Raw genomic sequence first — 57,671 nt, 5'->3', positions numbered from 1 at the left:
GTGCCGCGCCCTGTTTAAAACTAGGGTTTATCTGGCGTGAGATGTGACAGCTTTTTTCATAAGGGCGATCGGGGCGGGCTAGGAGGGCCCGTTCAAAAATTACGCATTGGCTGTGCTGTTTTGGAGTGGTTGAAATCTCAAGGTCATGGTAAAATGTAAAAACTAATTGTATCTATGGTGTTTTATGTCTAATCTTGAATTATTAGCCCAACTTCGGCAATTGTCTCGTGCTGAAAAGTTTCAAATGATGCTGTTTTTAATAGCAGAATTGGCGAAACAAGAAGGAATTGTAATGGATAATGAATCTGTTGAAATTATATATTCAGTGCATACTTCTAATAGTGCAGCAGAGCAATTGACGCAGTTACTAGAAATAGAACAGAAACAAACTCAAAATGTTTAATAGTAGGCGATATCCTTTTCAACCTAAACGAGATGAATGGGTGTTTTAGCTGATGTTCCGTATCGGCCTTTAACACTAACTTATCAAAATCGTTCTGTTGAGGTTATGGGTTTACTGGATACAGGATCTAGTGTAAATGTTTTGCCCTATAATGTTGGGGTGCAGTTAGGGGCCATTTGGGAAGAGCAAAGATTTTCTGTTACTTTAGCGGGGAATTTAGCGAGTGCTGAAATGAAAGGGTTATTAGTCTTGGCAAAAGTAGGGGACTTTGAGCCAGTTCAGTTAGCTTTTGCCTGGACTAGGCTGAATAATATTCCGATTATTTTAGGGCAAACTAATTTTTTTACTGAGTTTGATGTTTGTTTTTATGGGTCACAATTAGCGTTTGAAGTGTGTCCTAAATTTAAGGATGGTTGAGATTATCAATCTTTTAAAAAGCTGCGTTGCAGCCCGGTATATACAATGGAAAATTTTAATTTTTTTTGATTCGATATTGACAGGACATAAAATATGCAGTAAATTATGAAATAAGATAAAAAATTATCACAATAGTTAGAGAAATGAAAAACGAGTTGATCGCTGGAATCGCTGCACTTGGTGGTTCGTCATTGGGTTCAATTACAATAGCCACCGTACCTATAGCCACTACTGCAACAGTGCCTGCTGCTGGTGTCGCAGGTTGGTTGGGCTTGACAACCACAGCAACAACTATTGTGGCTGCTCCAGTGACTCTCTCAGTTGCAGGAATTGTGGCAGCAGGGGCACTTTTAACATACGGAGGTTATCAAGCTTATAAGCTCGTCAATAAAAATCAGTAACCGTTTTTTTGAGTACAGGACTTACGCATCTATTGTCTGTCATTGTGATCCCGACCCGGAGTTTACCCTTGAACGGAGTGAAGGGTTCTGCAAGTAAACTCCGCGAAGAATCGAGCGAGATTCTTCGGTTCGCTCAGAATGACATAATTACCATGACTTCCCGTTGCTCTAAAATCTCCTCATCCGCCTTCGGGCTATACACCTAATCCACAAACTGCCCGCATAACGCCCCTACTCAATAGTTTGTGGAAATGATTTGCTTAATCAGCAAGGGACAAGAAAAGTCAATTATTCAATCCAAAATCTAAAATCTAAAATCCAAAATCGGTCGATCGACCGCAGCGACGGCCCAGGAGAGCCAATGGTTGCTACAATCGGGGAGGGTATATGTTGTGGCTAACACTACAGCCCGTAACCCTGAAAGCTAATAGCTAAATTATTAAAAATCTGCCTCTCCTGCCATGTTTAAAAATCTGCTAGGCGATCCCAACGCGCGCAAACTGAGAAAATTTCAGCCTTGGGTCGCTGATATCACTATCCTGGAAGAAGAAATCCGCGCACTCTCAGACGACGGCCTGAAAGGTAAAACGGCGCAGTTTCAAGAACGTCTGGCAAAAGCTAGATCTCTCAACGAAGAAAAAGAGATCCTAGACGAAATCTTGCCAGAAGCTTTTGCAGTGGTGCGGGAAGCGGGACAGCGGGTTTTGGGACTGCGCCACTTTGATGTCCAACTCCTCGGCGGCATCATTCTGCACAAAGGCCAAATTGCCGAAATGAAAACCGGTGAGGGTAAAACTCTGGTGGCGACGCTGCCGGCTTACCTCAACGCCCTTAACGGTAAAGGCGTACATATCATTACTGTCAACGATTATCTCGCCAGGCGGGACGCGGAATGGATGGGGCAGGTGCACCGCTTTCTGGGATTGACTGTAGGACTGATTCAGCAGGGCATGGATCAGGTGGAACGCAAGAAAAATTATAACTGCGATATTACCTACGCGACTAACAGCGAGGTGGGCTTTGATTATTTGCGGGACAATATGGCTACTGTTATGGAAGATGTAGTGCAGCGTCCTTTTAATTTCTGCGTGATTGATGAAGTTGACTCGGTGCTCATCGATGAAGCTAGAACGCCTCTAATTATTTCGGGTCAGGTGGAACGCCCCAGCGAGAAGTATCTGCGGGCGGCTGAGGTAGCTGCTGCTCTGAGAAAAGACAATGAAGAACATTATGAGGTTGACGAAAAGGCTCGGAATGTGCTGTTGACCGATGAAGGGTTTGGTGAGGCTGAGCGGTTGTTGGGCGTTACGGATTTGTACGATCCGGCAGATCCTTGGGCGCATTACATTTTTAATGCGATTAAGGCGAAGGAATTGTTTATTAAGGATATTAACTACATCGTCAATGCCGATCGCGAAGTGGTGATTGTCGATGAGTTTACCGGCCGGGTGATGCCGGGACGGCGCTGGAGCGACGGTTTGCACCAGGCGATCGAAGCGAAGGAACGGGCGGAAATTCAGCCGGAAACTCAGACGCTGGCGACGATTACTTATCAGAATTTCTTTTTGCTTTATCCCAAGCTGTCGGGGATGACTGGGACGGCGAAGACTGAGGAGACGGAGTTTGAGAAGATTTACAATCTGGAAGTGACGCAGATTCCTACTAACCGGATTACGAGCCGCACTGACCTTTCAGATATGGTTTACAAGGCGGAGGCCGGGAAGTGGAATGCGATCGCCCAAGACTGTGCAGAAATGCACGAACTCGGTCGGCCGGTACTGGTGGGAACTACGAGCGTGGAAAAATCGGAGTTGCTGTCGAGGCTGCTGCTGGAACGCAAAATTCCTCACAATTTGCTCAATGCTAAACCGGAAAATGTGGAACGGGAGTCGGAAATTATCGCTCAAGCCGGACGCAAGGGTGCTGTGACGATCGCCACGAACATGGCGGGGCGCGGTACAGACATCATTTTGGGCGGTAATTCGGAGTACATGGGCCGCCTGAAGTTGCGCGAGTATCTTATGCCCCGGATCGTGCGGCCCGATGATGAGGACGGGTTTTCGCTAGTGCAAGTGCCCGGTATTGGCGGCCGCCCCGCAGCTCAAGGTTTTGGTCAAACTGCCAAAAAGGTTAAGTCTTGGAAAGCTTCGGCGCAGATTTTCCCGACGCAGCTATCGAAAAATGCCGAGCAAATGCTCAAGGCGGCGGTGGAATTGGCGGTGAAGGAGTACGGGGAGCGATCGCTCTCGGAATTGGAAGCCGACGACATCGTGGCTGTAGCTTCGGAAAAAGCGCCGACAAAAGACCCGGTAATTCAAAAATTGCGGGAAGCTTACAATTTAACCCGCAAGGAATACGATGCTTTTACCAGCACCGAACACGATGAAGTCGTGCAGTTGGGAGGCTTGCACGTCATCGGTACCGAACGCCACGAATCGCGCCGGATCGACAATCAGTTGCGCGGCCGGGCGGGACGCCAAGGAGACCCGGGTTCTACGCGGTTTTTCTTGAGTTTGGAAGACAATTTGCTCAGGATTTTCGGGGGCGAACGGGTGGCCGGTTTGATGAAGGCTTTCGGTGTTGAGGAAGATATGCCGATCGAATCTGGAATGCTGACTCGTTCCCTCGAAGGCGCTCAGAAAAAAGTCGAAACCTACTATTACGATATCCGCAAGCAGGTATTTGAATACGACGAAGTGATGAACAATCAGCGTCGAGCAATCTATGCGGAACGTCGCCGAGTATTGGAAGGTTTGGACTCCAAGGAACAGGTAATTAGGTATGCCGAACAGACGATGGACGACATCGTGGGAGCATACATCAATCCCGATTTACCTTCGGAAGAATGGGAACTCGACAAACTCGTCAGCAAAGTGAAGGAATTTGTTTATCTGCTGGCTGACATGACACCGGATCAGCTAGAAGATTTGTCCGTTGAGGAAATTAAAACATTCCTGCACGAACAAGTCCGCAATGCTTACGACATTAAAGAAGCGGAAGTTAATGCAATTCGAGCTGAATTGATGCGCGATGCGGAACGGTTCTTTATTTTGCAGCAAATTGATACTTTGTGGCGGGAACATTTGCAACAAATGGATGCTTTGCGCGAGTCTGTAGGGCTGCGCGGTTACGGTCAGAAAGATCCGCTGATCGAGTACAAAACTGAAGGTTACGAGCTGTTTTTGGACATGATGACGGATATCCGCCGCAATGTGGTTTATTCGCTGTTCCAGTTCCAGCCGCAGCCGGCAATGCAAGTTTCGCCAGAGATGGTTTAAAAATAGTTAACAGTTGACAGTTGACTGTTAACAGTTGACAGTTGACTGTTAACAGTTGACAGTTGACTGTTAACAGGCTCTTCCTGGAAGTTGCAGATTTGAGATTAAAGCCAATCTTCTTGATCGCTTTTTTGTTTCCTGTAAACTTCACCTTTGGCGTGAATTTTACGGGTTTGTTCGTAAAGACTTTCTTCCGTATAATTCCATTTTTGCAGGACTTTTTTTAAGTCTGATTGAATATCTCTAGCGCCGGGAAAGCCTCGGTAGCGAATTATTAATCTTGCTAATTCCGATAAATTGTAGTCGGTTGCTTCTCCTGCTAATAAAGTATCGACACTGGCTCGATCGCGCTTGTATTGCGGATGCTGCTGATCTTGAGTTTTTTCTACTGAATCCATACTATTTATATTTCCCAATCATCTGAAAATGTTGCTACAAGCAACCGCCACCCAAAAGCGCGGACATAAATAACCTAATGAATAGAGTCTTAAATCCGCGCTTCATAAACGGTTTGATTCGGGTATCATAACAGTCAACAGTCAACAGTCAACAGTCAACAGTCAACAGTCAACTGTTTAAATTGTCGCTTCAGTCATCCCCAGAAATTTTTGTGTTTGTTCAGTAATACCAAATAGCCGATCGCCATGACAAAAGATTTCCCAGGCGCGAATTCCCATAAAGCCAATACCTGCAACCGCCAAGGGCATCGCTGCGGCACCTAAAAGCGCGGCAATGGGGGGAAATATCATGCACAGTGTTAACAGAATGCCAGTAATAACACCACCAGCAATGCCAGCTTTAGCGGTGGCGGTGGCGACTTCTTCCACTAACTCTGACTGGGTAATTTTCCCTTCCACGCACAATAGCGAGTTTTCTAAGATAGAAAATACTAACTCAATTACTGCTGCTGCGATCGCCCCTTTCATTGCAGCCCCAACGATTTCGGCAACTGCTGCTTTAAACGCTGCATCCGCTAAAACTTGCTTAGCGACTGCTAATTCTGCGGCAGTCATGTCTGCACCACCGCGAGCACGATTCACCCAAAAATATTCAAAAATCCCGTTAGCAGCTTCGCTTCCGCCTCCATTGACGTGCGCTTGGATGTGACTCCAATCTTTATCTTGACAGAAGTTGCGAATGGCTTCTGGGCCTTGGGCACGAATTTGGGCGGGTATGGATTCAAATACTTTTGCTGCTTCTTGAACATTTCGGATGCCGTTACGCATCCCAGCCCTCGCAAATTTGCATTGCAGATTTGTTGGCAGGTTCTCAAAACGAATGTTGTGTGCTATTTTAAAAGCTTCTTGAGTGGCGATCGCCCCGGCACTAACCATTGAACTTGGCGCTGATTGTACCCACGCCGTTAATACAGTTGCACTTTCCTCAACTTTTGCAGCGATTTCGTTGGCTAAGTTTTGGGTATCGGCAACAGTTTCTCGTACTTTAGCCGTTAGCAATTCGAGCGGATTCTGGTTAATTTCCATTTCGATCCAGCTTGCATCGTTAATGATTGAATTATTCTGACTATAACATTCCCCTTCAACTAAGTGTTATTTGTTACTCAGTAGCTTCTAACTCGGGTTGTAAATTTAGAGCTTTTTTTTGATAAAATAAACCTTCATTTATTCGCCCTTGTTCTTCCAAAATTTTGCCTAAATTCCAATAAGCTGCTGCTAAATCTGGTTGAATAGCAATAGCTTTTTGATAGTACATTATGGCGTCATCGAGCAGCCCTTGTTTGTAAAACATACTGCCCAAATTAACATAAGCTTCGACAAAATTAGGGTTGTATTCTATCGCCTTGGAGTAGGCACGAATTGCCGCGTCTATTTTGCCTTGGGCTTGCAAGACATTGCCTAGGGTTTTGTAGGCGGCGGCGAAATTGGGTTGCTGACGAAGTGCTTGGTAACAGGATGCGATCGCCTCTGCATATTTCTGTTGCGTATAATAAATTTCAGCTATCTTGTTGAGTGCGATCGCACTCTCCGCTGGAATGGCTAGTAATTTTTGATATTGAGCGATCGCCTCATCGAAATTACCCGATTGTTTGAGTCTATCGCCCGCTTCTAAATGCTGCGAGACTAACTCGGAATTTACGGTCATAGATTTTAGTTGGACAGGCGATATCACTTTAGCACAAACAGGACTTACCCAGAAACCCTATTTATAGTTGCGCCGAAGAGCACGTTACTACTATAGATAGTGTAAAATCGGTGAGAGCAATCTAAAATTTAAAATCTAAGATCTAAAATTCCATGACATCACTAACAGGAAAAGTAGCAATTGTGACCGGTTCCTCGCGGGGAATAGGACGCGCGATCGCCCTCCGATTATCCCAAGAAGGCGCATCGGTTGTAGTCAACTACGCCAGAGGATCTGAGCAAGCAAAAGAAGTTGTGTCAGCGATTGAAGCAGCAGGCGGCAAAGCATTAGCCGTGCAAGCCGATGTCAGCAAAACCGCAGAAATTCGCGATTTGTTCGATCGCACTATCGAAACCTATTCACGAGTCGATATTTTAGTCAATAATGCGGGAGTAATTCTTTACAAACCTGTAGCAGAAGTTACTGAAGCAGAATTTGACAATATTTTTGCAGTTAACGTTAAAGGCACGTTTTTTGCTTGTCAAGAAGCTGCTAAACGCATGGCGGAGGGAGGAAGAATTATTAATTTTTCCAGTTCGACAACCGCGATAATGATGCCAACTTACGCAGCTTACGTGGCGACAAAAGGCGCGGTGGAACAGCTAACTCGATCGCTGGCTAAGGAATTGGGCGATCGGCAAATTACAGTAAATGTCATTTCTCCTGGTCCAACGGATACAGAACTTTTCACTGTCGGCAAAACCGCCGAAGAAATACAAAAATTTACTAAAATGATAGCTTTAGGAAGACTGGGAGAAGTGGAAGATATTGCAGATGTAATTGCATTTTTGTGCAGCGAACAAGCCCGGTGGATTACCGGACAAAATATCCGCGTTAACGGCGGAATAGCGTAATTTTGTCAAGTAGTTGATTGCAGAAGATACAGCATATTCCAGGTAAATGAAGTACATTCAATATCCCCGTAGGGACACGGCACTGCCGTGCCCTTACCTTACCCGCAGTACGTTTAGCCGTCATGATACGATCGGGATTAAAATTTAAAAATCCCGCCCATTGTTGCCCTAAACAATCAGGAGAAAAAAACGTGAAAGCCGCTTACTACGAACAAATCGGCAACGCCAAAGATGTCCTCAAAATTGGCGAAATCGATGTACCCGAATTAGGTGCAAATGAAGTGCTGATTAAAGTACACGCATCCGGCATTAACCCATCTGATGTCAAGCAGCGCAGCGGTTGGGGCGGACTGACAATCCGACACCCGCGAGTCATTCCCCACAATGACGGTGCTGGGGTAATTGAAGCAGTAGGAAAAGACGTGTCGCCGTCAAGAATTGGCGAACGAGTTTGGATTTATGAAGCCACATTGCCCCGCCCCTTTGGCACGGCGGCAGAATATGCTGTAGTATCCAGCGAAAAAGCTGTTTTGCTGCCAGATAATACAGAATTTGTAGCAGGTGCTTGTTTAGGAGTTCCGGCGATGACAGCTCACAATTGCGTGTTTAAAGATGGTGCTGTAACTGGGAAAACAATATTAGTTACAGGCGGCGCGGGTGCAGTTGGAAATTATGCGGTTCAATTAGCAAAATGGGGCGGCGCAAATGTTATTGCAACTGTAAGTTCGGCTGAAAAAGCAGAACTTGCAAAAACTGCGGGAGCAGATTATACTGTTAATTATAAAACCGAAAATGTAGCGACACGAATTAAAGAAATGACGAAAGGGGAAGGAGTCGATCGCGTAATTGAAGTGGATTTTGCTAGCAATCTCGAAACCAACTTAAAAGCCCTCAAGCGCAACGGTGCGATCGCTACTTACGCTTCTGATTCCGATATAACGCCTCAAATTCCTTTTTATTCATTAGTTTACAAAAATCTAACCGTTCATTACGTGCTAGTTTATGTGATGGACAAAGCAGCCCATCAAAAAGCGGCGGCAGATATTACAACTTGTTTGCAAGCAGGAGTTTTGCGCCACGTTATCGCTGAAAGCTATGGTTTAGACGAGATTGTCAAAGCGCACGAAATGCAGGAAAGCGGAAGGGCGATCGGCAATTTGGTTTTAGTTGTCAGTCATTAGTCGTCAGTCATCAGTCAAATTTATTTGCATCCCATCGGCGTCGAACCGCCTTCGGAAGCGGTTAAAAATGAAATTACGATCGCCCAAGCCAGCAGTAGCTCGATCGAGTTATATCAAATCCGGTAGCATCGGAATTAATATTACCCACAGTCAGGACACGGCAGTGCCGTGTCCCTACAATAATCGGGGTAGGGACACGGCACTGCCGTGTCCTGGGTATCATTCCGATGCAACCGGAAACGATATTACTGCTTGCCTAACTCAGGGCGATCGCACAAATCAAGGAGACAGCCGCCACACCTTAATCGTGTCGTCAAAACTGCCGCTGATCAGAGTCTTGTCTTGAGGATTAAAAGCCAATTCCACCCAAGTAGAATGACCTTTTAGCGTACCGGGTTCCCCGCCATCCATCGCCCACAGCTTGATAGTCCCGCTCAAATCGGCGCTGGCAAGCGTCTGACCGTCGGGACTGAAAGCTAGAGACTGAATTCGATCGGCATGACCGGTAAAAGTCACCTCACCCGAAGGCTGAGGCCCGTGTTCCGTGGTGATATCCCAAATCCTCACCGTATTGTCCCAACCGCCGCTGCCCAAAATGTTACCGTCAGGGTTGACAGTAAGAGCCGAAACAGCATCGGCATGACCCGTGAGAGTTGCTTGGAATTCCCCAGTCTTCCAATTCCACAGCTTGATAGTACCGTCGCCGTTGCCAGTAAAGAGAGTGTCTTTATAGGGACTGAAAGCCACCGAATGCACCTGGTCAAAAACCCCTTTGAAGGTTTCCAACTCGGAACCGTCTTCCACTTGCCACAACTTCAAAGTATTGTCCTTACCGACACTGGCGAGGGCTTGGCCGTCGGGACTGAAAACCACCGAGAACACGCCGTCTTGGTTTCCGTCCACCGTCCGAATTAACTTACCCGAATAGAAATTCCACAATTTAATCGTACCGTCAGCGCTGCCGCTGGCGATCGTCCTGCCGTCGGGACTGACGGCCACCGACCACACGGGGCCCAAATGTCCTGTTAAAACCTTGAGCAGCTTGCCGCGACGCTTGTGCAGCAGGTGAATTGTGCCGTCGTTATTCCCGCTGACTATCACGCGGCCGTTGGGAGTGACTGCAACCGCCCAAACTGGGTTTTTGTCTTGATCCGCCAGAGTGCGCACTGCGGGCCCGGATTGGGACTCGCTACCACTGCTGAAATCCTGCATGGGGGGCGGATTGAACCGAATTTCAGGAATGCTAGAAACTGGTTCGCCAGAAGTGAAAGCCTGCGGTACTGGAGATGGCAAGCGAACACCCAGCAATACGGACAGCAGGGCAACCGCACTTGCTCCCCACATAGCTAAAGTCCACTTGGGTTTGCTGAGAATCACTTCTACCGGTGCCGGGCCGTATTTCATGTCTGTGAGAATTGCCTCGGTTGAGCGATAGCGTTTTGATGGTTCTCGCTGCACCATTTTATCCAGAATGCGGCCGAGTCGCGCCGAAACCGGTACTTTCAAATAATGCCTCCAGGCCCAACTGTCGGCTTTGATGTCAAACAAATCAAAGGGCGACATTCCCGTTAACAAGTGAATGCAAGTGACGCCCAAACTGTAGATGTCGCTACTCTTAATCGCTTGACCTTTAATTTGTTCCGGGGCCGCGTATTCGGCAGAACCTGTCACGGTTTCTGTTTTCAGCGGCCCGCTGTTTGCCGGAATTGCGGCACCGAAATCGACTAAAACTAGCCCAGAGGTACTTTCGTGGGAGAGGGGATGTAGATCCTCTTTCCCTGCCAAAGCTGGGGATGCTTGGGGAGTTTTGCGGTGAATAATATTGGACGGTTTGATATCTCCGTGAATCAGTTGATGTTCGTGAACAAATTGCAGGACTGGCAACAATTCGCTCAGCAGATACCAAATTTGAATTTCTTTAACAACACCTTTTTCTGAAAGCCGATCGGCTAAATTGCGGCCTTCGATGTATTCTTGCACTAAATACTGGCAGCCTTCGACTTCAAAAGATGCGAGCAGTTTGGGTATTTGGGGATGTTTCCCCAACTCGCCGAGAACTGAGGCTGAGCCGCGAAATGTCCGGTTGTGCTGTGTGCCACCGTCGGCGACTGCTGCGGGCGCGCAGAACTGTTGAATGACGCAGCGGGGTTGCGAAGGTTGGTCTTCATCGACGGCTAAGAAGGTGCGGCAAGCGAGACTTTGACCGAGGGTGTGAAAGACTCGGTAGCGACCTTTTAGCAGGAGGTTCGACTCGCAACTTTTGCAGACTGTCGCGCGATCGAGATTTTGGGGGTTCTGGCAATGGGGATTGGTGCAGTAACTCATTTGTCTTTCCGCTGGAGACCCCCCGTCCGACATACGCTTGCTGGTGGGGGAGGAAAGCGGGGCGGTGCGTGCCGCTTCCTGTGGACAAATTAAATAATTGGAATCTTTGCTTTATGATAATTGTTTCCCAGATTTTCGCCACACTTGCTTCAGTCGATCGCGCGTAAATAATTGCTGACTTTCCTGCGAGCGAGGTTTAATAGGTCGATCGTACGGGCGGGCAGGATGCCCACCCCACAAGAAAATTATTCTTTGTGGAACAGGCATCTTGCCTGTTCTTTAGAATGGTGCAAGATCTCAGTTGTTACCGTATTAAGCTATACTGTCATTGCGAATACTTGCATTGCGATCGCAGCAAAGCAATCGCGAGACAGTGCCAAATATCCGCGATTCTTTGTCCTATGGAGTCAATCTAAAACTTCAAATCTCAAATCGACTAACCGATTAAAAATTTGGCAAATTTAGCCAAACTAACTACTAACTTTTAACTATTACTTATGCCGTTAATTCGCGTACCCAAATCTTGGGAAATTCTCGACAACCAAATTACCCCAGAAACAGCCTTTCTCAACCGCCGCCGCTTCATGACAAATTTAATTGGCGCAGGCGTGACTGCTTCGCTGCTGCCGCTGACAGGCTGCCAAAGCAATGCTAGCTCAAAAACGGCTCTGGATCGAAGCTCAACCCAAGCATATTCTGGATTGAGCCGGAATCCTGCCTTTGCGAAAGTCGATCGAGCGATTACCGACGAAGCCTTAGCTACAAAATACAACAATTTTTACGAATACGGCGGCACAAAATCTATTTGGCAAGCCGCTCAAGCTTTGCCAACAGAAAACTGGAAAGTAGAAGTAAGCGGTTTAGTAAAAAATCCCCGCACTTATGATATCGACGACCTCTACAAAAAATTTCCTATCGAAGAACGAGTTTATCGATTTCGCTGCGTAGAAGCGTGGGCGATGGTAGTTCCTTGGGTCGGATTTCCCATGAAATTACTGATGGCTGATGTCGAACCGCAATCGAAGGCTAAATTCGTTCGCTTCACCTCATTTTACGACCCCAAAATTACTCCCGGTCCCGGTTTGATGTCGCAATTTTATCCTTGGCCTTATACCGAAGGTCTGCGAATTGAAGAAATGGCCAACGATTTAGCATTTTTTGCCACAGGCTTGTACGGCAGACAACTACCTAAGCAAAATGGTGCGCCGCTGCGGCAAGTGATTCCTTGGAAATACGGTTTTAAGGGCGCAAAGTCAATTGTAAAAATTGAATTTGTCGAACAACAGCCCGCAACTTTTTGGAATACAATCGGCCCCAACGAATACGCTTTTGAAGCAAATGTCGAACCCGACAAGCCGCACCCCAGATGGTCGCAAGCCAGCGAACGGATAGTCGGCCCCGGTAACAGTTGGTCGTGGGAAACTCGCCCGACTTTGCCCTATAACGGTTACGGCGAATATGTAGCTAGTTTGTACAGTTAATTAAGTACGCGAGATGTAATTCCCCTCGTTTCTAGGCTCTGCCTAGGAACGCAGATCCGGAGGCTCTGCCTCCTTATTCCCGCGAGGCAGAGCATCGGATTCAGGCATTCCCAGGCAGAGCCTGGGAACGAGAAAAAGGCAGAGCCTGGGAACGAGAAAAAATATCCTATTGCCCTCTATAATAAAAATTGATGAAGCTACCAAGGAATTGTTAAATGGTAACAACAACATCAACTCCAGTCGAGCAGCAAACTACCCCAGAAAACCGAGTTATTTTAAAAGGTGTCAGTTGGTCAACTTTTAAAGCATTGCTGGCAGATGTTGGGGACGATAGAGCTTGGAGAATCGCTTACGATGAAGGAGTATTAGAAATCAGGATGCCGCTGGAAGAACACGAAGAACCCAAACGACTGATAGAAAGCTTTGTGGAAGCCATTGTAGATGAGCTGGGAATTGAACTTAGGAGTCTTGGTTCACTGACTCTTGAACGAGAAGATTTAACTCGTGCTGTAGAACCTGATAGTTGTTTTTACATTCAAAATGAATCTTTAGTTAGAGGCAGAAATATCAATTTGCCAAATGACCCGCCGCCCGATTTAGCAATAGAGTCAGATTACACGAATTCTTCTATCAATAAGTTTACAATTTATGCTGCTCTTGGTGTTCCCGAACTTTGGAGGTATCGGCGGGAATCTCTGCAAGTTTATCAGCTTGTGGAGGGAAAATATGAAATGTGCGATCGCAGTTTAGCTTTTCCCTTTTTACCTGTTGCCGAAATTCCGGGTTTCATCGAACAAAGCCGAACAATAGGACAGCGCGCGGCAGTGCGTTTGTTTCGGCAAAGAATTAGAGAATTTTTACCGATTCAAAGTTAACGCAAAAATCAGACTGTAGTTTAAAAATTAGCAAATTAATTTAAATTACATCAGCGTTAATCGGCAGTTAAAAAAATCTTGAATTTCGATATAAAATCACTGGACAAACTCCTGCACTCTCTGCCAAACTCGCTCCAATAAATCTGGCGTGCTAACATCAAACCATTCAACTTCAGGATAAGCTCGAAACCAAGTCCGCTGTCTCTTCGCAAATTGCCGCGTGTGCAAAATTGTTAATTCTTTGGCTTCTTCAAGCTTAATGTCGCCCGCCAAATATTGTTTCATTTCCTGATAGCCCAGCGTGTTCAACAGTGGCAAGTCGCAGCCGTATTTTTTACACAAATATTCTACTTCAGCAATCCAACCGCGTTCTAGCATTTGTTCTGTGCGCTGTGCGATCCGATCGACCAAAACATCGATCGCGCAATCCAACCCAATTTGTAAAATAGGATAATTGGGAGGATTTTCGCCCTGCTGTTCCGAAATAGGGCGACCGGTGACATAAAATACTTCCAGCGCTCTTAAAGTTCTTACTGGGTCATTGAGGTGAATTTTCTCAGCGGCAGACCGATCGACCTGCTGCAACATCGCGTAACATTGAGATTGTCCGAGTTCGGCAAGTTGCGATCGCAATTCGGGCATGGGCGCTACTCTCGGAATTTTTAAACCGCGCACGATCGATTTAATATATAAGCCCGTCCCTCCCACCAACAACAGGGGGGGAGACAGGGGAAAATCGACAGCAGCAATTAAATTTTGAGCTTGTTGCTGGTAATCTGCTAGTGTCAGAGTTTCTGTCGGATCGCAGATGTCAATTAAGTGATGCGGTACAGAAGTGCGATCGACCGCCGTCGGTTTTGCGGTTCCGATGTCAAATTCGCGGTACACTTGACGCGAGTCCGCACTCAGGATCGAAGATTGCAGTCGCCCCGCCAAAGCCAAAGCCACTCCCGACTTCCCCGTCGCCGTCGCCCCGCAAATCGTAATTAATCTAGGCATAAGCTGTCGCACATTTCCCTATAAAAACTCTCAAATCCTCTCCTATCAATGCTTTCGCCTCTCTCCCTACACGGATTCACCGCGATCGGCCAGGGCAGTCCTCCAGCAATCTCAAAACTCTTCCCCTCCGTCCCCCCAATAAATTTCCCATCAGAAAGCCCTAGCATCGCCTTTAACGGTTTTGTGCTATAATTTTAGGAGTTTTCCCATTTTAGAAGCTTTCGGGGCTTTAGGCCTCATTATTGGAGCTATTTTTGTATGACCAGCAGCTACAGCGCCGACCAGATTCAAGTTCTCGAAGGTCTCGAAGCAGTCCGTAAACGACCGGGGATGTACATCGGTACCACCGGGCCGCGAGGACTCCACCATCTAGTTTACGAGGTTGTGGACAATTCCATAGATGAGGCGCTGGCTGGCCACTGCACTCACATCGAGATTGACATCAACGCCGACGGTTCCGTTACCGTGACAGACGACGGCCGGGGTATTCCCACCGGCATCGTTGCCAAGACTGGCAAATCGGGAATAGAAACAGTAATGACTGTACTCCACGCCGGCGGTAAATTTGGCGGTGGTGGCTACAAGGTTTCTGGAGGATTGCACGGTGTAGGTATTTCTGTTGTTAACGCGCTGTCCGAGTGGGTAGAAGTGACAGTTTGGCGCGACCAAAAAGAACATTTACAGCGCTACGAAAGAGGCAATCCAGTTACTGAACTTACTGCCAAGCCCAACAAAGGTACTCGCACCGGCACTTCAGTTTCTTTCTTGCCAGATACTCAAATATTTAGCACTGGCATTGAATTTGATTACACTATACTCGCCGGGCGCTTGCGAGAATTGGGTTACTTGAATGCGGGCGTGAGAATTACGTTTAGCGACCACCGTTTGGAACTGCTTAAAAGTAGCGAACCTCGCGTCGAAACATACTGTTATGAGGGCGGAATCAAGGAATATATCGCCTACATGAACCGCGAAAAGCAGCCTCTGCACGAAGAAGTGATCTACGTGCAAGGAGAACGCAACAACGTGCAGATAGAAGTGGCTTTGCAGTGGTGCGTTGATGCTTTTAGCGACAACGTTCTAGGTTTTGCTAACAACATTCGGACGATCGACGGAGGCACGCACTTAGAAGGTTTGAAGGCTGTTTTGACGCGGACGATGAATTCGATCGCCCGCAAGCGCAACAAAATCAAAGAAAACGAGCCCAACCTCGCCGGCGAAAACGTGCGCGAAGGTTTGACAGCAGTCATTTCTGTGAAAGTCCCAGACCCGGAATTTGAAGGCCAAACTAAAACTAAGCTAGGAAATACCGAAGTTCGGGGAATTGTCGATTCCTTGGTAGGCGAAGTATTGACAGAATATTTGGAGTTTCGCCCCCAAGTAGCGGACGCTATTTTGGAAAAAGCAATTCAGGCATTTAAGGCCGCTGAAGCCGCCCGCCGCGCCCGCGATTTAGTGCGCCGAAAATCTGTCTTAGAATCGTCTCCTTTGCCTGGAAAATTAGCGGACTGTAGTTCCAGAGACCCCGCCCTGTCTGAGATCTACCTGGTGGAAGGGGATTCTGCAGGCGGATCGGCCAAACAAGGGCGCGATCGCCAATTCCAAGCAATCCTGCCTTTGCGCGGTAAAATTCTCAACATTGAGAAAACCGACGACGCCAAAATCTACAAAAATAACGAAATTCAATCGTTAATTACAGCCCTGGGTTTGGGCATCAAAGGCGAAGAATTCGATCCGGGTCAATTGCGGTATCACCACATCGTAATTATGACTGACGCTGACGTAGATGGTGCTCACATCCGCACGCTGTTGCTGACTTTCTTCTACCGCTATCAGCGCGCACTTGTAGACCAAGGTTACATCTATATTGCTTGTCCTCCTCTCTATAAAGTGGAACGGGGACGCAATCATTACTACTGTTACAGCGATCGCGAAATGAACAATCTCGTCCGCAATGAATTTCCGGCGAATGCTAATTACACCATTCAGCGGTTCAAAGGTTTGGGCGAAATGATGCCGACACAGTTGTGGGATACGACGATGAACCCAGAAACTCGGACGCTGAAACGGGTGGAGATTGAAGACGCTGCTGAGGCCGATCGCATCTTTACGATCTTAATGGGCGATCGTGTCGCCCCCCGCCGCGAATTCATCGAAACCTACGGCCCCAAACTCAACCTCCTCGACTTGGACATCTAAATTAGCCAGTAGTCAGTAGTCATTAGTCATTAGTCAGTAGTCATTCGCTAACAACCAATGACTGAGGACTAATGACTAAACTGTTTGTGCCTTCTACCTTCGGATGCCTTCTGCTGAGTCTAGGTTTTGTTATAAAAATTAATACAATCTCTCATCAAATCGATCTAAGGTAAATGCTTAGGTAATTTTGAGATTTTTGGCGCATCCATCAACTACCACAAAAATAGAAGGTTGGACAATTTAGCATGAGCATCAATTTAGCGACCAAATTGCGTGAGGGAACCAAAAAGTCCCACACAATGGCAGAAAACGTCGGTTTTGTCAAGTGTTTTTTAAAAGGCGTTGTAGAAAAAACTTCTTACCGGAAGTTAGTAGGAAACCTCTACTTTGTCTACTCGGCAATGGAAGAGGAAATGGAACGCCAAAAGCAGCATCCGGTTGTTTCAAAAATTTACTTTTCTGAGTTGAATCGCAAACAAAGCTTAGAGCAAGATTTATTTTACTACTACGGTGCGAATTGGCGCGAACAAGTAGCTCCGTCAGCCGCAGCAAAAGCTTACGTGCAGCGGATTCACGAGATTTCGGCGACCGCACCAGAACTGTTAGTAGCTCACTCTTACACTCGCTACTTGGGCGATTTATCCGGCGGACAAATCCTGAAGGGAATTGCCCAGCGCGGGATGAATCTTTCCGAAGGAGAAGGCACTGCTTTCTATGAATTCCAGGATATTCCTGATGAAAAAGAGTTCAAAGCTAACTACCGTCAGGCAATGAATGAACTGCCGATTGACGAAGCCACAGCAGAGCGAATTGTTGACGAAGCTAATGCAGCTTTTGGCATGAACATGAAGATGTTCATGGAGTTAGAAGGCAATTTGATTAAAGCTGTCGGTCAGATGCTTTTCAATACCCTGACGCGGAAGCGCGGCGGTGGCAGTACCGAATTGGCAACTGCTGATTGAGTTAAAGCTCACTGGGGATAATTTGAGCCTCGTTTAAGAGGAAAAGTTTAAATCCTGGGGGTTTGATGGCTGCTTTTACAGTCACCAAAGCTCCGGGATTTTGCATGGCGGGCGATCGACTTTTTAACTCATATCAATTCAGGCTGCGCCGGAATGATATCAAATCCGCGCTTCGGGAGTCGGGCGTAAAGTCGAATCCCGAGGCCAACAAATAATTCGCGCAATTTTCATTTTTTTGACTCACAGTCAACAGTCAACAGTCAACAGTCAACAATGATAAGGAGTGCAACCGGAATCGATATCACAACTCAACACTATCACCTTCCCACGCCGCGATTAGGAGGCTGCTCGTCCGGGACAGGCAAAGAAGTTGGCCTTACTTGCCGCTCCAAATACTTGCTCAAAGCGTAAGCGATATCCCCGCGAGTCATCGGCTTCAAAGGATTAATCTTATTAGTTCCGAGTTCAACATTAACAAACCCTTCATAAAGTGCAGTAGCCAGAGACTTTCTAGCCCAATTAGGGATTTCGCCTGCATCTGGATACTTAGCTAAAATCTCGGCAATGGTAGCGTCTGGAAACTGAAAAACCCCGTAAGCTTGAGCAAAAATCGCCAAAGCTTCAGCGCGAGTCACCCTTTGATTTGGGAAAAACATTCCGTCGCGATATCCATTCATCGTTCCGGTTTTCAAAGCAGTTTGAATCGCACTGTAAGCCCAGTAACTCTTAGGTACGTCCGGCAATTCTATCTCGGGTTTCTGAGCTGTTTTCCGCCGTTCCAAACCAAAAGTTTTTACTAAAATCACCGCCAAATCGGCGCGGGTGACAATGCCCTCAGCATTAAAATTGCCGGTAGCATCTTTTTTCATCAATCCTGCACTCACAACCCTGTCGATCGGGTCAATTATTTGTTGAGCTTTAACCGCCATTTGCACTCCTTGCACTATCGCGATCGCAAAAAAAACACAGACTAACTTTTTCACGATTTGATATTCCGGGATTTTATTTTAAAATAAAACATTGGCTTCCGGCAAAGCGCCCTGCATTTTACCCAGCCAATCAATCAAATTATCCAATTGCTTTTGGGCAGTCAAAACCGCCATACCTCGAATAGTAACCTTCCCTTTGCTGTAGACAAAACGAGAGCGCAAATGTTCGGGCAAATTAGCCTTGAGCAAATTCCAAGCAGGTTCCTCCATCGGCGTTTCCAAAACAATGTGCTGCTTGTTTTCCGGTTTAATGCGAGAAAAACCGATTTGCTTAGCGATTTGTTTGAGTTCGACAACCCGGATAAGTTGCTGGGCCGGAATAGGAATGGGCCCGTAGCGATCGCACCAATCGCCCCGAATCTGCTCCAACTCTTCAGGGGTATTAGCAGAAGCAACAGACCGATAAGCGCTCATCTTTTGATCCAAATCCGCGATGTAATCAGCAGGAATAAATGCTGTCAAAGTGAGGTCGATTTGCGTGTCCTCAACCTTCGGAATTTCCTGGCCCTTAATTTCGCGAATAGCTTCCTCTAACATTTCAGCATACAAATCAAAGCCGATCGCCTCCATTTGACCAGACTGTTCAGTACCCAAAACATCACCGGAACCGCGAATTTCCATATCTCGGACTGCCAACTGATAGCCCGATCCCAACTGCGCGAACTCTTGAATTGCCCGCAACCTCTGCCTTGCAGCATCCGAAAGTTGGTTCTGCTTCGGATAAAACAGCCAAGCGTGAGCTTGAATCCCCGCGCGTCCCACCCGTCCCCGCAACTGGTAAAGTTGACCCAAACCGAACCGCTGCGCGTCTTCAATCAAAATTGTATTGACTCGCGGAATATCCAAACCCGACTCAATAATCGTCGTGCACACCAAAATATCGAACTCCGCCGCACTGAAAGTCAGCATGATCGATTCTAGTTCCGAAGCCTCCATTTGACCGTGGGCGATCGCAATTCTCGCCCCCGGAACCATCTCCTGCAACTTATCCGCCAACTCATCAATCCCCTCAATCCGCGGCACCACATAAAACACCTGACCGCCCCTGTCCAACTCTTGACGAATTGCCGTCCGCACCGCTTCCAAATTGTAGGGGGATAAATGCGTCTGAATCGGGCGGCGGCTGGGGGGCGGAGTCGCAATCAAACTCATCTCCCGAATCCCCGACAGCGACATATACAAAGTCCGGGGAATCGGTGTTGCGGTGAGAGTGAGCACATCTACTTCAGTTTTCAGAGCTTTAATCGCTTCCTTTTGCTTGACCCCAAACCGCTGTTCTTCGTCCACCACCAACAAGCCCAAATCCCGAAATTTAATTGCTTTGCTCAAAACAGATTGAGTACCGACAATCACATCTAATTCCCCAGTCGCCAAACGCTTGTGAATCTCCCGGCGCTCGGTTTCTGTGCGAAAGCGATTGAGCAAACCAACTTCGATCGGATAAGGGGAAAAACGCTCTTTCAGCGTGTGATAGTGCTGTTGGGTCAAAATCGTCGTCGGTGCGAGCAAAGCCACCTGCTTGCCCGCTGTAACCGCCTTAAAAATAGCTCGGAGAGCGACTTCTGTCTTGCCGAAACCTACATCGCCGCAGACCAGGCGATCCATCGGTCGATCGCCCTCCATGTCACGTTTGACATCAAGAGTTGCCTTCAACTGATCCGGCGTTGGTTGGTAGGGAAAAGAATCCTCCAACTCTTGCTGCCAAGGCATATCAGGAGGAAAAGCGTAACCTTGTTGCTTAGCTCTTTTCGCATAAAGATTCAGCAAATCCACTGCCAATTTTTTAACAGCTTTGCGAACTTTTGTTTTAGTTTTTTCCCAAGTTTGACCCGTCAGTTTGTTGAGATCCGGTACTTTATCGCCTACAGTCCGAAACCTCGACAAAGCCCCCAACTGGTCTGCCGCCACCCTCAGAGTACCGTCAGAATATTGAAGCACCAAATATTCGCGAGTTTCGCGATCGATCGTCAAGCGTTCCAACTTGAGAAACTTGCCAACTCCGTGCTGGCGGTGAACCACAAAATCCCCAGGACTCAGCTTGTTCGGGTCAACCTTTTTAGAAGCAGCGCGGCGGCGCTTGCGGACGTAGCTAAAAGTTGCCAGAGAATGCTGACCGTAGAATTCCCGATCGGTAATTAAAACTATCCGAAAAGTCGGCAGAATAAAACCTTCCAATTCTGCCAGCCCGCTGTACTTCAAAGCAACCGGAACGTGCTGCAACTGCAACTTGTCGATCGCCAAATAATCGCGCGGATTCACTACAAACTGAGCCGGACAGTCGTGTTCCGACAGCAGAGAAACCGATCTGCTGGGTTGAGCGGAAACTAGAAAAATCGCAAAACCCCGATCGCGCTCTTCCCTGAGCATTTGAGACAGCTTCGCAAATTGGTGAGGCATCACCGCCACAGGCCGAGAAGCCAAATTAATCGCAGCCGGTAGCTGGTCGCTCTCTGTAGAGCTTTGAGCTTTTTTAGTAGTAGAATCTTCTGCCAATTCTGAAAGTTCTAGCCTGTCGAAACCTGCGACATCTGCCATTGATTCAGCAAAAGTGCGGTGAATTTTCGGAACCTTAAAATTAGCAATCGGCAACTTTTCTGTTCCTGCATCCGCAACTTCCGATTCCCGATGGCAATTTTTCCACTGTTCCTGTGCATTCTCAAACCAGCGGTCGCTGTGAGCTTCGCAGCCTTGCGGTTCGTCAATAACAACTAAAGTATTTTCTGGCAAATAATCCAACAAAGATGCTGGTTTTTCAAATGCTAAACCCAACAGCCGGCGGACAAATTTTTCGGTGTCATTGTCTGTTTCAACAGAGCCTAGGCTGTTGATTTCGTCAAGCTTTTTTTCAGCTAAAACTGCTTTAATAATTGCGTTAAAATTAGTAGGAGTTAAAACTAACCGATCGACCTTATCGAGCGAGCGTTGGGAAGACGGATCGAACTCCCGAATTTGCTCCAAATTATCCCCGAACCATTCCAGCCGCACCGGCAACTCCGCCGCTACCGGAAACACATCGACAATATCGCCCCGGCGGCTCCACTGGCCCTCCATTTCCACCAGATTCACCCGATCGTACCCCATCGAAACCAGTTGGCGGTCGAGTATCTTTGAGTCTTGAACTGCCCCTCGGTTCAGCGTCAGACAGTAGGGTTCAAAAGCATCCGGCGGGGGCAAATGAGGCTGGAGAGATCTTTCAGTAGCTACAATCGCGATCGGCTTAGACGAATTGGCACTTTTTTCTTCGTTGTCCACCAAATCCGCCAGCACCTGCATTTGTCCCCAAGTCATTTCGTTCTCGTCGGAGTAAGATAGCTCGTAGGGCGAAGCCTCCGAAGTCGGGTAAAAATGTACTGTTTGCCAGCCCATCGCCTCTAAAGAGGCCACCCAGCGGCCGGCTTCTTCCAGAGTTGCCGTTACTGCCAATAAGTTTCGCCCCTGTTGCTGTGCGAGGGCGGAAGCTACCAAAGCTTTAGGCAAACGGGCGATGCCGGACAGTTGCAGGCAATGATGCCGTTTGAGCTTGTTGAGGAGTTCTGTGGCTAGGGGCGATCGCCCCAGGGTACGAATTATCGAAGAGAAAGTCATGCGCTGTTAATTTTAATCCCCGATGGGCGAAGGCTCTTCCTCGCTACCTACTAAGGAAGATTGTACGACAAACATCTATCATTGTGGCGATCGGCTCTTGGTAATTCCACTGAACTGCGGGTAGATTTTTGCTACAGGTCTTTTCTAAATATCTCGAACTTGCGATCGCGATCGAGCCAGTTCCGTTAATCTAGTGACAGGTTTAGAAAAAATTTCGATTTTGCGATCTAGATTCGCAGCTTGCAGGCTTCTCCTTTAACCGGGCAGAGCGCTTCGCCGTTACTACCGAAAATTTTAGAAATGTCCCCAAGTACCGATATTCTGATTGTTCTCCTGCTAATTTTCCTCAATGGCTTGTTTGTGATGTCAGAGATGGCCATCATCTCTGTACGGAAGGTGAGACTGCAACAGATGGCCAACCAAGGTTCAGTCAATGCCCGCGTAGCCTTGGATCTGGCTAATGCCCCCAATCAGTTCTTACCGACAGTTCAAATCGGGATTACGATGCTGGCCATTCTGTCGGGCGCTTTCGGAGAAACGACAATTGCTAAAAGGGTAGAGCCTTTGTTGCGGCTGATTCCTGCCCTCGCGCCCTATTCTCAGACGATCGCCTCAGTAGTAGCAGTTTTAACCATCACTTATCTGACCTTAATTATCGGCGAACTCGTGCCGAAGCGGCTGGCACTCAACAACCCGGAGCCGATAGCTTCAAGCGTAGCAATTCCCATGCGCATGCTCTCAAAAATTGGTGCTCCTGCGGTTTATCTGTTAAGTTATTCCACTGACTTAGTGATGCGGATCATGGGGATTGTGCCTTCTACAGAACCCCAAGTTACAGAGGAAGAAATTAAAGTTTTAATAGAGCAAGGAACAGAAGCCGGAACCTTTGAAGAAGCCGAACAAGATATGGTGGAAAGAGTGTTTCGTTTGGGCGATCGGCGAGTCAGCGCCTTAATGACCCCGCGGCCCGATCTTGTCTGGCTCGACCTCGACGACTCAGTAGAAGAAAACCGCCAAAAAATGCTCGGCAGCGGTCATTCTCGGTTTCCCGTCTGTCAGGGCGGACTCGACAACGTTCTCGGTTTAGTACACGTTACCGATATGCTGTCTCGCACTTTAACCGGTCAACCGCTCGATTTAAGTGCTTCTTTGCGCAGGCCTTTATTCGTGCCGGAAAGCACCAGGGGTTTAAAAGTATTAGAGCTTTTCAAGCAATCTAGCAATCAAATTGCCTTGGTAGTAGACGAATACGGCGTCATTCAAGGATTGGTAACAGTTAACGACATTTTAGTCGAACTGGTTGGCGAATTTCCCTCTATTCAAGATGCAGACGAGCCTCAAGCCGTCCAGCGCGAAGACGGTTCTTGGCTGTTAGACGGAATGCTAGCAGTCGAAGATTTTTTTGAGCTGTTTGGAATCGAAGAGTCAGCAGAACACAAAGGAAGTTACCACACAATGGGCGGCTTTGTAATTACAAATTTGGGCAAGATCCCGGCATCTGCCGAGCATTTTGAATGGAACGGTTTGCGCGTGGAAGTAGTCGATATGGACGGCAACCGAGTTGATAAGATATTGGTAATGCCGCTCGACTCAGCGGGCGATCGACCTAGAACCAAACCCAAAACCTAAAATTGAACTCAGCGGTAAGGTGCGCATTGCGCACCCTACATCCACAATCAAGCGGATATTTAAACTGGATTTGAACTCAGCGTTCAGGTGCGCATTGCGCACACTACATCCCCAATCAAGCGGATATTTCAGACCTACTTCTTTTTTCTTCTAGCCTCATCCTTCCGCAAATATTCCAGAATAGAACGGCCTACATAATTGCTAAAAACCACCTCTCCAGCTTGATTGTAATGGCAGCAGCTATCTACATAAACAGCACCTTTAGTCTTGTCAAAAACATTGACAGCATTCACTAAATTGATATTATTTTTTTCCAAATTAGGAATTTTTTTGAAAAGAGCCGGATATCCAATTTGCACAGCTTTAGCATAAGGAGTATCTTTGTTAAAAGCAATTTGCTTTTCAGCTTCACCAAACACCCTTTTTGTCTGATAATATTGATTAGGCTGAAGAATGTGAAAATAAGGCACATTACTAGCAGACAGCACTTTGTGCATAAAAATTGAACTTTTCGCCCAATTCCCTGCTATTTTCTCAAAAGCTGCAGAATCTCCTAAAACCGACTTATTAGTATTGATATAAATAACGCTATTACTGTCATTTTTTGGTTGTTTAGTCCGTTCTTTTTCAAACTTAATAACATCTATTTTATAGTTATTTACTAGATTTTGAACATACACAGAAGTCAAAGCATCGCAGGCAGCTAAAGAGCAGTCTTCCAAACTTTCCAAACCCTGATTAATCCTAGCTTTATTTTCTTGAATTCTGATAGTTGCTTCCATCGCCTTAGTAGAAAGGCTATTATTTGCTAAGCTAGTCAGCGGCAAAATATGCTGAATGCTTGGCATCGCCAAATCAACTTGATTTTTATTGTTTAAATTAGAAAGTGCTACTTCATTAAAGCCATCTATATTGACGACCATATCTAATTCTTGACCTAAAGCCAAAAAATAGTTTAAAATTAATAATTGCTGCGGTTGTTTGTAGCCTCCGGTAGCAAAAGACAAAATTACAAATTCTTTATCTTTTAAACCGGGCAACTGTTTGAGGTATTTATGTAAAATTTTATTTTGAACTTGAAATATTGCATAATCGGAAGCCACAGAACCGCCAAATACCCCGATAAAAAACTGATTATTTTTAGTTTTTTTAAGAGGGTAATCGTAAGGAGAAATAAATCCATAATTATTGACTTTAAAACCAGGTCTAAAATCAGCGCTGGGTTTTTGAATAAACCCAAAAAAAGGATGAAACCTTTCAACAATAGACTCGTTCAGCCGCACTCCTTCTAAGTTAATTCCTAAAGCCGACTTATCTTGCGCTTTTTCTCTAGTATAAAAAAATTGCTTGTGTTTGACAAAATACCATCCCAGGGAACCGAGTTCGAGGAAAACAAGTAAAAGCGCTAAGTTAATCAAAGTAAGTTTTAGGATTTCTGGGATTTTGTTAATCAACTTAAAATCTTTCATAAATATCTATTTCGGCTTTCTTACTACTTGAATAATGGAACGGGAAACATAGTTTGCCAATACGTCCTCTCCCACTGAATTATAATGACAGCAGGCATCTTTGTAAACCGTCTCTTTTGTATTGTCCAAAATATTCACTGCACTAAAAACATTAACCCCGGTTTTTTGCAAATCATCGACTTTGGACAACAATACCGGATAACCTTTTTTCACCCCTTCAATGTAAGGACTCTTGTTGTCAATCGCGGTTTCGTTTTCCTTGGCGGTAAACGCTCGCTTAGTTGGATAATACTGATTGGGTTGGATAAAGTGAAAATACTTAATCTTTCTACTTGATAAAATTTGATTCATCCCGATCGAGGATTGATACCACATCGATGCCATTTTGTCAAAAGCAGCGGCATCCGGCAAAACAAAGTCAGCTTTGGGAATGTATACTATACCGCTATTTGCCGTGTCTGGGTTGGATTGTTTTACTTGCGAATCGTACTTGACAACAGCTTGCTGGTAATTGTTGACTAATTGTTTCACTTGTAGCGAGGTAACAGCGTGACACAAAGCAAGTTGACAAGTTTGCAATTTGTCAATACCTGCTTTCAACTGTTTTTTGGTTTCGTTAATTTGCACGATCGAACTCATCGCTTCCGGCGACAAGTTGTTGTTGGCTAAGCCCGTCAGAGGCTGTATGTGTTGAACGCTGGGCATTCCTATTTCTACTTGGCCTTTGTTGTTTAGATTTGACAGTGCTACTTCGTTAAAACCGTCAATATTGATGACTAAATCTAACTCTTGACCCAAAGCCAGAAAGTAATTTAAAATTAATAATTGTTGAGGCTGTTTGTAGCCGCCGTTGCCAAAATTTAAAACAATGATTTCCTTGTTGGCAAATTCTGGATAAGTCTTCAATTTGTTAGACAATCTTCGAGTTACATATTCATCTACTGCAAAGTTATTCGCAACTGAACCGCCAAAAACTCCGATAATAACTTGATTTTTATTGCTTTTAACAAACGGATAATCGTACAGGGAAAAAAAGCCGTGTTTGTTGACTTTTAACTTTAATTTTTCATTAGTAAAAGCACCTTGTTTGAGTACGTAGCCAAAAAACGGGTGCAGTCTTTCTACGATTGATTCATCTAGCCTAATTCCGATCCTTTCAATATCTTCTACTACTTTTTCTTTGGTTTTAGTTCGGGTATAAAAAAACTGCTTTTGGTTAATAAAATAAAAAGCTAGCGACAAAGCTTCCAGACAAATAAAGGCGATCGCCAAATTAACCGCGATTATACTTAATATATTTTTGCCTTTTTGTAGCGCAGTTGCATCTTTCATGAAATTTGACTGATTACGGTTGTTTTTTGGGGACTTGAGACTGCTTCAACTTTTTGCACAAATTTTGACTGATTTTGATACTAGCCAGTCGGTGTCCGAGTTCATTCCAGTGACCCCGACAGGGTACAGAATTTTCAAAACCGTGGGCGCAGACTTGATATTTTTCAGTGTAACCTTGGAACTGTTCGGCTAAATTCAGTACGCGAAAACCCTCGCGCGCGCCCAATTTTTCCAGCCGCCTATCGGGATAAAACAAATCCTGAATCTTGTTATTTTTCGTAAAATCTTTTCGCATCTTGGCATCGCGTTCGACTTGCATCGGATCGCCGATCGTCACAACCAAGAAATCAGCATTTTTCTGCACAACTTCATTCCGCACAGTCACAATCAAATCCTCTGTCACCCTCCAAGCCTCTTGCCAATCTGCATTCTGAGGTTCCTTGAGGTTTAGGGTACTTAAAGCGGTAAACTCCTCAGATAACTGCCGCTTTTTGCTATCTAGGTCTACCTTTTTAATGACCTGCAAAATGCGCGAATTATTGACGATAAAAGTGGGCAGCCTGTCTACAAATGAAACTGCTTTTTCGTTGCGATCGATCGGCGCTAGATTGCGAAAAGACATATCTGGTACTAACTTGCCGCTAGCATCATACACAAAAAATGGTCGGTAGCGATCGTATTCTAGTTTTGGGGAATTGTTAATTATATCATTGCCAATAAAAAATGCAAGAACTACAATATCAGGATTGTAATCCCACACTTTTTTTCGCAGCATTATCAATTCTTGAGCAGTACCGTAACCCTGCACGCCGAAATTAATTACTTCAACATTTTTGCGTCCCTTAACGGCTTCGCAATTTCCTAATTTTCGTTCTAATTTCGACCAGAAAGTTTGTTCGACAGGTACATGAATTGCTTCGGTGAAAGAATCCCCCAAAACTGCCACCCGCAAAGTATTTGGAGGTTTGGCTTTTGTGTGTTCGCGATCGCGCAAACCCTCGCTATTCACCTGCACAAAACTCCCACCTTCCCCCTTCCACTCCCCCGACGAACCCGGTTTCAGCTTCCAACCCAAATTCGGATCGGAAGTGTGGAAACCAGTTGGTGCTGAGTCTACAAAATCGCCGATTTTTTGAACTCCTTCGATCCTCGCCGCCCGCAATCCAACTTCACCAATTATCACCCCCATCAATAAACCACCGAGTGTCAAACCTAAATTGACACCCAAATTCTTCAACTTGCTCATTATTTCAAAACAGCGTGTAAATAAACGGAGCAATCACAGAACCCTGACTCAATACAATCAAAGCTCCCAAAAAGACTAAAGTCACAATTAACGGCAACAGCCAATACTTTTGGCGTTCTTTCATAAACGCCCACAAATCTTTGAGAAAATCTAAAGTTGCTTCAAACACTTAAAAAGGACGCTCCATACTAACTTTTGTTCTTGCTTTACTTGGGATGCGGTAAGTATCCATTTTCGGATTTAGTTTGCGTCGCATTGCATCTTCGCCGAAAATGTTTTTGAGCACTCCCATCGGCCAAACTATCAGGTAAAAAACTATCCCTAGGACGAGCGGCGTTTGGATTTTGTGGAGGATGAGTCCAAACCGCATCCACGCGTGATAAACGGGATTCAGCGATTTCGGCGCAACCAATCCTAGCACGATTAGCACTGCGCCGACTGCCCAGGGCTGCCAAGGTAGAGAATGCCGCCGCAGTAAAGGTACTGCTAAACCGAAGATCACTGCAATCAAGCTGCCAATTAGCAGCCCGAAATCGCGCAAGCCTTTTTTATCTAGTTTTTTAATTTCGTCGCTCATGAGAGATGGGAAATTGGGAATTGGGTATTGGGTATTGGGAATTAGTTATTAGTTATTCGTTCCAACAAAATCACTAATAACTAATAACTAATGACTAATCTAGTTCAAATTCATTTTTCCAAGCATCATCTTGTTTCCAAGGAATTTGTTCAGACTTTGGAAGCAAGTAATTTTCCAAAACCAGATAGTCCATTTCGGTTCGCATGAAACAGCGGTAAGCATCCTCTGGAGTGCAAACAATGGGTTCGCCTCGGACGTTGAAAGAAGTATTTACCACAATAGAACAGCCCGATCGCTTTTCAAAATGGCTGATTAAGTCATAGTAGCGAGGATTGGTTTCTTTGTGAACAGTTTGAATGCGAGCCGAGTAATCGACGTGGGTGACAGCCGGAATTTCCGATCGCGGAATGTTGAGCTTTTCAATGCCAAACAACTGCTCTTGTTCGGGAGTCATGGGAATGCGGAGACTGGACTTGACAGGTGCTACTAATAGCATATAAGGACTAGAATGGTCAATCTCGAAATAATCCGCAACTCGCTCGGCTAAGATTGACGGAGCAAAAGGTCGAAATGATTCCCGATATTTAATTTTCAGGTTCATCACGGACTGCATTTTAGCACTGCGGGGATCGCCCACGATCGATCGACCGCCCAGAGCCCGCGGCCCAAATTCCATCCGCCCCTGGAACCATCCCACCACATTTCCCTGTTCCAAAATTTCCGCCAACTGCGGCATTAATTGAGCATCATCCAATCGATGATAGCTGGCTTTTACAGCATCCAAATATTCGAGAATTTCTGCGTCAGTAAACCTCGGGCCCAAATAAGAGCCGCGCATTTGATCGTGACAAGTTAAATGAGCAACCGACTTCGCCACAGTTGCCACCGCTTGGTTTGCAGTGAGAACTTCAGTCCTCTCCTCAACCGCTGCGTTTGTAGTGACAAGTTCAGTTTTGAGGGATTCTCTACTATTTGCTGTCGAGTTCGCGCTCACAGTGCGAGTTTGTTCGCAATACTGATACCAAATCGCCAAAGCCGCGCCCAAAGCACCGCCAGCATCTCCCGCCGCCGGCTGAATCCAAATATCTTTGAAAATACCTTCCCGCAACAGTCTACCGTTAGCAACACAGTTGAGAGCAACGCCGCCCGCCATACAAAGATAATCGACATCCAATTCTTTTTTAACTGTTCTGCAAAGCCGCAAAACCACTTCTTCGGTAACAACTTGAATGGAAGCTGCAATGTCCATTTCTCGCTGAGTCAATTTTCCTTCAGCTTGACGCGGCGGCCCTTCAAACAGTTCGTCAAACTTCTTGTTTGTCATGGTTAAGCCAACAGTATAGTTGAAATAATCCATGTTCAAACGAAAAGTTCCGTCATCTTTGAGGTCGATTAAATAGTTGAGAATCTTGTCTACATACTTGGGTTCGCCGTAAGGTGCTAAACCCATGAGTTTGTATTCGCCAGAGTTGACTTTGAAGCCTGTGTAATAGGTGAAAGCTGAATAAAGCAAACCCAAGGAGTGGGGAAAATCGATTTCCCACTGAGGTGTAAGTTGATTGCCGTCTCCCAACCAAACTGAGGTTGTGGCCCACTCGCCCACGCCGTCGAGGCACAAAACGGCTGCTTTTTCAAAGGGGCTGGGAAAAAATGCCGATGCTGCGTGGGATTGGTGGTGTTCGGTAAATAGCAGAGATGGCAGTTTATTCGTTTTGCAGTTTGCTATTGCTGCCAGATCTCTTTTGAGCATGGTTTTGAGGTAAAGCTTTTCTTTGAGCCATATCGGCATGGCTGCTAGGAAAGAGCGAAAACCTTGGGGTGCGTAGGCTAAATAGGTTTCGAGAAGGCGCTCGAATTTGACTAAAGGTTTGTCGTAAAAGACTATGTGATCGACTTCCCGCAAATCTATTTGCGCTTCTTTCAAGCAATAAGCGATCGCATTCTTAGGGAATCTGGCGTCATGCTTTTTGCGGGAAAATCTTTCTTCCTGCGCTGCTGCTATAATTTCTCCGTCGCGAATTAAGGCTGCGGCGCTGTCGTGATAGTACGCCGAGATTCCAAGTATGTTCATCGCTCTCCTCACAAATCGCAATGCGTTTGCTTTTGACTATTTAGAATAGCTAACGATTATAGCTGTTTCAGTGCTGATTGGGAATTGAATTTTGCGATCGCCTCTAATTTTACCTGGATCGATGTCGGTGTGCCGTCCTGGGACGATCGGCTGTTAGAGAGCATTTAAGCTAGCGCCGGCTTATTCTGCGCCCCCAAGCTCTGAAGTAAGTGACCACCGGGAATTGATAAAATTCACCTACCAACCACAGCACAATGCCTAAATGCGACAAAAAAGCTAAGCCTGTCCAAGCTGCAGGCAGCCACGACAATCGGCTGCCGGGAACCGGGGGAAAATAGTAAGCTGAAAGTCCCAGCAAGGTAGTGGGAAGGAAAATTAGACCAATAGCCGCTGCAAAGTAGGGCCATCCGAATTCTACGCCTTCGAGGTGCGCTCCTATCCACTGTTTGCCGTTCCAGTGCCAAGTTACGGGCGGTTGGCGATCGGCCATTTGGAGCGATTGTCTTTCAACGCTTGCGGTATAAATGTGCTGGCAGAAGTTGCAAGCTAGGGCGTCCATCAGCGCTAGGGTGGAAATTTGACCGGTGCGGCACACGGGACAGGGATATGTATCTTGAGGGTTGAAAGGTCGGGTTGATTTTTTGAAAATCTGCATAGATCAGGCTGTTTGTCAAGATATTGAGCGATCTTAACAAAGTACAGAGATTATGGGTTGGCTGATGGCGGTTTTTGTATCTAGATTGTTGGTGATTTAATATCGTTTCCGGTTGCATAGGAATAATAAAACCGAGTCAACAGTTAACACTCAACCATTGAGTTTTTCCACCCGCCCGTCAACAGTCAACAGTCAACAGTCAACAGTCAACAGTCAACAATCACGGACGGTGCAACCGGAATTGATTTAACAGGTTTTTTCACGCTTACGTGTCCCAAGGGTTAATGCAGTTTCATGGTGGATGATTCGGATTAATTGCGGTGATTGTTGCTGTACCGAATTCTGGCTCCTGCCCAGTGAAGTTTTTCCCTCAAAGTGTTGAAATAAGAATAGTTTTCCCGCAAAATGATAAACTTGGCTTCGCAGTCTGCCCTCCGCACGTCTACGCGCTGTCCCGGCCAAATTGCAGTACCCAAAATGCCGTCTGTCCAGAGTTTGGTACTGAGTTCGTAATCTGCTAAAGGCCAAATGCTGACGACTGAACCGGGGGGCAGGACGATCGCCCGACTAGATAAACTCAAAGGGCAAATCGGAGTAACTGCGATCGCCTCCATTCCCGAGTGCATTATCGGCCCGTTGGCAGATGCGGTGTAGCAAGTCGAACCGGTGGGAGTTGCCACAATTAAACCGTCGCCTTGATATTGATCGACTACTTCGCCGTCAACTTCCATTTCTAGAATACAGCTCGGCATTCGATCGGCTGAAGCAGGTTTGACACACATTTCATTTAGTGCCAAAAATCGATCGCTTTGGGGTTCGAGATTGCTTCTGTTTCCCTCAAAAACTGTTGCCTGCAACATCATCCGCGTCTGCACAGCATACCTGTCTTCCGAAAGTCTGTCCCAAATCTCCTCAGTATTTTGGAAATCCTCAAAAGACTCGGTTAAAAACCCCAGATGTCCCCCCACATTCGCTGCCAAAATCGGGATGCCGTCAGCCGCCAAATTCCGCGCGGCAGCTAGGGCAGTACCGTCGCCCCCCAGCACCACAGCTAAATCAATTGAGCTGTTACTAGAAGCTAAAAATACCGGATACGGGTTATCTTTCGGGCCGCTGGGCCCCATTAAAACGTCACACCCGCGACTTTCTAATTGGCGGGCACACTGTTCTGCCCACCGCTGGCTGAGGGTATCTCTGGCTTTGTGGGCGATAATTACTTGTTTTAGTTGCACAACCTATCGATTTTAGATTTTAGATTTTGGATTTTCGATTGTTAGATTTTAGAGTGAGTTCACAATCTATGGATTTTGGATTTTTGATTGTTAGATTTTAGGCTCAGTGAAAGATCTTAAAATGTTCGATCACGCAAATTGGTTTTGGACATCAGGTTAGATTTTAAACTATTTTTGAGCATTGCGAGGCAGAGCCAAAGCATCTGCGTTACCAGGCTCTGCCTGGTAACGATAAAAATTCCCAATTCTTTAATCGAAAATCAAAAATCAAAAATCGAAAATGGTATTATCCCTCGGTGCGGCTGGATTTGGGCCGCGGCCAGATAATGCTGGAATCTGCAGCGAGTAGGCGAGAAACTGCGATCGCCCCAAAGCGGTTGAGGTGGCTGGGGTCAAAAAAATAGTCGTTGCGGCCAGGCCAGCGCTGCGACAAGTCGCGGAAAGCGAAGCCTTTTTGCCGCGAGAGTTGCTGCATTCGCTGCCGGAACTGCTGTTCTGCGCGCAGGCGAGTTCCGTCTAAGTAGTCGTTGGTGAGGGGTAAATTGACGAAAATTAGGGGAATTTTGCGAGCTTTGGTAAATGCTACAACTGAATTAAAGGCTGTTGCTTGTTTGCCTCCGAGGTTGAAGTTTTCGTAGTCGCGATCGTACTGGCCTGAAACGTAAGCGCGTTCTCGATAATAAGTGTTGGGGTTGTAAGTGCCCGATATAGCCATGAATCCGTTGGAGTCGATCGAATCTGCCAATTCGCTGACTTGCCTCATTGCTACTGTTGTCGGCTGCGAGACTGGAATCAATTGTGCTTTTTGAGTTGCTGCATCGGCTGCGATCGGTTTTAACTCATATCTTGCAGCATTCTCAGCAACGGGCAAGATGCCCGTTCCACTAGACAGGAATTTGATTGCGGGGCGGGTGTCAACAACGGGCAAGATGCCCGTTCCACTAGACAGGGATTTGATTCTGGGGTGGGTGTTAGCAACGGGCAAGATGCCCGTTCCACTAGACATGGATTTGATGGTGGGGAATAGGGGTTGGGCATCTTGCCCGCCCCTGAAAGGTTGATCTACAGAGGTAAATGCTTTGCGGAAATTGTTGTTAGCGCAGGGCTGCGGGAATCTGTAACACAGCGGAATCTCGTTGGGTTCATCCCACTCCAGTTCGGGGCGAATGCCTGCTGCTAAAAGTTGGCTGCCTTCAGAATCAACGATCGAATTAAAAGTGCGATCGTCCCGGCCGCTGTTAAATCCACGCACACCATCCGCCCAGACAATCATTTGAGGTAAATGACCAGGCTTCAAAAGCCGCCGCAGTTGAAAGTCAACTACTTGTGCAGTTGCGCCGTTGACTGAAAAGTTAAATACTTTTAAGCCCGGACGGCCTTTTTGGGCCAAAGATTGTTTTAGCTGTTTGGGATCGACGCCCTGCAATGCGCGGGAACTGCCGACAATCAAAACATCTGGTGGCCCGACGGCAGCAACGTAGGATAGGTAAAGTTCGAGTTGTTCGTTTAGCAAATCGCTGCTGAAGCTGACTGTACTGGCTTGCGATCGGGTTGCGCTCGCTTGCTGCTGAGAATAAACCAGGTTTCTCATGTACTCGATTACTTTTTTCTCAGCAAACGCCCGTCTGGGACTGCCGGCGGGAACGGCTTGCATCCAAGCGACGGCCTGCACCCACAGGGCGGCTACTTCGTCCCAGTCTTGTTTTGAATTGGCTGATTGAGCCAAATTAGAAGCTTGGGTGGCAAAGTTAACTGCCTCGGTGAAGCCATCGTTTTGGGGGCATGAAGCAACGCTGAGGGATTTTCTGGATTTGTTGGGGTTTCGAGCTAACAGAGACGTTGGGGACTGCGCTAGGACGGCGGATTCGATCGAACCCGATGGCGCTGCGGTGTTGGGCGGCTTGGTAGACGAACATCCCAAAGTTAAGGCTAGCAAGGCGGTTGCGGCGCAGGTACGTTTTAAGATGCTGGTGCTGATGCTAGCAATGTAGCGGCGAATCATAAAGCTTTCAGCGATCGCGAAACATTAATAGATATTACTAATTATCCGGGGGATGGAGCAATTAGCTCAAACAGATGTTTTAACCATTCAATAAAAATTAAGGCGATCGGGCCATCGCAGCTAAGCACCTGCGCTGTTATTGCTTGTCCCATCGGCATTGCAGGCGTTTTCTGCCATGCCGGCCAAGTGTGGATTAGCGCTTTGGGATGATGAATTAAAGTGTAGCGGTTAAGTCCGGCTTGTTCGAGTTCTTGTAAAATTGCTTCGGCTTTCGGATGCAGGGTGTCGCCAGGGGGGATGAGATAGGCGACAAAATCTTCTAACATTCCAGGAAGTTGATTGTTTGGCATCAACCAAACTCCGACGCGAGGCAAGTATGGATCTGAAGGTGTGCAAACCCAGCCTTCGGGAGGGGGAGATTGGGGGATGTCTCGATAGCCGATCGAACTCAGTTTATCTTTAAGAGATTGCCACCGCCCACTTAAATTGCGATCGGCATCAACCACAATTCCCAACGTGCGTAAATTCTCTGCTTTCAATCTTTCAGGCAACCCATTTAGCAGCGCATCAACTCCTTGTGTACCTTCTTTTGTACCTTCTTCTTGCGGTACTTCGACGGAAAATGTTGGTGACAGTTGATATTGCTGGCACAAAGCCCAGATTACGTGCCGGTCATTCTTACCTTCTACCAATAACTGTTGAAGTTTTTGTTGAGAAGGTGTTCGTGGTTTTGGCATCAGCGCACCTCGATACTTTGGCGCACTGCAACGGACAATTCATCGGGAGTGTATTCAACTGCACGAATATCCTCGCCGCGCCGGCTCAAGCGAAATAATTTGCCAACTGAACTATCTTCTGACTGTTCTAAGGCTTCTTGAAATGCGGCTATGCAGTCCCAACTGTGGGTAGTTGCAAAGACTTGAACGTTCAATCGCTGTGCTGTTTCAAATATCAATCGCCACATATCAGTTTGGGTTTGATAGTAAAGACCTGTATCAATTTCATCAACCCACAAAAACCCATTCTCTGATGATACGGCTGCCATTGCTATACTAAGAATTCGTCCCATACCATCTCCCATACTGCCAAGAGGAATTGGGTGATTTTGTCCTCTAATTTTAATCAAAATACCGCTATCAGTAGTGGGATTGCTGGTAAAACTGATACGTTCTACATCGGGTTCTAAGATTTGCAGCGCTGCTACTACGCTTTCTTCTTTTGGTGTCAGTGTAATAGCATCCCAAAACACAGCCATATCGTTAAAAGCTATCGCAGTAGTTTTGAGTAAATTAAAATTATCTTGACTGGAACCGACAAGCGATAAATAGTTATTATTTCTCTCGGTCAATTTAGAATAAACTAAATCAGCAATAGAACCATCGCGCAGCAGTGAAATTTTGACTGTGGCATTGTGATTGTAGCAAACAATTAACTTTTCTGACAAAAAATTTGTTTCGATTTCTTCAGCTACCGGAATTAATACCTGTTGGTTTGTAGGGTTTGCTTGTATTTTGAATTAGAGTAGTTCTTCTTTCTGAGATTGAATGTAAATGCTTAGATCTGGAGTTAGTTGATGTCCGTAAAAATATGTTCAAATTGATACTTGCTGCGGTTTACTGCTTGACCAGAAGCAAGTTGAGTCTGTATCTTGCTCTGTTCGCCGCGGCTACTTAGCACATCAAACAAAGCTTGAATATTCTGTTGTTGGACTAATAAATAAATGGCTTCCAAAAAAGTAGTTTTACCGCTATTGTTCTGACCGACTATCAGATTAACCCTAGCTAGCTCGTCGATATGAAAATCTTTAAAACAGCGATAATTTTGGATGGTGAGATCGCGCAACATGGATTCCTCGCATATTAACTATATTCTATCATTTCTCCGTTCAGACTAAAAACCAGTATGGGATTCGATGACTGCTTCGGCTTGCAGGGCGATCGACCTCAATTTATCCAATGTATCCTGGTTCGCACTCTCCCACAACCCCCGCTGACGAGCTTCTAGCAATCTTTCCGCCATATCTCGCAGTGCCCAAGGATTGTTTTCTTGAATAAATGTCTGCACTTTCTCATCAAAAATGTAAGCCTCGGCGATTCCTTCATACATAAAATCCTCTACACAATTTGCCGTAGCATCGTAAGCAAACAAAAAATCAACAGTTGCTGCAATTTCAAAAGCACCTTTGTAACCGTGGCGCATCGCACCTTCTATCCATTTTGGATTCACAGCCCGGCTGCGATAAACCCGCGCAATTTCTTCCCGCAGTTGCCGCACTTTCGGATTTTCTGGAATTGAATTATCTCCGAAATAAGTTTCAGGATTTTTGCCTTGCAAATTCCGAATTGCGGCCGTCATTCCCCCTTGGAATTGATAATAATCATCCGAGTCGAGGATGTCGTGTTCGCGGTTGTCTTGGTTTTGCAGAACTATTTGCATTTGGCCGAGGCGTTTTTCAAATGCTTCGGGTGCAGAACATCCCCATTCACCCCCCCTAGCCCCCCCTTGTAAAGGGGGGGGACAAGAGTTGGAATTAGCCGCCCCTTGTAAAGGAGAGGAATTAGATTTAGCCCCCCCTTCATAAGGGGGGGTTGGGGGGGTATTCTCTGGTTGTAAAGGAGAGGAATTAGATTTAGCCCCCGCTTGATAAGGGGGGGTTGGGGGGGTACTTGTATAGGCGTAACTGCTCCAATTAATGTAAGCTTTTGCTAAATCGCTGTCGTCTGTCCAGTTTTGAGCTTCAATTATGCCTTGAAGCCCTGCGCCGTAAGCACCCGGTTTTGAGCCAAAAACTCGAAATTGCGATCGCCCTTGCGCCTCTTCCTGACTCAGACCTGTAGATTCCCAATACTGAATCTCTGCTTGAACTTGTGCTGCTAAAGGATTATTTTCTGCCGATTCGTCTAAATCTGCCACAGCTTTTACCGCACTGTCAAACAAATCAATTAAATTAAAAAAAGCATCGCGGAAAAAGCCAGAAATTCGCAAAGTAACATCAACGCGCGGCCGCCCCAAAACAGAAACTGGCAAGATTTCAAAATCTACAACCCGGCGCGAAGGGCCATCCCAAACTGGTTGAACTCCTATCAGCGCCAAGGCTTCGGCGATGTCGTCTCCCCCCGTCCGCATGGTGGATGTTCCCCACACTGACAAACCCAAAGTTTTAGGATATTCGCCATTTTCTTGGGTGTATCTTTCGATTAAAGTTTCTGCAGCAACTCTGCCAACTCTCCAGGCCGTTTCTGTGGGAATGGCGCGGATATCTACTGAGTAAAAATTCCGACCGGTGGGCAATACATCTGGTCTGCCGCGAGTGGGCGCGCCGGATGCGCCGCTTGGTATGTGCCGCCCATCTAGTCCGCGCAAAAGGTTGGTAATTTCTTGATCGGTTTGGAGGAGTGAAGGTAAAAGATAGTTACTTATCCAGTCTAATTCTTGTTGGGTTGCTTCTCCTAGTTGGATATTTTTAACCGCAGATGAACGCGGATTAACGCGGATGTTTTCGATTAATTTATCTACTAATTCAGCGGCTTTTTCTTCGAGTTCTGCTGTTAAATCGCCTGCTGTGCGGTTCTGAATTATCGACGTTGGATCGCAGGTTAAGGGGTCGAAATCGTAGCCTGAGTCTTCTGCTAGGGCGCGGGTTAAGCCCGATCGCCCGTTGGTGGGATGGCGGGCGATAGCAATTATCAAATCTCTCAACTGTCTACCTTCGGGACACTGACCGAAAATGTGCAATCCGTCGCGAATTTGGGATTCTTTGAGTTCGCAAAGATAGCCGTCTGTGCGGGTGATAAATTCTGTAAATTCCGATTTATTTAGTTGTATTCCTAAGTCTTTATCTAAGTTTTCTTTGTTGGTGAGGGCGAGAATGCGATCGCGAATCATGGGTAATCGAGACGGATCTAAGCTTTGGGCTTCGCAATACTCATCAATTAAGGTTTCCAACTGCTGCAAAGGCCCGTAGAGTTCGGCGCGAGTCATCGGCGGTGTCAGGTGGTCGATTATCACGGCTTGCGATCGTCTTTTTGCTTGGGAACCTTCCCCCGGATCGTTGACAATGAAGGGATAAAAATTTGGCAGCGCGCCTAATGCCACTTCTGGATAACATTTGTTAGACAATGCGATACTTTTACCCGGAAGCCATTCTAAATTGCCGTGTTTCCCAGCATGAATTATAGCGTCAATTCCCAACTTTTCTCGCAGCCAATAATAGTAAGCTAGATAATTGTGAGTGGGTTCTAAGTCTGGGGCGTGATAATTTAATGCAGGGTCAAGTTCGTATCCCCGCGATGGTTGAATTCCTACAAATACATTACCGAACTGAATCCCCGGAATTGGAAAAGACGTATTGTTACTTATAAAATCTTGTGCATAGCTTCCCGGAAGCCCCCATCTTTTACAAATCCCATCTTGCACTTCCTGTGGCAAAGTAGCAAAATATTCTTCATATTCTGCCAAATCCAAAGATTGATGAACAGGCCGCAATTCGCGTCCTTCCGGGTCATTTGTCACGCCAGAAGTCAGGAGTTCAATTAACTCATTGCCGCTAGCGGGGATGTTTTCAATTTTATAGCCAGCTTGCTGCATAGCTTTGAGGATTTCGACACAGCTAGCGGGCGTATCTAAGCCGACACCGTTGGCTAAGCGGGCGTTGCGAGTGGGATAATTTGCCAGAATGATGGCGATGCGTCTGTTGGCGGCCGGGGTTTGTTTCATCTTCACCCAATTCGCGGTTAAATCTGCTACAAATGAAATGCGATCGCCCGCGGCTACATAGCCTACTACATCTGTTTCTAATTCGCTGTTCCAAGTCTGTACCGCTTTAAAAGAAACAGCCCTAGTAATGATTTTTCCGTCTACTTCCGGCAATGCTACATTCATCGCCACATCGCGGGGCGAAAGTCCCTGAAGTTCCGTTTCCCACTGTTCCAAACCGCCACCGCTGAAGATTGCTTGCAATACGGGAACGTCTAAGGATTTTAAGCTGTTTTGTTCCGGTTCTTGACTGCTGAAACCGGAGACGGCAAAACTTGTGGTGTTGAGCAATAATTGAATTGGTTCTGATTCTTTTGGTTGAAAATATTCCAGCAATTCTATTTGCAAATCTGGTTCCCGCAGAGAAGACACAAAGACGGGAACTGGTTCTAAGTTTCGCTCTGCTAGAGCTTGACAAAGTGCATCAATTGGTGCTAAGTTTCCTGATAAATAATGAGCGCGATAAAATAAAATTCCGACTTTAGCTATAGTTGGTAAACCCGGAGATCCCCCCCGGCCCCCCTTACTAAGGGGGGGGCAAGAAGTGGTCAAAGTCCCCCTTATTAAGGGGGATTTAGGGGGATCGGAATCTGGTTGTAAACTTGCAAAACACGCCCACCCGTGTCCGCCCCATTCGTAAATTCCGACGCGGGAAACTGTTTGAGGTAGCGGTGGATAGTAAGCAGTTTTCAGGCAAGTATCGGCGGCAAATTTGAGTGCGTTAACAAAGTTTTGGACTCCGCCTTCTGTAAAGTAGCGCCACAGTTGATTGACTGCTGATAGCGATACATTTGAATGGCTGATTAAATCAGGATCGGGACTGTCTTCTCCCGGCATTACAATCAGTGATGCCTTAGTTTTGTGCACAGTTTCCCGCAGGATTTCTAACCCGTAAGACCAATAAGAACGCCCTCCTAACAGTCTTAAGATTATGACCTCTGCGCTTTCTAAAACTTCCTCGGCATAAGTATCAATTGTTAGTTGTTGCTGCAACTGAAGCAAGTTTACTGCCCGCACTTTGGGAAATTTTGCCGGCATTTTGGATGCGGCGGCTGCGAGAGTTTGAATGTCGGTGTCAGCAGCACTAATAAATACTATTGGTGCTGGGGTTTGCTGAATAAAAATTACTCCTTCGGCTTGAGGGTTCCACCCTCCCGGTGTGGCGGCTATTTTGTGCATTAATTTTTTTTATGTTAATAAATAGTGAGAGAAAGTGCGATCGCCTTTACTATAACATGACTTATACATCAATAGAGGCGAGGGCGTGTTTCGCACCTAGACATCCCCGCCCAATCGAGAGAGGGCGGGCACGGGGGCACCGCCCCTACATTCGGGGGGAGAATCAGCGTCAAAGTTCCGGAAATCTCAACCTATAAAGTGATAAATAAAACTCCCAAAATCATGATGGCGGCCCCTAATAATCTTTCTTGAATCTCTTTTTCCTTAAAAATGAAATGACCGAACAATACACCCATTAACACGCTAGTACGCTTAAGGGCGACCACTCGCACTACGAAAGTTAATGTCAAAGCTTGCATTTGAAAAATTACTCCAGTAGCATTGATAAACCCCATAGCAGCTAGCATTGGTAATTGTTTGAGAATTTGTCGCCCTGGATTTGGGGTTTTGTGCAATAAAACTGGCAGTAGCAAAACAGTCATTGTAGCGAACAAAGAGAATACCCAAAAAATAGGGTAGGAATTTGTAACTCCTATTTTGTCACAATTTGAGGCAATACTCCATAGAAATGCGACGATTAACATCAATTTGGGTCCGGGTTCATTCAGCAGTGCTTTGAATGGAGCTAAATATCCTTTAGATTTCTCTTTGATATTTAATAAATAAGAGCCTCCTACGATTAGTAAAATGCCCATATAATCAAAAAATTTGGGATATTCACCGACCATTAACGGTGAAGTTAACAACATGAATAAGGGTGTCAAAGCTACCAGCGGTAGTGTCAGGGATAAATCTGATAGTTTGATGGCTTTGATGTAGAGGAGGGCTGTGACAGCGTTGATGCTACCTCCGATTAATAGGGCGAGCCAAAATTGAGAATTTAATGGCGGAATTCCTGTATATAATACCCAGGGAATCAAAAAGATGACTGAAAAAAATGAGAGAGACCAAGCGACGACATATTCGTCACTTTTTTTGAGGTTTTGTTTGCCAAAAACGTCTTTGACGGCTTCAAAGAAAGCGGTCAAGATTCCAAAAATTAACCAAGTCAACCTAAATATGCGCTCCTGACTCGCTCGTCGTTTAGCAAATCCGTTCCAATACCTGTGAGAGTAATATTACCAGCTTCTAGCACGTAACCCCGATCGGCAATTTGCAGTGCTAAATTGGCGTTTTGTTCGACTAAGAGGATTGTAACGCCTGTGGAACGCAGGTTTTGAATGATTGCGAAAATTTCTTTGACGATCGCGGGTGCTAAGCCTAAACTAGGCTCGTCTAATAATAGCAGTTTCGGGCGGCTCATCAGCGCACGGGCGATCGCCAGCATTTGCTGTTCCCCGCCGCTGAGGGTTCCTGCTAGCTGGCGGCGTCTTTCTGCTAAGCGCGGAAACATCTCCAATTGGCGCTCTAAATCGGCTTTTACTGCCGCCGAGTCCGATCGAATATAGGCCCCCAATTCCAAGTTACCCAACACCGTTTGCTGCGCCAAAACGCGCCTCCCTTCTGGACTGTGGGCGATTCCCAATTTTACAACTTCGTGAGGTTGGCGGCGGCTAATGTCGCGCCCGGTATAAATAATTTGTCCTTGGTTTATATTAACTATTTTGGAAATAGCCCTGAGTGTGGTACTTTTGCCCGCACCATTAGCGCCGATGAGACTGACAACCTCCCCCGCATTTACGGTTAAATTAATATTTCGCAGGGCTTGAATGCCTCCGTAATTAACACAAATATTCTTTAGTTCTAAGAGGATATTTTGCGCTGTTTCAGGTGCAGTATGTTGCATTTTTTGTGACTTGCTTCTTGATAAAAAACTGTCTTTTTTCCAGCAGTTCGCGAGTCAGTAAGTCCGCGATTCCGCCAGGGGTTTCAACCCCTGGTTCCTAACTGAAGTCCTATGAAGACTGGCAGATACATTTAGGACTAACTATTATTTTTAGTCCGCGCACCCTCCGGACTTTGTGTGTGCAGACACGATTGCCAATTACCCGCTGACTCAAGATGACATAATTTCAATTTATATAATTTTCATCTCCCAAATAAGCCTCAATCACCGCCGGGTCATTTCTCACAACAGCAGGTTCGCCCAAGGCAATAAGCTGACCGAAATGCAAAACGGCAATCCGATCGCACAATCCCATAACTAGCGGTACATGATGCTCGATCAATATTACAGTTAAATTGAATTGTTGGCGCACTTCTCGGATAAATTCGCTTAATTTGTGCTTTTCATTGGGATTCATGCCCGCAGCAGGTTCATCTAACAGCAATATTTGCGGTTCTAGGGCTAAAGCACGGGCAATTTCTAAGCGCCTCTGGTCGCCGTAGGGCAAGTTTTTCGCTTGTTCGCCCGCGCGATCGCCCAATCCGACTAAATCCAACAATTCTAAGGCTTTCCGCTGGGTTTTGCGTTCCATTGCGTTAGAGGCCCGCAAGCCGAAAATCCCCGCCAGCACCGATAAAACTGGATTGCCCGATCGACTGTGGATGTGTCGGGCGATCGCCACATTTTCTAGGGCTGAAAGCTCCCCAAACAACCGAATATTTTGAAATGTTCGGGCCATACCTTTATTAGCAATTTGATAAGGTCGCAGTTTAGAAATATTTTCGTTTTGATAAATCAGAGTGCCACTAGAGGCAGGTATCAGTCCAGTCATTACATTAAATAGAGTAGTCTTGCCAGCGCCGTTAGGGCCGATCAATCCAAAAATCTCGTGTTTTTGAACTGTGAAAGATACGTCGTTTACAGCAATTAAACCGCCAAAGCGGCGAGTTAATCCTCGTGCTTCTAAGATGGAATTGCTTTTTGAGAGGGTAACAGTTTCTGAAATCACAAAAAACTAGATATAATCTGCAATATAATTATGCCTCAGATTGGTATTTTAATAAATAGCCTCCCGCTTTTAAATCCTTTACTGATTAGCAATTACCCATTATTAATTACTAGGCATCTAGCTGATTCAACGGAAAACCGCTATAATATTACAATTGCCGTGCCGCCTCAATCTCCTCAAGCCGTCTCGCCTGGGTAATCTTATGACGATGTACGTACCGGATTCGCAGCCTTCGCAAACAAAAGTCCTCCCTACGATGTATGATTTACCCAGTGAAGACCCGGAGGAACCCGGTTTGCCTGACGAATTCCACGAGTTTCAACCCGAACTGCTGCGTTTAACCTGCCGCCCCGCCAACCATCCGCCCGAACAAATATTCATAGCGACAGACCTCAATCTCTACTACGATTCTAGCCATCTCAATTGGTACAAAAGACCTGATTGGTTTGTCGTATTGGGGGCTCCGAGATTTTATCGAGGTGAGGAATTGCGCCTCAGCTACGTGATGTGGCAAGAAAATGTCAGTCCTCTGGTAGTAGTAGAACTGCTGTCACCTGGAACTGAAGAGGAGGATTTAGGAATCACAGAAGAAGCACGAAATAAACCCCCTACTAAGTGGCGAGTTTACGAACAGATTTTGCAGATTCCTTACTACTTTGTTTTCAGTCGGTACAACAATCAACTGAGAGTATTTCGTTTGATTGGCAATCGTTACCGCGAACAAGTTTTAACCGAACCCCGATTCTGGATACCGGAATTAGAATTAGGTATAGGTTTGTGGGAAGGTTGTTATCAAGGTTGTTCGAGATTGTGGCTGCGTTGGTACGATGTCAGTGGCGATTGGGTTCTGACTCCAGAGGAGTTTGAAAGGCAGCGAGCTGAATTAGAAAGTCAGCGAGCTGAATTAGAAAGTCAGCGGGCTGAATTAGAAAGTCAGCGAGCAAACCGATTAGCCGATCGCCTCAGAGCAATGGGCATTAATCCAGAGGAGCTGTAAAATTAAATAGCAGCATGAAATGGTGCAAGCTGCAAGCGCTGTCCATAAAAACTTATTAACTAAAAATAAATTATGCCAGACTCTACCTCACTGCGCGATCGCTACCTAGCCCTAATCGACAAAATTGTCGAAATCACCCTCAAAGGTCAAATTCGCTCCAAAGAACAAGTTTATCAAATGCTGGTGCAAGACATTAGTACCGGTACTGGCGAAATCTTTGAACGCTGTTTCGGCGAACGCCTCGATGCCACCGAAAATCAGCTCAGAAACGAAAAAGACGAAATCAAACAAGCAAAGGCAAATCGCACCCTTAGAGCGCTCAAAACCATCCAAGGAGAATGGGAACGCTGGCAGAAAGATAACCGCATCGATCGCGCAATTGCATCCTCCATCCAACAAATTGTTACCGCCGAATCTAACGCCCGCCTCCTGGCATTATTGCAAGTAATCGATCCGAATAAAGAACATCCGCTGACTCTAGATCAATTGCAGCAATTGGCAAAATTACTGCACCAAGAAATGCTGCAAACTAGCAATCCCGAAACAGAGCAAGATTTGCTGCAAATCACCGCCGGCATCGCCAAAGGTTTAGAATCTTGGCAGCGTTTGGAACCGGAACTTGTGGGCTGGATTTATCAGCCGCAGCAGCTAGGATTTGCCGGTAGTCCCGAACAAAATGGACCTTGGGCTTTTTGGGCAAAAAAAGTTAAGAGTCCCTTTCCCCAGGCTCTTTTAAATACTATTGCGCTCGGTGAATCTATAGTTCAATTCGCCGCCAAGGAATCGAATTTAGAGTTAGGCATTTTGGTGGAATTGGCGATTGTTTTGCAGTCCCTGCAGCGGGCGTTGGCGATCTGGTTTGACAAGCAAGTTTACGATTCCAAAGTGTCAACCAAAGCTTCAATTTCTACTTACATTACTTTTGCGGTAATTTGGAGTCAGCTAGCCAGTGGGTTTAATAATTCTACCAAGATCGGCGAACAGTTGGCAAATGCTTGTTTTCAAGTAACTTTGCAAATTTTGCGCGCTTTTTCTCAGCGGGAATACTTTCCCCTTTATGGCGGAATTTTTGCTTCGTTTGATGGTAAAGCCCTGCGACATACTTTGGATTATTTAGACGAACCGCTGCGGCGAGTTGAAGGCACTCAAGCGAAAGCTAGGATTCTGACGCTTTTGGGTTATTCGATGCAGGCGGCTGGGGCTTACGAGCGATCGATCTTGCTGCACAAGCAAGCGCTGGAAATTGCCCGCCTAGAAGGAGACAAAGCTTGCGAAGTTGCCAATCTCAATCACATCAGCCGCAACTATGTTGCTCAAAAAAATTATCAGGAAGCGATTAATTACAGCCAGCGGGCTTTAATTATGGCCAGACAAGCGGGAGAAAGGCAAGGTGAGGCAAATGCGCTGGCTAATTTGGGTTACAGCGAAGTGTTTCAAGCGCGACAGTTGGAGGAGGTGGAACCGGAGGTTTATGAGAGTGCGATCGGTTATTTGGAACAAGGTTTGTTGCTATCAGAAAAATTGGGCGATCGCCAAAGTCAAGCTTTTTGTTCCAGCAGTCTCGGTATTGCTAAAATAGCCCTGGAAAATGCTGAAGGTGCGATCGAATATTTGCTTAAAGGTTGGCAAGCGGCTCAATTTTCAGGGGATTTATATTTGCAAGGTCTGAATTTGGCTTATTTGGCTCAAGCTTATTACAGAATTAACGCACTAGAACAAGCAATATTTGCGGGCAGTTTGGGGATGTATCTTTTGGAGCAAATTGGTGCGATTGAGTGGCGTCAATCGGCTGGTTTGTTGACAATTTTGCGGGGTCAAATGGGTGCGGAATCATTTAAACAATCTTTGGCGAAAAGTCGAGCGAATATCATTCCGGCGATCGGTGTTGACGGCTACGATTACATCCCGGAATTGCTGGAAAAATATCAGCAATCTATTTAAGATCAAAATTGAGCGGCGGTTTCAAGAGACTGTTGGTCAATCAACAAGGGGTTAAACCCTTCATATCAACTCCGGTAGCATCGGAATTAATATTACCCACAGTCAGGACACCGCGCCGTGCCGGGTGTCCCTACAATTAATCGCGGTAGGGACACTCTTGCACTCGCGGTGTCCTCGGTATCATTCCGATGCAACGGGAAACGATATCACCCATAAAAAGGACCGATCGGGGTTAAATTTTTAATTGACCATATAACTTTTGACTAGCAATAGCGAATGCAAATGCTTATTTCTATATGTGAGGGGTAATACACCTTGCGAATTTGCCAACAGTCTCTTTCTAATCGCCCGGTATATTTATTTGAAGCTCGATCGCTCTTTTAAAGCCTTGCCGCCAGTAAATTCTTAATAATTGGGATTTTGGCCGCAACTTCGGCTTGAGATACCTCGGTTTGCTGCCAACTCGATCGCCCAGCAAGTCGATCGGCCCACTGCTGCAACTTCGGATACTCATCAAAAGATATGCCAAACATCCCCAGCGAAGGCACCGCAGTCCCCGCCACCACTTCGGCGAAAGTAAACTGTTCCCCAGCAAAATAAGTGCGATCGTCCGCCAGCAAGCCCTCAAAAAACCTCAGCAGCGTTGCTATCTGCTGTTTTGACTGTTCCAACTTCTGTGCAGTGTCTCCCGCTACACCCAGCATTTGACGTGTTAAGGGAAACATTGCCGGCAACAGTTCATTTAACGTCAGCATTTCCACCATCCGTACAATTCCCAACGCTTTCGCCTCTGTCGGTAGCAGTGCAGGCGTCGGGTATTTCGCCTCCAGATAATCGAGAATTGCCAGCGACTCCACCAAAGTCAAATCTCCATCCACTAACACCGGTATGCGGTGGAACGGGTTAATTGCCAGAAAATCCGCCTTAAATTGGTCGCCGTCGAGGTTAAGTGCTAGAGGCTCAAACGCAATCTGTTTTTCCAGAAGTGCCACCCACACACGGCGAGAATTCAGAGAAATTGGAGTGTAGTACAGTTTCAGCATCAGATTCACCTTACGCAACAACCTCAGTTTAGCAGCCAAATATCTTGATTTATAAGGGTTTGGGGGAACGCAGAGGGTTGGTGGGAGCGATCGGCACCCCTTTAAAAAACCCAATTTAAAAAAAAGTTGTATTACCCCCTTGACAGTCTTGTATTACTTATGTAGTATAAATGTATGGCGAAGGGTAAAGAGCTTCAAAGCCTTCCCCCACGAGCAATATGAACCTTGACAACTGAATAGGAAGTTAATCGTGTCACATAATTGTGGACATCGGCGGTGTAGACTCCGGCAACAATAACCCGATGGGTTGTAGTACGCGGAATCAACCGCCACCCCGTCCCAACTTGAGTAATTCAAGGACAGAATATTGTTCATTTTCGCGGGGGTATAGCTCAATCGGTCAGAGCAATCGCCTGTCGAGCGAAAGGTTGCGAGTTCAAGTCTCGTTACTCCCGTCAGTCGATTTTAGATTTTAGATTTTAGATTTTAGATTTACTCCACAGGAGAAGAATCTGGAAGCTGGAACTAGGGTCTAAAATCCACACCTCCTGTCGGTAAGCAAGTATCCGTTTTTCGGCGGGGGTCAAAGTCCCGTAGGCAAAAGTCAAGCCGTCTCCCCCTCAAGGAGAAGATTGCGAGTGCAAACCTCGTCGGGACTCCCAGGTTAGGTGGTCGAGTGGTTGAAGGCGTCGGTCTGCAAAACCGATTTTCGCGGGTTCAAATCCCGCCCTAACCTCTGTTCCCCATCAGAAATAAAAAATTAGAAATTAAAAGATTAAACTAACAGTCTTTTAATGGAAATTTTTAACTTTGAAAAGGAACGAAGCGAAAGTGACATTGCAGCGTAGCTTAATGGTAAAGCGCCAAGTTCATACCTTGGTCAATGCGGGTACCGCTTCGCGGAAGCAAGCTACAAATCCCGCCGCTGCGACCAAAAGCAGGGATGGTGTAACTGGCAACACTCTGGTCTCCAAAACCAGCATTCTGAGTTCAAATCTCAGTTCCTGTGCCAATTTATAGTGCTGTAGGCAAATGGTTTAAGCCGCTTGGTTTTCACCCAAGTGATTGCGGGTTCAACTCCCGTCAGCACTTCCAAAATTTCTGGGTCGGCCCTCCTATTGGCGTGGGTACCTGTCTGTAAAACAGTAGCTTAAAGCGTTGCTGGTTCAATTCCAGCCCGACCCATTTGTAACTGCATTTAATATGCAGTTGCAATCTTGAGAACGTGGTGTAACTGGATAACATCTCAGTCTACGAAACTGAAGATTTGGGGGTTCAAATCCCTCCGTTCTCGCTGTGGAGAGGTGGCCGAGTGGCTTAAGGCGCTTTCCTGCTAAGAAAGAGCGGTTTAACAGCCGTCGAGGGTTCAAATCCCTCCTTCTCCGTTTTCCCCCGATAGCTCAGTTGGTAGAGTGCTTGTGTGAAGAACAAGAGGTCGTCAGTTCGATACTGACTTGGGGGATTGCGTTGCCTTATAGCTCAATGGTAGAGCAAGCGGTTGTTAACCGCTAGGTTGTAGGTTCGAGTCCTACTGGGGCAGCCATTTTTTAAATTGCCGGGTAGACAAATTGGTAAAGTCGCCTATCTCTGAAATAGGAGTTTCTGTAGGTTCAAAGCCTACCCCGGCATCCAATAATTGGGAAGTCGCCTAATCGGTAGGGCACCGCTCTTTGAAAGCGGCAAAATGCAGGTTCGATCCCTGCCTTCCCAGTTCTGCTATTACCAAAGCAGATCAATTACACTCCTGTAGCCCAATTGGCAGAGGCCGCAATTTCAAAAATTGTGTTGTGTGAGTTCAAATCTCACTCCCGAGTACCAAATTTTTAACTAAGTTTCTACTTGCTCCTGTGGCGGAATTGGCAGACGCGGCAGACTTAAAATCTGTTTTATTTTGAGTGTGAGTTCGAGTCTCACTAGGAGCATGAACGGGATGTAATTCAGCGGCCAGAAGCCATGCTTTGGGAGCATGGAGTCGTTGGTTCAAATCCAACCATCCCGACTTTACCCCTGTGATGTAATTGGAAAACATCACTCGCTCAAAACGAGTGTTTTTTGCAGGTTCGAGGCCTGTCAGGGGTATGAGGTTTTATTAAATCTCAAATCTCAAATCTCAAATCTCAAATCTCAAATCGGTTTTGCCCCTGTAGCCCAATCGGTAGAGGCGCTAGATTTAGGATCTAGTTAGTGCTGGTTCGATGCCAGTCAGGGGTATTTGGTGACATCGCGGGTGAAGTAGCCTGGGTAGGCTTGGAGGTCTCATAAGCCTCTTAATAGCAGGTTCAACTCCTGCCCCCGCCACCAAAAATGCAGGTGTGATGTAACTGGCAACATGAGGCTCTTGTAAAGCTTTTATGCGAGTTCAAATCTCGCCACCTGCTTGGGAAAGTGCGATCGCTCTTTAAGCAGGATTGCGATCGCCCCCTTCCCAAATTTGCAGTTGTCTTTCTGCTGCAACAAAACAGTTGACATACGGCGTGGGATACACAAAATAATCGTAAGCCAGAGCCATTTGCCGCGCGGCTTCGCGATAAGGAACTCGGCCGATTCCCGTTCCCAATCCCGGACAAACGACACTCTCAATTTTACGTTCTGCGTGTCGGTTGTAGCGCCGAATTGTTAACAGCATTGCCCACGTTGCCACATACGGAATGTCGGTTCCTACGACAGACATCGGTACGCGCATGGTGGGAGTATGAGCGATAAAAGGATGTTTGGGATGGTGAGTTTCGATGATAAATGACGTGCCAACTGGTTGTTCGCCTAGATAGTCTTCCAAGATATGCTGCTGAACCCTAACCATTAGAGAATGACCGAAAAAATCAACAATGGCTGCATCGATACCGCCATCCATCATGCCAAATGAATTGGCGGGACTAACCAAACAGTCATACTCGGTTAAATCCTCGAAACGTTTGTTGGTAATTTCGACATTGGGTAGGTAGAAAAAATGCTCTTGGAATGCGGCGAATAGTTCGGGATTGGGTGCTGTAAGTATAAGTTTCATGTGTTTTATCTCCGCTCCTAGTTTAGCAAATTACTAATGGCGATCGCACTCATTTTTCCCAAAAATTGCCATAATTGAGGTAGAGTAGTTCAAGGTTAAACTATGCTAGCAACTGACAACACCTCAATGGGAAAAATTATTACCACACTCACCGTGACTAACCGCGCCGATCAAAATGTCGCAGCCAGAGGATTTATGCCTTCCGACCAAATCCGTTCAGTCACTCTAAATAATGTGCTAGTTGATACAGGTGCAACAACATTGTGTTTGCCTGCAAGTATCATTGGGCAACTCGGTTTAGAATTGCTCAAAGAAGTGGATGTAGAGACTGCTAATGGCATTGGTAAAGCCAGAATTTTTCAGGATGCTAAAATTTATTTAGTAGGACGCGAAGGCACGTTTGAGTGTTTGGAATTGCCCGGAGGTATGAATCCTTTATTAGGCGTGATTCCTCTAGAAGCCCTGGGAATTGAATTAGATTTGAAAAATCAGCGGTTGGTAACTTTACCCATCAGTCCAACGCAAACTTACTTGACAATTTTGTAAAGGCTGTATGTTGAGGTTAAAGAGATACAATCGCTAAACTAATTGCGGATATGGTGTAACGGTAGCATTCGAGTCTTCCAAACTCTAGGCACGAGTTCGAGCCTCGTTATCCGCTTGGGGAAACAAAAAGTTTGTTAAATCTCACATCTTGCACCATTCTCCAGAACAGGCAAGATGCCTGTTCCACAAGAAAATATACTCTTTGTGGAACAGGCATCTTGCCTGTTCATAAAAGGTTTATTGACAATGGTGCAACATCTCAGTTAAATCTCAAATCTCAAATCTTAAATCGATGGGCGGATGTCATGTAGCGGCTAGCATCTGAGTATGCCATTCTCAGCGCATGGGTTCGAGTCCCATCATCCGCTTTTGTAGTCCTGAGCTTCGATGGTAGAGCGTTTGCCTTACAAGCAGACGCGGGGTAATCTCCTGTCAGGACTACTAATTTATGGGAGTGTAGCTCAACGGATAGAGCGCCGCGCTTCGGACGCGGATGTTGTGGGTTCGAGTCCTACCACTCTCGTTGTTTTTGCTTTAATTTAAGGAGGTTGATTCCATTGAATGGATAATTTTTTATATTAAGAGCGATCGCCCTTTGCGTGTCCCAATCTTTGGAGCCTACATACTTTAGTACGAGAGGAAAGGTAACGCTGTCAAAATCAGCGGGCGTTTGAGAACGAGGAGTGCTTTGAACCCGGCAGGTTGGCTTAAAGGTAGCCATCCTTTAAAGAGTGTGTAGTAACTCATCGGCGGAGTCCCTCTAGTAACTGAGAAAACGCAATGCTCTGATAACTTGCACGTCAAAGTGCGTGAAGCGCAGCTATCCCCTAGGGAATCGCGCATTAATAAAAAACATGGGAGTGTAACTCAACTGGATAGAGTGTCGAGCTTCTACCTCGAATGTTGTGGGTTCAAGTCCTACCACTCCTGCTGAATGGGTTCGTAGCTTAATTGGTAAAGCATCTAACTGGCTGTTAGAAAGATATCGGTTCAAATCCGATCGCAATCCACCACACCAATTTTAGATTTTAGATTTTAGATTTACTCGACAGGTGAATCTTTTACGCGGGGTCATAGCTCAATTGGTAGAGCGCTTGCTTTGCACGCAAGAGGCCAGGAGTTCGATTCTCCTTGACTCCACTTCCGGTGTCTGAAGTCGAAGCGGTCGAGACGCTAGCCCGTGAAGCTAGTTATTAGCGGGTTCGAGGCCCGTCGGACACCTTTGAATTGATAATGGAGGTTATGATATTAAGGTATTTTTGAGAGGTGGATTTCTGAAACTTTTTTTGTTGAGAGCAGTTAATAAAGGCTAATTCAATTCCCTTTTCTAAACAGGCTTGAAACTTGCGACTATCATTATTTTGAATAGACGCTAGTTTTTCGATCCCATAAATTGGCTCGTAATGGAAAATGGCATTTAACTCAAAAGCTAAATTTAGAGAGGGAATGTATATATCAAGCTCTGCATTTATGGCATCTTTGCGATTGAAATAAATTTCTATCTCTGGATAAAGGTTTAAAAGCTGCTCTTCAATCCAATTTTCAAGCTTAGATCGTCTATTTCCATAATTTTTATGGCAATTTGTGTAAGTGGCTGCACATGAATTTGAACAAAAATCTGGTTTGCCCTCTTGTAGTCGGTGTCTTTGTTTATAAAAAACCTTATCACAGGTAAAACAAACTACTTCCTTCGCTAGGATTGGTTTGACAAATAACGGTAAGCCTGCTGCTTTCAAAGCATTATTCCAACTTCCAAATTTTATGACAACTGTATTGTGTGTTACTGGGCAAGGAATACTTTTATCTCTAACTTTATTTAAGGCAGGAACTTCACCGTGAGACAGATAGTTTTCTTGGAACCATTTTATTAGTTGAGCTTGAGTGATTTGCATGACAAGCTTTTAAAGGTATTGCCATCTTACTCTTAAATGGGGTGTGTATTAATAATAAAAAATTTTAAGAGTCGTTATACACCAAAAATTTGGGAAGCTGCTGCCGAGAGGACGGCAACCTGTCTCGAACACAGGAGTGCAGTTAACAACTGTAGGGGTTCGACTCCTCCAGCTTCCGTTATTCAACTTGGAAGATGCCGCCGAGAGGACGGCAAGCAATCTTGAAAATTGTGGTGCGGCAGCGATGTCGTAAGGGTTCGATTCCTTCATCTTCCTTTTGACCACCGGGAGCCAGAAAGTACGGCGCTGTGCTGATAACGCAGAGATAGGAGGGGCAGTACCTCTCCGGTGGATTGCTTAGGATTTTATATATAAATAATGGAGGATGATGGTTAATTTTTTTCAGAAGATTTGCTATTATAGACTGAGAAAAATTGCGGGGAGGTCGCCTAACTGGAATGGCACCGTAAAAACTTTGGAAAAGCGGCTCCCAAAAGGACGATCGGGTTTGTTGAGTAGGGTAAAAAGTTGCTTCGCGACGTTCCCTAAAAACGCAAACTGGCAGCGGGTTGCGGAGGCACTGAAAGGAATTAACAGTCCGAGATGGGGGCAGTTCTCATCTGCTTGCGGGCAGTAAGGAAGCGCGTTTCCTGAAAGTTGCTGTCGATCGATGCGGGTTCGAGTCCCGTCCTCTCCATTTATTGTTTTTAAGATTTTAACAAAACAAAGGTTAAATATGAGAAAACTAAAATATTACGTTGCTTGCACCGTTGACGGGTTTATTGCTCGCGAAGATGGCTCATTTGATTGTTTTCCTATGCAAGGGGAGCATTTCGCTGATTTGTTCGATTCCTTTCCTGAGACTTTTCCGGCTCACTTTCAGGAAGCACGAGGCATTCGTGCAGAGAACAAGCAGTTTGATGCGGTTTTAATGGGACGGAAAACCTATGAGGTAGGGCTAAATGTTGGTGTAACTAATCCTTATCCCACCTTGAAGCAGTATGTTTTTTCGCGCACTATGAAAGCCAGTCCCGATGAGAATATTGAACTTGTTTCGGACAATCCTGTCGCATTGGTTAAGGAATTGAAAAAAGAAACGGGTAAAGACATCTGGCTGTGCGGTGGTGGCGCTTTGGCGGCAACTCTTTTTTCTGAGATTGACGAGATGATAGTAAAGTTGAATCCGCTAGTTATCGGATCGGGAATTCCTCTTTTTTCCCGTGCACTCGCTCCGACAAATTTGGAACTCACCGCTCGCAAAATCTATAGCAACGGTTTCATGTTACTTCATTATCGAGTGAAGCATTAGCAATCGGGACTTTAGGCGTTGCAATTGCTGGGGGCAAAAAAGGACTGAAGTGTTTACTACACAATGATTTTTTAGGAATTACACAAACGCTGAATTTTTAAGGGTGGTTAGCAAAGCGGTTATGCACCCGGCTTTTAACCGGTACCAGATAGGTTCAACTCCTATACCACCCATTTTTAAAGGCCGAAAGTAGAAGTTAGAGGGTTAAATATGCGTTTTGCCATTCGCGAGGGCGATCGTACTGTCGGTGCGGGCGTCGTTTCCCAAATTTTGAAATAGTTGGATTTCTTCTATTTCCTGCAGGATACTTCTTCTGTTCTCTTCTGATAGGTAAATTGAACAATTGAGACGAAAGTACCGATATGAAAGTCAAAATTAGCGACACCTATACCTTGATCGCCAACTACTTCTAGGGTGAATTCCCCGGAATGACCTGAACTACCGGGATCGAACGTAACATTGTTTGCACCTTGGGTAGGTGCCACAAATTTTACGCTGCCTACTCGCTTGATGATGGGCTGACAGTTTTTGATTGAATCCACAACTCCGCCATAATTCCAAAATTCTTTGTACGCCCATTGCTGTCGAACTTCAGCAGGTGCTGCTACACCAGGAAAACCGTGATTGTTAGCCAAGATAAATGTTAAAAAGATCGCGCACGGAATTAAAATTGTCAACAATGAAAATTTGAGATTGCTTGTGGATTTACTCCGCTTAAATCTCCCAGCAAGACCAATTCCTAAAAGAGATAGCAAAAACGGAAAAAGTAAAAGCCCAAATGACCTCAACTTCTGTAGCATCGTCGAGATTGAGGAGAGATAGATAGGTAAGCAGCCCACCAGCAAACCGATGATGCAACCTAACACCAGAAACGACGGCTCAATTGCCATTTCTTGTCTTGAAACTTGTCGAGTCACTAGACCAATCGTGTAGGTACCCAGAAGATATAGCGCCAGAGCTACCATTATCAACCAGTAAATCCACTCACCAAGTGTCCCTTGACGATAGTTCAGATAATTGCCTATAGAGGTGAGGAATGTAATGTCAATCGCTGCTGTTAAAAAGCAGGCTAACACATCTAAGAGTGCAACTATCTTGTTTTTCATAAGGCGATTGCTCCTAAAAGTATATAGTTCCTCGCCCTACGACTGTATCTTGATATTTTACACAAGTCAATCCTGTATCTACCTCAATTGAAATGTTAATGCCGACGATCGCGTGAAGATGTCGGTGAATTTGGTCAGCGATTGTCCTGCCAACAGGCTTTGCGATCGCACTTAAATTAGGTATTGAATAAGGGCGATCGTGTAAAATAAAGTTGTTCTTTTATGAAAATGCGTCGATTCTGCAATGAAAACGCTAGCTAAATGGTCTGTGGGCGACTATCACCGCATGATTGAAGCAGGGATTCTACGCGAGCGCCGTGTGGAATTGCTAGCCGGTGAAGTTTGCCAGATGAGTCCAGAAACCCCAATTCATTACAACACAACCAAACGAGGTACTAAATACCTCGAAGAACTACTCGCAGGTAAAGCTGATGTCCGCTTCAACGGGCCAATTACGCTATCAGACTCTGAACCAGAACCAGATATTGCGATCGTGCGATTGCCGGAGTCTGCTTACAACGATCGCCATCCCGAAGCTCAAGATATCTTTTGGATTGTAGAAGTTGCTCAAACTAGCTTGAAGAAGGATTTAGAGTTGAAAGCCGCCATTTATGCCGAGGCAGAAATTCAAGAATATTGGGTTTTAAATTTATCTGCTAAGCAAATGATCGTGTTTCGCTATCCTCAGAATGGCGAGTACGCTACAGAGCAAAAGATCGAGGCGGGAACAGTTATACCGCTGGCATTTCCCGACATTCGCGTATCCGTTGAGAGACTTTTAGGGTGATTGGGATTTATCGCCACAAATTTATACAAAAATAGTTGAATTTTCCGAACAGTTGTGTTATAGTAGCCTAGATGCGGGAGTATAGCTCAGTTGGTTAGAGCAGGTGACTCTTAATCTCAAGGTCGAAGGTTCAAGTCCTTCTACTCCCATCCCAAATCCTTAACCCGAATTTATCCAAACTCACGAGTGCAGTCAACTGCTGTAGAGGTTGGATGCGTCTGGGTATTTGCGTTGTCGGATTTTTAATGTCGATCGACCGATCGGATCTGTCGATCGATAAAACTGCGATCGCCCAAGCTATTTTTAAACTGAATAACAACAGGAAATGGTGATTAGCTATGATGGCAAGTCTCTCGGCGCGCTGCTATGGGGGCGATCGCGATTTAGATGCGATCGCCCATTTAATCAATACTTGCGAAAGAGTCGATCGGCTCGACGAAGGTACTTCCATCTCGGAATTGCAACAAGAATTTAACCAACAGTCCCTAGACAAAGCCCGCGATATCCGCCTTTGGGAAGATTTGGAGGGAAAATTAATCGGTTTCGCTCGGTTGTGGATTTCTGAACCAGGGGAAGTAATTGACGGTTGGCTGTGGTTTCGCGTTCACCCCGACGCGCGCGGAGGTGATGTGGAAGCAGCGGCGATCGCCTGGGGTGAAGTGCGGATGCGCGAAGTGTCTGCGATGCGGGGCGGGCGCGTGAAGCTGCGAACCTACGCGCGCGCGGAGGATTGCGATCGCATTTCTGTGCTGGCTAGTTGCGGTTTTAAGGTCGATCGCTATTTTTGCCGAATGGCGCGATCGCTTTCTGAACCGATCCCAGAACCCCAATTCCCCGAAGGTTTTGCGCTGCGTCAGTTCCCCGGCGAACAGGAGGCTGCAGCTTGGGTAGAAATGTTCAACCAGTCGTTTATCGATCACTGGAATCATCACGATTTAACGGTGGATAAATATAAGCACGAGTTAGCTAAACCCGATTACAGAAATGATTTAGACTTGATTGCTGTTGCTGATGACGGCACATTTGTCAGTTTTTGTTACTGCGAGATTAGTGTGCAAGAGTGCGATCGTACCGGGCGCAATGAAGGCTGGATTGCTTGTCTCGGCACTCGGCGCGGCTTCCGCAAAAGGGGATTGGGACGAGCGATGTTGCTGGCTGGTTTGCATCGACTGAAAGCTGCTGGTGTTGCTACTGCTATTCTCGGCGTCGATGCTGAAAATTCATCAGGTGCCTTGCGACTTTACGAATCAGTCGGCTTCCACAATATTCGCGACAGTATTTCCTATGTTAAGGATGTTTGATCGATGTTACAGTTGGCGATCGCGCTTTGACCCAAGAAACCCGGTTTTTTACCGGATCAGCAGGTAGCAACGAAAAATTTTCCTGAAAAAACCAGGTTTCTCGCCACTCGTGTAAGTTTTATCTAAAAAACTTTTGCTACCCACTTGACACTTGTGTAGTATGTATGTAGTATATAAATATGGAAAGCGCAGGACAAGCAAAAACCTGTATTTTTCGTGCAAATTCTGAACCTTGACAACTAAATATTGCTCAAAATTTCAACGAACATCAATTTGAAAGTCTTGTAATATAGACTCGATTGTCATGTTGTTACTTTATACGAGACTGTTCGGTTACAAACTGACTCGGCCAGAGTCAGATGTTGTACGAAATCAGTCTAATTTCAACGAATTTACTGATTCAGAACAGACAAGCTCTGCCAGATTTCAATCAAGCAAAAAGGCTGAGGAAATCCGCAATATCAAACAAGCTTATCATTTAGAACGGCGCTTCTTTCAGTAAAGATTATCGGATTTCGTGAATCTTTACCGATACTGGCAATTTGCTAAGTCTCACAAAAAGCCAAAGTCGAGAGCAGATAAGCTACTAATCCAAAATCCAAAATTGCTCTAGGAGGTATCGGTAATGGTTCACATTCGTTTTGAAGGACGTTCCTATGACGTGGCAGAAAAC

46 protein-coding genes, 27 tRNA genes and 1 pseudogene (1 of these 74 running past the window's edge) are annotated in these 57,671 nt (G+C 45.9%); 47 read left to right on the top strand and 27 right to left on the bottom strand.

What is annotated here, in order from left to right; translation table 11 throughout:
• The 5 genes from QUB30_RS09035 to secA form a co-directional block, all read left to right on the top strand.
• Nucleotides 1–18 carry the 3' portion of a ribonuclease Z gene (locus QUB30_RS09035; RefSeq protein WP_333332069.1) on the top strand. It extends 915 nt beyond the left edge of the window, so only the last 18 of its 933 coding nucleotides appear in the window; the start codon falls outside the window, past its left edge; it ends in the stop codon at nt 16–18.
• A 166-nt stretch (nt 19–184) separates the two neighbouring features.
• Entirely contained in the window at nt 185–403 is a 219-nt protein-coding gene (locus QUB30_RS09030; protein ID WP_333332066.1) for a hypothetical protein, read from the top strand.
• Between the two features lie 36 nt (nt 404–439).
• The gene (locus tag QUB30_RS09025; RefSeq protein WP_333332063.1) at nt 440–820 is read left to right on the top strand and encodes a retroviral-like aspartic protease; all 381 of its coding nucleotides are present in this window, start codon (nt 440–442) and stop codon (nt 818–820) included.
• Nucleotides 821–963: 143 nt separating this feature from the next.
• The gene (locus QUB30_RS09020) at nt 964–1,221 is read left to right on the top strand and encodes a hypothetical protein (RefSeq protein WP_333332060.1); all 258 of its coding nucleotides are present in this window, start codon (nt 964–966) and stop codon (nt 1,219–1,221) included.
• Nucleotides 1,222–1,682: 461 nt separating this feature from the next.
• A complete protein-coding gene (gene secA / locus QUB30_RS09015) occupies nt 1,683–4,499 on the top strand; it encodes a preprotein translocase subunit SecA (protein ID WP_333332057.1) in 2,817 nt (938 codons plus the stop codon).
• Between the two features lie 104 nt (nt 4,500–4,603).
• Here the strand turns inward: secA and QUB30_RS09010 are convergent, their stop codons facing one another.
• The 3 genes from QUB30_RS09010 to QUB30_RS09000 form a co-directional block, all read right to left on the bottom strand.
• Entirely contained in the window at nt 4,604–4,897 is a 294-nt protein-coding gene (locus tag QUB30_RS09010) for a DUF3288 family protein (RefSeq protein ID WP_333332054.1), read from the bottom strand.
• Nucleotides 4,898–5,074: 177 nt separating this feature from the next.
• A complete protein-coding gene (locus QUB30_RS09005; protein WP_333332051.1) occupies nt 5,075–5,983 on the bottom strand; it encodes a hypothetical protein in 909 nt (302 codons plus the stop codon).
• A gap of 73 nt (nt 5,984–6,056) precedes the next feature.
• Nucleotides 6,057–6,602 (bottom strand): tetratricopeptide repeat protein, encoded by a 546-nt coding sequence (locus tag QUB30_RS09000; protein WP_333332048.1) that lies wholly within the window; start codon nt 6,600–6,602, stop codon nt 6,057–6,059.
• A gap of 152 nt (nt 6,603–6,754) precedes the next feature.
• Between QUB30_RS09000 and QUB30_RS08995 the strand changes: the two genes are divergently transcribed.
• The 3 genes from QUB30_RS08995 (at nt 6,755) to QUB30_RS08985 (ending at nt 9,022) form a co-directional block, all read left to right on the top strand.
• Nucleotides 6,755–7,495 carry an SDR family oxidoreductase gene (locus QUB30_RS08995; RefSeq protein ID WP_333332045.1) on the top strand — a complete coding sequence of 247 codons (741 nt, stop codon included), beginning with the start codon at nt 6,755–6,757 and terminating at the stop codon, nt 7,493–7,495.
• Between the two features lie 191 nt (nt 7,496–7,686).
• The gene (locus QUB30_RS08990) at nt 7,687–8,676 is read left to right on the top strand and encodes an NADPH:quinone reductase (protein WP_333332042.1); all 990 of its coding nucleotides are present in this window, start codon (nt 7,687–7,689) and stop codon (nt 8,674–8,676) included.
• Nucleotides 8,677–8,743: 67 nt separating this feature from the next.
• On the top strand, nt 8,744–9,022 hold the full coding sequence (locus tag QUB30_RS08985) for a hypothetical protein (RefSeq protein ID WP_333332039.1): 279 nt from the start codon (nt 8,744–8,746) through the stop codon (nt 9,020–9,022).
• Here the strand turns inward: QUB30_RS08985 and QUB30_RS08980 are convergent.
• Entirely contained in the window at nt 8,956–11,001 is a 2,046-nt protein-coding gene (locus QUB30_RS08980; protein WP_333332036.1) for a serine/threonine-protein kinase, read from the bottom strand. The two genes, QUB30_RS08985 and QUB30_RS08980, sit on opposite strands and share 67 nt — an antisense overlap.
• Before the next feature lie 497 nt (nt 11,002–11,498).
• On the opposite strand from QUB30_RS08980, the gene msrP reads away from it, so the two are divergent.
• A complete protein-coding gene (gene msrP, locus QUB30_RS08975) occupies nt 11,499–12,482 on the top strand; it encodes a protein-methionine-sulfoxide reductase catalytic subunit MsrP (protein WP_333332033.1) in 984 nt (327 codons plus the stop codon).
• Between the two features lie 215 nt (nt 12,483–12,697).
• The gene (locus QUB30_RS08970; protein WP_333332030.1) at nt 12,698–13,357 is read left to right on the top strand and encodes a Uma2 family endonuclease; all 660 of its coding nucleotides are present in this window, start codon (nt 12,698–12,700) and stop codon (nt 13,355–13,357) included.
• Between the two features lie 96 nt (nt 13,358–13,453).
• On the opposite strand, the gene miaA is transcribed toward QUB30_RS08970, so the two are convergent.
• The gene (gene miaA / locus QUB30_RS08965) at nt 13,454–14,356 is read right to left on the bottom strand and encodes a tRNA (adenosine(37)-N6)-dimethylallyltransferase MiaA (protein ID WP_333332027.1); all 903 of its coding nucleotides are present in this window, start codon (nt 14,354–14,356) and stop codon (nt 13,454–13,456) included.
• A 258-nt stretch (nt 14,357–14,614) separates the two neighbouring features.
• On the opposite strand from miaA, the gene gyrB reads away from it, so the two are divergent.
• Both gyrB and QUB30_RS08955 read left to right on the top strand, forming a co-directional pair.
• The gene (gene gyrB / locus QUB30_RS08960) at nt 14,615–16,555 is read left to right on the top strand and encodes a DNA topoisomerase (ATP-hydrolyzing) subunit B (protein WP_333332024.1); all 1,941 of its coding nucleotides are present in this window, start codon (nt 14,615–14,617) and stop codon (nt 16,553–16,555) included.
• A 245-nt stretch (nt 16,556–16,800) separates the two neighbouring features.
• The gene (locus QUB30_RS08955; RefSeq protein WP_333332021.1) at nt 16,801–17,517 is read left to right on the top strand and encodes a heme oxygenase (biliverdin-producing); all 717 of its coding nucleotides are present in this window, start codon (nt 16,801–16,803) and stop codon (nt 17,515–17,517) included.
• 317 nt (nt 17,518–17,834) lie between these two features.
• Here the strand turns inward: QUB30_RS08955 and QUB30_RS08950 are convergent, their stop codons facing one another.
• Both QUB30_RS08950 and mfd read right to left on the bottom strand, forming a co-directional pair.
• The gene (locus QUB30_RS08950) at nt 17,835–18,500 is read right to left on the bottom strand and encodes an S-layer homology domain-containing protein (RefSeq protein ID WP_333332018.1); all 666 of its coding nucleotides are present in this window, start codon (nt 18,498–18,500) and stop codon (nt 17,835–17,837) included.
• 24 nt (nt 18,501–18,524) lie between these two features.
• Complete coding sequence (gene mfd / locus QUB30_RS08945) at nt 18,525–22,091, bottom strand: transcription-repair coupling factor (protein ID WP_333332015.1); 3,567 nt, start codon at nt 22,089–22,091, stop codon at nt 18,525–18,527.
• 300 nt (nt 22,092–22,391) lie between these two features.
• On the opposite strand from mfd, the gene QUB30_RS08940 reads away from it, so the two are divergent.
• Nucleotides 22,392–23,720: a hemolysin family protein gene (locus tag QUB30_RS08940; protein ID WP_333332011.1), complete on the top strand. Its 1,329-nt coding sequence runs from the start codon at nt 22,392–22,394 to the stop codon at nt 23,718–23,720.
• A gap of 134 nt (nt 23,721–23,854) precedes the next feature.
• Here QUB30_RS08940 and QUB30_RS08935 read toward each other — a convergent pair whose 3' ends face one another.
• The 16 genes from QUB30_RS08935 to QUB30_RS08860 all read right to left on the bottom strand — a co-directional run bounded on the left by QUB30_RS08935 (nt 23,855) and on the right by QUB30_RS08860 (nt 43,072).
• Nucleotides 23,855–25,189: a hypothetical protein gene (locus QUB30_RS08935; protein WP_333332008.1), complete on the bottom strand. Its 1,335-nt coding sequence runs from the start codon at nt 25,187–25,189 to the stop codon at nt 23,855–23,857.
• 6 nt (nt 25,190–25,195) lie between these two features.
• Nucleotides 25,196–26,521, bottom strand: coding sequence for a hypothetical protein (locus QUB30_RS08930; RefSeq protein WP_333332005.1), 1,326 nt, complete (start codon nt 26,519–26,521; stop codon nt 25,196–25,198).
• A gap of 13 nt (nt 26,522–26,534) precedes the next feature.
• Nucleotides 26,535–27,767 (bottom strand): SGNH/GDSL hydrolase family protein, encoded by a 1,233-nt coding sequence (locus QUB30_RS08925; RefSeq protein ID WP_333332002.1) that lies wholly within the window; start codon nt 27,765–27,767, stop codon nt 26,535–26,537.
• A 4-nt stretch (nt 27,768–27,771) separates the two neighbouring features.
• Nucleotides 27,772–27,936 (bottom strand): DUF5989 family protein, encoded by a 165-nt coding sequence (locus QUB30_RS08920; RefSeq protein ID WP_190657062.1) that lies wholly within the window; start codon nt 27,934–27,936, stop codon nt 27,772–27,774.
• On the bottom strand, nt 27,937–28,344 hold the full coding sequence (locus QUB30_RS08915; RefSeq protein WP_333184069.1) for an SxtJ family membrane protein: 408 nt from the start codon (nt 28,342–28,344) through the stop codon (nt 27,937–27,939). It lies immediately after the preceding gene.
• A gap of 94 nt (nt 28,345–28,438) precedes the next feature.
• Nucleotides 28,439–30,415: a carbamoyltransferase gene (locus tag QUB30_RS08910; protein WP_333331998.1), complete on the bottom strand. Its 1,977-nt coding sequence runs from the start codon at nt 30,413–30,415 to the stop codon at nt 28,439–28,441.
• Nucleotides 30,416–30,584: 169 nt separating this feature from the next.
• Nucleotides 30,585–31,070, bottom strand: coding sequence for a hypothetical protein (locus tag QUB30_RS08905; RefSeq protein WP_333331995.1), 486 nt, complete (start codon nt 31,068–31,070; stop codon nt 30,585–30,587).
• 311 nt (nt 31,071–31,381) lie between these two features.
• Complete coding sequence (locus QUB30_RS08900) at nt 31,382–32,302, bottom strand: NAD(+) kinase (protein WP_333331993.1); 921 nt, start codon at nt 32,300–32,302, stop codon at nt 31,382–31,384.
• 286 nt (nt 32,303–32,588) lie between these two features.
• The gene (locus tag QUB30_RS08895) at nt 32,589–34,304 is read right to left on the bottom strand and encodes a hypothetical protein (RefSeq protein ID WP_333331990.1); all 1,716 of its coding nucleotides are present in this window, start codon (nt 34,302–34,304) and stop codon (nt 32,589–32,591) included.
• Between the two features lie 41 nt (nt 34,305–34,345).
• A complete protein-coding gene (locus tag QUB30_RS08890) occupies nt 34,346–35,041 on the bottom strand; it encodes a DUF3226 domain-containing protein (protein ID WP_333331987.1) in 696 nt (231 codons plus the stop codon).
• Nucleotides 35,041–35,748, bottom strand: coding sequence for an AAA family ATPase (locus tag QUB30_RS08885; protein WP_333331984.1), 708 nt, complete (start codon nt 35,746–35,748; stop codon nt 35,041–35,043). Before QUB30_RS08885 ends, QUB30_RS08890 begins: the two co-directional genes overlap by 1 nt.
• 122 nt (nt 35,749–35,870) lie before the next feature.
• Entirely contained in the window at nt 35,871–36,149 is a 279-nt protein-coding gene (locus QUB30_RS08880) for an AAA family ATPase (RefSeq protein ID WP_333331982.1), read from the bottom strand.
• A gap of 45 nt (nt 36,150–36,194) precedes the next feature.
• Nucleotides 36,195–40,238, bottom strand: a complete 4,044-nt coding sequence (gene cobN, locus QUB30_RS08875) for a cobaltochelatase subunit CobN (RefSeq protein WP_333331979.1) — start codon at nt 40,236–40,238, stop codon at nt 36,195–36,197.
• Between the two features lie 191 nt (nt 40,239–40,429).
• Nucleotides 40,430–41,290 carry an EamA family transporter gene (locus QUB30_RS08870; RefSeq protein ID WP_333331976.1) on the bottom strand — a complete coding sequence of 287 codons (861 nt, stop codon included), beginning with the start codon at nt 41,288–41,290 and terminating at the stop codon, nt 40,430–40,432.
• On the bottom strand, nt 41,287–42,024 hold the full coding sequence (locus QUB30_RS08865; protein ID WP_333331972.1) for an ABC transporter ATP-binding protein: 738 nt from the start codon (nt 42,022–42,024) through the stop codon (nt 41,287–41,289). Before QUB30_RS08865 ends, QUB30_RS08870 begins: the two co-directional genes overlap by 4 nt.
• A gap of 226 nt (nt 42,025–42,250) precedes the next feature.
• A complete protein-coding gene (locus tag QUB30_RS08860) occupies nt 42,251–43,072 on the bottom strand; it encodes an ABC transporter ATP-binding protein (protein ID WP_333331969.1) in 822 nt (273 codons plus the stop codon).
• Between the two features lie 202 nt (nt 43,073–43,274).
• Here QUB30_RS08860 and QUB30_RS08855 point away from each other — a divergent pair, with 202 nt between their 5' ends.
• Nucleotides 43,275–44,069 (top strand): Uma2 family endonuclease, encoded by a 795-nt coding sequence (locus QUB30_RS08855; protein ID WP_333331967.1) that lies wholly within the window; start codon nt 43,275–43,277, stop codon nt 44,067–44,069.
• Between the two features lie 72 nt (nt 44,070–44,141).
• Entirely contained in the window at nt 44,142–46,010 is a 1,869-nt protein-coding gene (locus QUB30_RS08850; protein WP_333331964.1) for a tetratricopeptide repeat protein, read from the top strand.
• 380 nt (nt 46,011–46,390) lie between these two features.
• Here QUB30_RS08850 and QUB30_RS08845 read toward each other — a convergent pair whose 3' ends face one another.
• Nucleotides 46,391–47,053: a glutathione S-transferase family protein gene (locus QUB30_RS08845; protein ID WP_333331961.1), complete on the bottom strand. Its 663-nt coding sequence runs from the start codon at nt 47,051–47,053 to the stop codon at nt 46,391–46,393.
• A 381-nt stretch (nt 47,054–47,434) separates the two neighbouring features.
• Here QUB30_RS08845 and QUB30_RS08840 point away from each other — a divergent pair.
• The 18 genes from QUB30_RS08840 (at nt 47,435) to QUB30_RS08755 (ending at nt 49,431) form a co-directional block, all read left to right on the top strand.
• Nucleotides 47,435–47,508 (top strand) — tRNA-Asp (locus QUB30_RS08840).
• Between the two features lie 132 nt (nt 47,509–47,640).
• Nucleotides 47,641–47,715 (top strand) — tRNA-Glu (locus tag QUB30_RS08835).
• Nucleotides 47,716–47,789: transfer RNA gene (locus QUB30_RS08830), tRNA-Cys, on the top strand. It begins immediately after the preceding tRNA gene.
• Between the two features lie 102 nt (nt 47,790–47,891).
• A tRNA-Ile gene (locus QUB30_RS08825) sits at nt 47,892–47,987 on the top strand.
• A 3-nt stretch (nt 47,988–47,990) separates the two neighbouring features.
• Nucleotides 47,991–48,065: transfer RNA gene (locus tag QUB30_RS08820), tRNA-Trp, on the top strand.
• 6 nt (nt 48,066–48,071) lie between these two features.
• Nucleotides 48,072–48,148: transfer RNA gene (locus tag QUB30_RS08815), tRNA-Glu, on the top strand.
• A gap of 8 nt (nt 48,149–48,156) precedes the next feature.
• Nucleotides 48,157–48,238 (top strand) — tRNA-Tyr (locus tag QUB30_RS08810).
• 34 nt (nt 48,239–48,272) lie between these two features.
• Nucleotides 48,273–48,347, top strand: a tRNA-Arg gene (locus QUB30_RS08805).
• A 4-nt stretch (nt 48,348–48,351) separates the two neighbouring features.
• Nucleotides 48,352–48,438: transfer RNA gene (locus QUB30_RS08800), tRNA-Ser, on the top strand.
• Nucleotides 48,439–48,442: 4 nt separating this feature from the next.
• Nucleotides 48,443–48,515: transfer RNA gene (locus tag QUB30_RS08795), tRNA-Phe, on the top strand.
• 6 nt (nt 48,516–48,521) lie between these two features.
• Nucleotides 48,522–48,596 (top strand) — tRNA-Asn (locus tag QUB30_RS08790).
• Nucleotides 48,597–48,606: 10 nt separating this feature from the next.
• Nucleotides 48,607–48,685 (top strand) — tRNA-Gln (locus QUB30_RS08785).
• Nucleotides 48,686–48,690: 5 nt separating this feature from the next.
• Nucleotides 48,691–48,764: transfer RNA gene (locus QUB30_RS08780), tRNA-Gln, on the top strand.
• 130 nt (nt 48,765–48,894) lie between these two features.
• Nucleotides 48,895–48,975: transfer RNA gene (locus tag QUB30_RS08775), tRNA-Leu, on the top strand.
• 4 nt (nt 48,976–48,979) lie between these two features.
• Nucleotides 48,980–49,052 (top strand) — tRNA-Pro (locus QUB30_RS08770).
• Nucleotides 49,053–49,056: 4 nt separating this feature from the next.
• Nucleotides 49,057–49,132, top strand: a tRNA-Leu gene (locus QUB30_RS08765).
• A 58-nt stretch (nt 49,133–49,190) separates the two neighbouring features.
• Nucleotides 49,191–49,264, top strand: a tRNA-Leu gene (locus tag QUB30_RS08760).
• 95 nt (nt 49,265–49,359) lie between these two features.
• Nucleotides 49,360–49,431, top strand: a tRNA-Thr gene (locus QUB30_RS08755).
• A 20-nt stretch (nt 49,432–49,451) separates the two neighbouring features.
• Here the strand turns inward: QUB30_RS08755 and QUB30_RS08750 are convergent.
• The gene (locus QUB30_RS08750) at nt 49,452–50,057 is read right to left on the bottom strand and encodes a macro domain-containing protein (RefSeq protein WP_332998074.1); all 606 of its coding nucleotides are present in this window, start codon (nt 50,055–50,057) and stop codon (nt 49,452–49,454) included.
• A gap of 102 nt (nt 50,058–50,159) precedes the next feature.
• On the opposite strand from QUB30_RS08750, the gene QUB30_RS08745 reads away from it, so the two are divergent.
• The 7 genes from QUB30_RS08745 to QUB30_RS08715 all read left to right on the top strand — a co-directional run bounded on the left by QUB30_RS08745 (nt 50,160) and on the right by QUB30_RS08715 (nt 51,743).
• Nucleotides 50,160–50,603 (top strand): retroviral-like aspartic protease family protein, encoded by a 444-nt coding sequence (locus tag QUB30_RS08745; RefSeq protein ID WP_333331957.1) that lies wholly within the window; start codon nt 50,160–50,162, stop codon nt 50,601–50,603.
• Nucleotides 50,604–50,647: 44 nt separating this feature from the next.
• Nucleotides 50,648–50,718 (top strand) — tRNA-Gly (locus tag QUB30_RS08740).
• A 181-nt stretch (nt 50,719–50,899) separates the two neighbouring features.
• Nucleotides 50,900–50,971, top strand: a tRNA-Gly gene (locus tag QUB30_RS08735).
• 82 nt (nt 50,972–51,053) lie between these two features.
• Nucleotides 51,054–51,126: transfer RNA gene (locus tag QUB30_RS08730), tRNA-Arg, on the top strand.
• Nucleotides 51,127–51,459: 333 nt separating this feature from the next.
• Nucleotides 51,460–51,533, top strand: a tRNA-Arg gene (locus tag QUB30_RS08725).
• A 6-nt stretch (nt 51,534–51,539) separates the two neighbouring features.
• Nucleotides 51,540–51,616 (top strand) — tRNA-Ala (locus QUB30_RS08720).
• Nucleotides 51,617–51,670: 54 nt separating this feature from the next.
• A tRNA-Ala gene (locus tag QUB30_RS08715) sits at nt 51,671–51,743 on the top strand.
• Nucleotides 51,744–51,796: 53 nt separating this feature from the next.
• On the opposite strand, the gene QUB30_RS08710 is transcribed toward QUB30_RS08715, so the two are convergent.
• On the bottom strand, nt 51,797–52,495 hold the full coding sequence (locus QUB30_RS08710; protein WP_333331954.1) for a homing endonuclease associated repeat-containing protein: 699 nt from the start codon (nt 52,493–52,495) through the stop codon (nt 51,797–51,799).
• A 92-nt stretch (nt 52,496–52,587) separates the two neighbouring features.
• Here QUB30_RS08710 and QUB30_RS08705 point away from each other — a divergent pair.
• The 4 genes and pseudogenes from QUB30_RS08705 to QUB30_RS33785 all read left to right on the top strand — a co-directional run.
• Nucleotides 52,588–52,673, top strand: a tRNA-Ser gene (locus QUB30_RS08705).
• 558 nt (nt 52,674–53,231) lie between these two features.
• Nucleotides 53,232–53,804: a dihydrofolate reductase family protein gene (locus tag QUB30_RS08700; RefSeq protein ID WP_333331950.1), complete on the top strand. Its 573-nt coding sequence runs from the start codon at nt 53,232–53,234 to the stop codon at nt 53,802–53,804.
• A gap of 101 nt (nt 53,805–53,905) precedes the next feature.
• Nucleotides 53,906–53,977 (top strand) — tRNA-Lys (locus QUB30_RS08695).
• A gap of 37 nt (nt 53,978–54,014) precedes the next feature.
• A pseudogene (locus QUB30_RS33785) lies at nt 54,015–54,083 on the top strand (hypothetical protein); the annotation flags it as partial.
• A gap of 11 nt (nt 54,084–54,094) precedes the next feature.
• Here QUB30_RS33785 and QUB30_RS08690 read toward each other — a convergent pair.
• On the bottom strand, nt 54,095–54,910 hold the full coding sequence (locus QUB30_RS08690) for a hypothetical protein (RefSeq protein WP_333331947.1): 816 nt from the start codon (nt 54,908–54,910) through the stop codon (nt 54,095–54,097).
• A 244-nt stretch (nt 54,911–55,154) separates the two neighbouring features.
• Here QUB30_RS08690 and QUB30_RS08685 point away from each other — a divergent pair, with 244 nt between their 5' ends.
• The 3 genes from QUB30_RS08685 to QUB30_RS08675 all read left to right on the top strand — a co-directional run bounded on the left by QUB30_RS08685 (nt 55,155) and on the right by QUB30_RS08675 (nt 56,998).
• Nucleotides 55,155–55,697: a Uma2 family endonuclease gene (locus QUB30_RS08685; RefSeq protein ID WP_333331944.1), complete on the top strand. Its 543-nt coding sequence runs from the start codon at nt 55,155–55,157 to the stop codon at nt 55,695–55,697.
• A gap of 75 nt (nt 55,698–55,772) precedes the next feature.
• Nucleotides 55,773–55,846, top strand: a tRNA-Lys gene (locus QUB30_RS08680).
• A gap of 189 nt (nt 55,847–56,035) precedes the next feature.
• Nucleotides 56,036–56,998 (top strand): GNAT family N-acetyltransferase, encoded by a 963-nt coding sequence (locus QUB30_RS08675; RefSeq protein WP_333331941.1) that lies wholly within the window; start codon nt 56,036–56,038, stop codon nt 56,996–56,998.
• Nucleotides 56,999–57,671 lie beyond the last annotated feature (673 nt).

Source organism: Microcoleus sp. BROC3 (genome assembly GCF_036702515.1).
GTDB lineage: Bacteria > Cyanobacteriota > Cyanobacteriia > Cyanobacteriales > Microcoleaceae > Microcoleus.
This window is presented reverse-complemented; position numbering and strand designations above follow the sequence as displayed.

Coding starts and splice junctions, on each gene's coding strand:
- QUB30_RS09030 (WP_333332066.1), top strand. CDS start 185: ATGTCTAATCTTGAATTATTAGCCCAACTTCGGCAATTGTCTCGTGCT.
- QUB30_RS09025 (WP_333332063.1), top strand. CDS start 440: ATGGGTGTTTTAGCTGATGTTCCGTATCGGCCTTTAACACTAACTTAT.
- QUB30_RS09020 (WP_333332060.1), top strand. CDS start 964: ATGAAAAACGAGTTGATCGCTGGAATCGCTGCACTTGGTGGTTCGTCA.
- secA (WP_333332057.1), top strand. CDS start 1,683: ATGTTTAAAAATCTGCTAGGCGATCCCAACGCGCGCAAACTGAGAAAA.
- QUB30_RS09010 (WP_333332054.1), bottom strand. CDS start 4,897: ATGGATTCAGTAGAAAAAACTCAAGATCAGCAGCATCCGCAATACAAG.
- QUB30_RS09005 (WP_333332051.1), bottom strand. CDS start 5,983: ATGGAAATTAACCAGAATCCGCTCGAATTGCTAACGGCTAAAGTACGA.
- QUB30_RS09000 (WP_333332048.1), bottom strand. CDS start 6,602: ATGACCGTAAATTCCGAGTTAGTCTCGCAGCATTTAGAAGCGGGCGAT.
- QUB30_RS08995 (WP_333332045.1), top strand. CDS start 6,755: ATGACATCACTAACAGGAAAAGTAGCAATTGTGACCGGTTCCTCGCGG.
- QUB30_RS08985 (WP_333332039.1), top strand. CDS start 8,744: ATGAAATTACGATCGCCCAAGCCAGCAGTAGCTCGATCGAGTTATATC.
- QUB30_RS08980 (WP_333332036.1), bottom strand. CDS start 11,001: ATGAGTTACTGCACCAATCCCCATTGCCAGAACCCCCAAAATCTCGAT.
- msrP (WP_333332033.1), top strand. CDS start 11,499: ATGCCGTTAATTCGCGTACCCAAATCTTGGGAAATTCTCGACAACCAA.
- QUB30_RS08970 (WP_333332030.1), top strand. CDS start 12,698: ATGGTAACAACAACATCAACTCCAGTCGAGCAGCAAACTACCCCAGAA.
- miaA (WP_333332027.1), bottom strand. CDS start 14,356: ATGCCTAGATTAATTACGATTTGCGGGGCGACGGCGACGGGGAAGTCG.
- gyrB (WP_333332024.1), top strand. CDS start 14,615: ATGACCAGCAGCTACAGCGCCGACCAGATTCAAGTTCTCGAAGGTCTC.
- QUB30_RS08955 (WP_333332021.1), top strand. CDS start 16,801: ATGAGCATCAATTTAGCGACCAAATTGCGTGAGGGAACCAAAAAGTCC.
- mfd (WP_333332015.1), bottom strand. CDS start 22,091: ATGACTTTCTCTTCGATAATTCGTACCCTGGGGCGATCGCCCCTAGCC.
- QUB30_RS08940 (WP_333332011.1), top strand. CDS start 22,392: ATGTCCCCAAGTACCGATATTCTGATTGTTCTCCTGCTAATTTTCCTC.
- QUB30_RS08935 (WP_333332008.1), bottom strand. CDS start 25,189: ATGAAAGATTTTAAGTTGATTAACAAAATCCCAGAAATCCTAAAACTT.
- QUB30_RS08930 (WP_333332005.1), bottom strand. CDS start 26,521: ATGAAAGATGCAACTGCGCTACAAAAAGGCAAAAATATATTAAGTATA.
- QUB30_RS08925 (WP_333332002.1), bottom strand. CDS start 27,767: ATGAGCAAGTTGAAGAATTTGGGTGTCAATTTAGGTTTGACACTCGGT.
- QUB30_RS08915 (WP_333184069.1), bottom strand. CDS start 28,344: ATGAGCGACGAAATTAAAAAACTAGATAAAAAAGGCTTGCGCGATTTC.
- QUB30_RS08910 (WP_333331998.1), bottom strand. CDS start 30,415: ATGAACATACTTGGAATCTCGGCGTACTATCACGACAGCGCCGCAGCC.
- QUB30_RS08905 (WP_333331995.1), bottom strand. CDS start 31,070: ATGCAGATTTTCAAAAAATCAACCCGACCTTTCAACCCTCAAGATACA.
- QUB30_RS08895 (WP_333331990.1), bottom strand. CDS start 34,304: ATGATTCGCCGCTACATTGCTAGCATCAGCACCAGCATCTTAAAACGT.
- QUB30_RS08890 (WP_333331987.1), bottom strand. CDS start 35,041: ATGCCAAAACCACGAACACCTTCTCAACAAAAACTTCAACAGTTATTG.
- QUB30_RS08880 (WP_333331982.1), bottom strand. CDS start 36,149: ATGTTGCGCGATCTCACCATCCAAAATTATCGCTGTTTTAAAGATTTT.
- cobN (WP_333331979.1), bottom strand. CDS start 40,238: ATGCACAAAATAGCCGCCACACCGGGAGGGTGGAACCCTCAAGCCGAA.
- QUB30_RS08865 (WP_333331972.1), bottom strand. CDS start 42,024: ATGCAACATACTGCACCTGAAACAGCGCAAAATATCCTCTTAGAACTA.
- QUB30_RS08855 (WP_333331967.1), top strand. CDS start 43,275: ATGACGATGTACGTACCGGATTCGCAGCCTTCGCAAACAAAAGTCCTC.
- QUB30_RS08850 (WP_333331964.1), top strand. CDS start 44,142: ATGCCAGACTCTACCTCACTGCGCGATCGCTACCTAGCCCTAATCGAC.
- QUB30_RS08845 (WP_333331961.1), bottom strand. CDS start 47,053: ATGCTGAAACTGTACTACACTCCAATTTCTCTGAATTCTCGCCGTGTG.
- QUB30_RS08750 (WP_332998074.1), bottom strand. CDS start 50,057: ATGAAACTTATACTTACAGCACCCAATCCCGAACTATTCGCCGCATTC.
- QUB30_RS08745 (WP_333331957.1), top strand. CDS start 50,160: ATGCTAGCAACTGACAACACCTCAATGGGAAAAATTATTACCACACTC.
- QUB30_RS08710 (WP_333331954.1), bottom strand. CDS start 52,495: ATGCAAATCACTCAAGCTCAACTAATAAAATGGTTCCAAGAAAACTAT.
- QUB30_RS08700 (WP_333331950.1), top strand. CDS start 53,232: ATGAGAAAACTAAAATATTACGTTGCTTGCACCGTTGACGGGTTTATT.
- QUB30_RS08690 (WP_333331947.1), bottom strand. CDS start 54,910: ATGAAAAACAAGATAGTTGCACTCTTAGATGTGTTAGCCTGCTTTTTA.
- QUB30_RS08685 (WP_333331944.1), top strand. CDS start 55,155: ATGAAAACGCTAGCTAAATGGTCTGTGGGCGACTATCACCGCATGATT.
- QUB30_RS08675 (WP_333331941.1), top strand. CDS start 56,036: ATGATGGCAAGTCTCTCGGCGCGCTGCTATGGGGGCGATCGCGATTTA.